The sequence below is a fragment of the Pseudomonas sp. 1 R 17 genome (assembly GCF_900067035.1).
GTDB classification, from domain to species: domain Bacteria; phylum Pseudomonadota; class Gammaproteobacteria; order Pseudomonadales; family Pseudomonadaceae; genus Aquipseudomonas; species Aquipseudomonas marginalis.
Genome location: NZ_FKLB01000057.1, coordinates 69,617 through 126,254 on the forward strand (window position 1 = coordinate 69,617; position 56,638 = coordinate 126,254).

Genomic DNA, 56,638 nt, shown 5'->3' on the forward strand with positions numbered 1-56,638 from the left:
CCATCCATGGCGCGGGGCGGCTAAACCGGCATCCCTGCCGGTTTACCCCCCAAATCACTATCGAATTCCGGCCAGCGTGGTTAACGGGGCGCCTGAGATCAAGATCAAGATCAAGGGCGGCTCGCTTCGCATCGTGGTTAGCGTTGGCTGCTACACAGTTGTGTAGATACCCATGCTCATCGGGGGCAAGCCCCCTCCCACAGGGATCAGTTGCCGGTAGCACTGCCCTGGCTGCTGTCATCGCTCATGTCATAGCCATCACCGTCGCTGGTGCCGCTGTCACCTTCATTTTGATGCAGCACACCGCCGGTCTTCACCGTCGATTCACGCAGCGTCGAGTTGAGCGCTGAGCGCGGCAGCGGGTTGCTGGTGGTGGTCGACAGTTCCTGGCGGAACGGGTTGACCAGCTTGGCGTTCAGGCGAATATCCTGGGACGACGCGCCCACCGACAGGTTGAAACTGTCGGCATCCACCACCCATTGCTTGCTCGCTACGTCGTAGTAGGCCAGCGAGCGATCGTTGAGCTCGATGGTCACGCGCTTGCTCTCGCCCGGCTTGAGGAACACCTTCTTGTAGCCCTTGAGTTCCTTGATCGCGCGTTCGACTTTCGGGTTGTTCTGGCCCACGTACAACTCGGCCACTTCGGCGCCCGCGACCTTGCCGGTGTTGGCCAGGTCGAACGACACCTTGATCGGCGCACCGGCCACCGCCACCCCAGGAGTCACGCTGATGTTGCTGTAGCCGAAGGTGGTGTACGACAAGCCATAGCCGAACGGGTAGAGCGGCTTGATGCCCTTTTTCTCGTAGCCGCGATAGCCCAGGAACAGGTCGTCCTTGTAGCTCATCTCGGCCAGGGTTTCCTGGTTGTCGAACGTGGGGAAGGTCGCGTAGATCGGGTTGTCTTCGATGTTGCGCTCGATGCTGATCGGCAGCTTGGCCGACGGGTTGACCTTGCCCAGCAGGATCTCCGCCAAGGCCTGGCCGCCGTTCTGCCCAGGGTAGAACGCATGCAGCGCGGCCGGTACCTGGTCGATCCAGTCGCTCATCTTCAGGCCGGTACCGCCGTGCAGGGTGACCACGGTATTCGGGTTGACCTTGGCGATGCTCTGGATCAGCAGGTTCTGGTACTCGGGCAGGTCGAAGCTGTGGTCGAAGCCTTCGCCTTCGTACTCATTGCTGTTACCGGCCGCGACCAGTACCGCGTCGTACTTGGCCAGGTCCTGCGGTGCCACCAGCGACGCCCAGCTCATCTGCACACCGACGAGGCCGCCCATGGTCGACAGGTAGCCGTTGCGGCGTGAGTATTCCAGCTTGATGTCGACCGGTTTGCCGGCTTCCAGGTTGACCTTGGCAAACACCGGGATGGTCGGCGGAATGCTGTTGTTCGGCAGCGGCTTGCCGTCGCCGTTGTCGAGGACTTTCTTGCCGTTGACGTAGAGGCGCACGGCGCCGTCGGCACGCACCTTGAACACCTGCTCGCCGCTGACCGTCGGGGTGATCTGGCCGCTGTAGCGAATCGAGGTGGCGGCGGTATCGCCGTTCACCGGCAGGCTGTCGGTGGACCAGTCCAGATCGACATGGGTGTCGGTGCGGCTGGCGGCCGGGTCACCGGACCAGTTGGTGTTGCTGAAGAACTCGGTCTTCAAGCCTTTGACACTGTTGCCATTGCCGTCGGCATGGGTCCAGGTCGAGGTGGCCGGGTCCAGGGACAGCCCGTCGATAAACTCGACCTTGGCGCCTGGCGCCAGTTGCTGCAAGCCGCTCAGCTCACTGATGTAGTTGGCGGCCATGACGTTGGCGCTGCCGAAACCGGTAGGCGGCGCGTACTTGGCCAGGGTGCCGACCACGGCGATGCGCTTGACCTTCCTGGCGTCCAGCGGCAGCAGGCTGTTCTGGTTTTTCAGCAGCACGATGCCTTCGCGGGCGGCGTTCAGGGCCACGCGGTTGCTGGTGGCGCTGTTCATGTTGTGGCTGGTCAGCGGCGCCTTGCTGTCGAACTTGTACAGGTAGATCTGCTTGAGGATGCGGCGCACCTTGTCATCGATGGTCGCGCTGCTCAGCTCGCCGCTGTCCAGGTACGGCTTGAGGATGGTGCTGTTCATCTGGTAGCCCATCATGTCCAGGTCGGTACCCGCCTGTGCCGCCGGCAAACCGTCGACCACCGCGTTGTAGTCGCTCTGCACGAAGCCCGGGTAGCCCCATTCGGTCTTGAGGATGTCACGCATCAGGTGCTTGTTCTGGCACGCGAACTCGCCGTTCACCTTCTGGAACGCACACATCATCATCGCGACCTTGCTGTTCTTCGAGGCGGACTCGAACGGCGGCAGGGTCATCTCGCGCAGCACGCGTTCGCTGATGATTTCATTGAGGTGGAAGCGGTTGCTTTCCTGGTCATTGGCGGCGAAATGCTTGGCATTGGCCCACACGCCACGGGACTGAATGCCGTTGATCACTGCCGGCGCCAGGCTGGCGCCGAGGAACGGGTCTTCACCGGACAGGTACTCGAACGCCCGGCCGCTGTACGGCATGCGGTACAGATTCACACCAGGGCCGGTGACGAACTGATAGCCGCCGCTGGCGGTGTCATAGCCCAGGGCACGGCCCAGGTCGATGGCGCGACGCGGGTTCCAGCTGGCGGCCAGGTTCGGCCCCGACGGGTAGACCACGCCCTGGGCGTTGCCTTCGCTGGTGTAGCGCACGCCCACACCGCCATCGGCGCCGTGGATCTGCGGGATACCGTACTGGGTCAGTGGCTTGACGTCCCAGCCGCCGGTGCCGCCGATGTAGGCGAGTTTTTCTTCCAGGGTCATCTTTGCCAGGGTCTTGTCCGCGGCTTTTTCCGCGCGGCTTACCCGACCTTCATCCAGGGCAGGACTGGTGGCCGCATGCACCTGGGACACGGCCAGTGCCAGCAGGGCGAAAGCCGACTGTGCACCGATCATTTTGCGTTTATTCATGGGTCTCTCCGACAACAGTTCAGTAAACAGGGCGCGCCGAGAAGTGCGTGTTGCACTGCACCTCGTCACTTTTTTCTGGGCAATAGTTGCCCGTGATCGCAATTTTTAACCGATGGCTAATTGCAACTATTTGGCGAATTTCGCAGTTTTATAAGTGTAATAATTGTATTAGTTATTGTTGTGGATAGTGTCTAAGCGATATCACGAGATGGCATTTTGAACCGCAAAAACCGCATAATTAAGGCAATTCTTGCGGTTATAAGTCAAACGAAAGCTAATTTTTGCGTGAAATAAGAAATATTTTCTTACCTTTCGGAACTAAGGCTAAACCTACCAGTCGATTGGTTTAAGAAAATTTATCGAGTCGTGGCTAACTAGTGGCATAGCTCGGTAGTTTCAAAGTGCCATGTTTACACAAGCTGTCATACACAACGCTTTGGTGTAGGGTCTTGATCGAGTTCAAGGCGCCACTTGGGCTATCTGCTGTTTTTGATCTGGAGAAAGTTGATGAAGATTTCCCTGTTGGGTGCCGGTGTTGTATTGGGCGTTGCGCTAAGTGGCGCGGCGATGGCGGCCGAGTCCACGGACGCCGATGCGAAATCCGGCGCCGCCGATTCCACGGTGTTGACCCAGGCCCACGATGCCAAGGCCGTCAAAAAACAGAAAGCTGAAACCACCAAGGGTGGGCGGCCGCTGAGCCAATCTGCTACCTCTAAAACAGCGCCAACCAAGTAAGCCTGACCCCCTGTAGGAGCGAGCTTGCTCGCGAAAGTATTCCAAGCGCATCGCGGCGTCGGATGTACCTTTTTCGCGAGCAAGCTCGCTCCTACAGGGGGCTCATATAGCCCCTCAGATTTTTACCCATGCCCAGCCCTTCAACGCCCATCGATGCCTGCCAACTGCACATCCCGCACACCGAACAGGTCTGCGCGTGGCTGATGCAACATGCCGGCTTGAAAACCGTTGACCTGGAGCGCGCCCGACGCTTGTCCCAGGAGGGCGGTGACACCGAATTACTAGGCCTGCTCACGCGCCTGGGGCTGGTTTCCGAAGTGGAACTGGCCCGTGCCTGGGCCGACCTGCTCGGCGCACCGCTGCTGCTGGCCGATGCTGCGCCGCCGCTGTTGGACCCATTGCCGGTATTGACCGAGCGTTTCATGCGCCACTACCAGGTGGTGCCCGTGGGCTGGAGCCGGGGCGGCCTGCGGGTGCTGGCGGCCAACCCGTCGCTGGTCTACCCGTTCCAGGCCATGGCCTATGCCTGTGGCGTGCCGGTGTGGCTGGCCGTGGGCCCGCGCAACGAAGTCGAAACCCTGATCGAGCGCTACTACGGCCAGGGTCGTTCGGCGATGGGCACCCTGATCGAAAACCTCGACGAGCAGGGCGGTGCCCTGGAAGACATCGAGCACCTCAAGGACATGGCCTCCGAAGCGCCGGTGATTCGCCTGGTCAACCTGATCCTGCAGCGCGCGGTGGAACATCGCGCCTCGGACATTCATATCGAACCCTTCGAAAACCAGCTCAAGGTGCGCTACCGCATCGATGGCGTGCTGCACGACGCCGAGGCGCCGCCGTCCAGCTCTTCAGCGGCGGTCATTTCGCGGGTGAAGATCATGGCGCGCCTGGACATTGCCGAGCGGCGCCTGCCCCAGGACGGGCGCATCATGCTGCGCATCCAGGGCAAGGAGCTGGACTTGCGGGTGTCCACGGTGCCCACCAGTTTTGGCGAGTCGGTGGTCATGCGGTTGCTCGACCGCCAGACCGTGCAGTTCGATTTCCAGAGCCTGGGCTTTGATGGCCAGCGCCTGGAAACCTTCCTCGAAGTGCTCGAGCGGCCCCACGGCATCCTGCTCGTCACCGGGCCCACCGGCTCGGGCAAGACCACCACGCTGTACACCGCGCTGTCGCGGCTCAATACCGCCGAGCGCAAGATCATCACCGTCGAAGACCCGGTGGAATACCAGCTTGAGGGCATCAACCAGATCCAGGTGAAACCGGCCATCGGCCTGGACTTCGCCGGTGCGCTGCGCTCCATCGTGCGCCAGGATCCGGACGTGATCATGATCGGTGAAATCCGCGACCTGGAAACCTGCCGTATCGCCATCCAGTCGTCCCTCACCGGCCACCTGGTGCTCTCGACCCTGCACACCAACAGCGCGGCGGCGAGTATCACGCGCTTGCTGGACATGGGTGTCGAAAGCTACCTGATTGCCTCGACCGTCAACGGCATCCTTGCCCAGCGCCTGGTGCGGCGCCTGGACCCGGCCACCCGCGAAGCCTTCGAAGCACCGGCGGAATTGATCGCCGAACACGGCCTCGACCGGTTTACCGAGCAGCGCCCGATCATGCTTTATCGCCCCCACGCCGATGCGCCGGGCGGTGGCTACCACGGCCGCAGTGCGATCACCGAACTGCTGGTGATGAACGACGAACTGCGCAGCCTGTTGATGCGCCAGGCCGACGCCGCCACCCTCGAACAGGCCGCCCGCCGTGGCGGCCTGCGCACCTTGCATGAAGAAGGCCTGCGCCAGGCCGTGGCCGGTGTCACCTCACTTGAAGAAGTGCTGCGCGTCACCCGGGGAGAGGGCGCATGAGCCTGTTCAAATACCGCGCCCTCGACAGCCAGGGCCAGGCGCAGAACGGCACCCTCGAAGCCAAGGACCAGGATGCCGCCGTCGCCGCGCTGCACAAGCGCGGTTTGCTGCTGTTGCAGATCGAGGTGGCGGGCGCCCAGGGCTTGCGCAAGGCCTTTGGCCGGGGCCAGTTGAACGGCGCGGCGCTGGTCAGTTTCACTCAACAATTGGCCACGCTATTGGGCGCCGGCCAGCCGCTGGAACGCTCCCTGGGCATCCTGCTCAAGCAGCCCGGCCAGCCCCAGACCCGCGCGCTGATCGAGCGCATCCGCGAACAGGTCAAGGCCGGCCAGCCGTTATCCAAGGCGCTGGAGGCGGAGGGCAGCCAGTTTTCGCCGCTGTACCTGAGCATGGTCCGCGCCGGCGAGGCGGGCGGCGCCCTCGAAGACACCCTGCGCCAGCTCAGCGATTACCTGGAGCGCAGCCAGTTACTCCGGGGCGAAGTGATCAACGCGCTGATCTACCCGGCGTTTCTGGTGGTCGGCGTGCTCGGTTCGCTGGCGTTGCTGCTGGCCTATGTGGTGCCGCAGTTCGTGCCGATCTTCAAGGACCTGGGCGTGCCGATTCCGCTGATCACCGAGGTGATCCTGGGCCTCGGCCAATTCCTCGGGGCCTACGGCCTGGCGGTGCTGGCCGGGTTGATTGTCGGCGCATGGGCTCTGGCTGCGCGGCTGCGCGATCCCCAGCGCCGCGAACGCTATGACCGCCGCGTGCTGGGCATCCGCATCATCGGCCCGTTGCTGCAACGGGTCGAAGCCGCCCGTTTGGCCCGCACCCTCGGCACCCTGCTGAGCAACGGTGTGGCGCTGCTGCAAGCGCTGGTGATTGCCCGCCAGGTCTGCACCAACCGCGCCCTGCAAGCCCAGGTCGCCCAGGCCGCCGAGTCGGTCAAGGGCGGTGGCACCCTGGCCAGCGCCTTCGGCAGCGAGCCGCTGCTGCCCGACCTGGCGTTGCAAATGATTGAAGTCGGCGAACAGGCCGGCGAACTCGACAGCATGCTGCTCAAAGTCGCCGAGGTGTTCGACGTCGAGGCCAAACGCGGCATCGACCGCCTGCTCGCCGCGCTGGTGCCGTCCCTGACCGTGGTCATGGCGGTGCTGGTGGCGGTGATCATGCTGGCGATCATGCTGCCGCTGATGAGCCTGACCAGCAATATATGAACCCTTAAGGAAACACGCTGATGCGCCATACCCGATTCAAGCCCGCCCGCCGCCAGGGCGGTTTTACCTTGCTGGAAATGCTCGCCGTGATCGTGCTGCTGGGCATTGTCGCGACCATCGTGGTACGCCAGGTCGGCGGCAATGTGGACAAGGGCAAATACGGCGCGGGCAAGGCCCAGTTGGCCAGCCTGAGCATGAAGATCGAAAGCTACGGCCTGGACGTCGGCTCGCCGCCCAAGAGCCTGCAGCAACTGGTCGACAAGCCGGGCAACAGCGCCGGTTGGGCCGGCCCGTATGCCAAGCCGTCGGACCTCAAGGACCCGTTCGGCCATGCCTTCGGCTATCGCTTCCCCGGTGAGCACGGTGCGTTCGACCTGATTTTCTACGGTCAGGACGGCCAGCCCGGCGGCGAAGGCTACAGCGCCGACCTGGGCAACTGGGAATAACCCACGACCATGGCCAACGCCCAACGCGGCTTTACCCTGCTGGAGATGCTGGTGGTGATCGTCTTGATCAGCATCGCGGCCGGGTTGGTAGGGTTTGGCCTGCAACAAGGCCTGCGCGCCGCCAAAGAGCGCCAGGCCGTCGGGCAGGTGGTCGAGGCATTGCGCAGCACGCGGGCGCGGGCGATTGTCAGTGGCACCACCGAAAGCACCGTGTTCGATTTGCGCAACCTCAGCGTGCAGGCGCCGGGCCGTCCGAAAAAGTATTGGCCGGCCGGGCTGCAAGTGACCCTGCACACTGCCGAGCAAGCCGGCGCGGCGGTGGATTTCTACCCCGATGGCAGCTCCACCGGCGGCCACGTGTTGCTGGCCAACGGCAGTCGGCGTTGGCGCATCGACATCGGCTGGCTGACCGGCAGCGTCGAATCCAAGGCCCTGCCATGAAGCGCCAGGCGGGTTTCACCCTGCTGGAAATGCTCGCCGCGCTGACGCTGATGGCGATCTGTAGCACGGTGCTGCTGGTTGCCTTCGGCCAGAGCGCGCGCTCGTTGTTGCAGGTGGCCCACAGCGACCGCTTGACCCATGCCGCCATGAGCGTGATGGATCAGGAAGGCACCGGGCCGTTGGCCAGCGGCACACGCCAGGGCGAGTTGGACGGCGTCGCCTGGCAACTGCGCATAGCCCAGCAACCCAGCCGCGTCGGCCAGGCCCATCTGTTTCGCCTGGACCTCACCGTCAGCGAAGGCCCGCGCCAGGCCAGTTTCAGCACCTTGAAACTGCGTGCTGCCGGCGTCGGGGCCGGCTTGTGAAGGCGCGTCAGCAGGGCTTTACCTTGCTTGAGATCATGATCGTACTGAGCCTGCTTGGGGTGTTGCTCACCCTGGTCGGCGGTGCATTGCTGGGCGCCAATCGTGCCGTGCTCAAGGCCCAGCGCTACACGGTCAGCCTGGATGAAATGCGTGCCGCGCAGCAGTTTTTGCGCACCGCCATCAGCGAGGCGTTGCCGCTGGATGTGACCGAGGACGACAGCCAGACCGATGGCTTTTTCGCCGGTGGGCCCCAGCGTATGCAGTTTGTCGCGACCTTGCCGGGTGTGCTCGGCGGCGGTATCCAGCGCTTCACCTTGCAGTTGGTGGGCCCTGAATCGCAGCGCGACTTGCAGGTGGCGTTCGCGCGGTTTGAGTCTGAGGCACAGGTGAGTGTTCCGGCGGCGCGCAGTGAGCCGCAGGTGTTGTTGAAGGGTATCGAGGACCTGCAATTCAGCTATCGCGGCGTGTCGCCCAAGGGCCAGGCCACTGGCTGGATCAGTGAGTGGCCGTGGACCAAACGCCTGCCTTATGCAGTACGGATTGACGCACGGGTGAACGGGCCGGTGCCTTGGGTGACCCAGGTGGTTGCCTTGCGCCTGAACCTGTCCGGCGGGGCGCCCGAATGATCCGGCATCAACGCGGTGTGGCCCTGCTGCTGGTGCTGTGGGTGCTGGCCTTGCTCAGCCTGTTGCTCGGCGGTTTGGCCGGCTGGGTGCAACTGGAAACACGCCAGGCCGCCTGGCACCGCCAGCATACCCAGGCGGTGCTGGCGGCCGAGGCCGGGGTGGCGCTGGCGATGCAGGCCGTGGCGGACCCGTTGCAGCGCAAGCAGTGGATTGCCGACGGGCGTGAAATCCCGCTGGTGTTCGACGATGCGCAGCTGCGCGTCAGCCTGCACAGCGAGCGCGGCAAGTTGTATTTGAACAGCGCCGAGGTGGGTGATTTTGCCCGCCTGGCCCTGGCCTGCGGTGCGACCCAGGCCCAGGCCAACCAACTCGCCAGGGCCCTGGAAGTGCGGCGCAACCAGGGCCTGGCGCCGTTTCGGGTGGTGGAAGAGGTGCGCCAACTGCCGGGCATGACTCAGGCGTTGTACAGCGAACTGGTGCCCGAGATCAGCCTGTGGAGCGGCCTGGACCGGCCCGATCCGGCATTCGCCAGTGCCTTGATGCGCCGCGCACTGAACCTGCCGCATCAGAATGCGGTGGGTGCCGATCCCGGCGACGTGCTGGTGGTCAGCAGCCGCGCCCAACGCCCCGGCGGTTACCACGCCCAGGTGCAGGCCACCGTGTTATTGAGCCCCGCGCAAGGCAGCGCACAACCTTATCGAGTCTTACGTTGGCAAGAATGAACGAACAGTTACCCGCACGGCTTCAGGCGCTGGCGCAGCCCATCACCCAGCGCTGGCGCGGCAGCCTGCTGCAACTGGGCTGGCGCCTGTGGCTCAAGGAGCTGCGTGGCTGCCTGCCGGCATGGTTGTCGTTTGCCGAGATCCCCGAGCATGTCTACGCCTGGCCGCTGACCGCGCCGGTCGAAAAGCTGCCTGGCGAAGCGCGTCAGGTGCTGCTGCTGCCGCCTGAAACGGTGTTGGTGCAAACCCTGCAATTGCCCCCGGCGGCGGCGCGTAACCTGACGACGGTGGTCGGCTATGAACTGGACCGCTTCACGCCGTTCGACGCCGCCCAGTTGTACTTTGTCGCGCGCCAGGAGCGCCGCACCCCCACGCACCTGCACGTCACGCTGGTGGCGATCCTGCGTGAGCGCCTCGACCAGATCCTCAATGACTGCGCGGCCCTCGGCTTGCAGCCCCATGCCGTGGATGTCGCCGAGAGCGCAGGCAAACCCATGGGCATCGACTTGCTGCCGGCGCCGTTGCGTCCCCGTCAGCGCCCCCAGGGCAAGGGCCTGCAACGCAGCCTGCCGTGGTTGTGCGGGGCCTTGCTGATTGCGGCGATGCTGCTGTGGCTCAACGACCGCCAGCGCGTGCTCGATGCCATGCAACACAGTGTGCGCGAGCAGAAAGCCCAGGTCGCCGAGATCCAGGCCCTGCGCCAGCAATTGCTCAATACCCGTGGCGCCGCCCAGTACCTGATTCGCCGCAAGGCCGCCCAACCGCCGTTGGCGGCGCTGCTCAACGAGCTGACCGCGTGCCTGCCCTCGGACACCTGGCTCGACCAGTTGGAAGTCAACGACGGCGCCGACGTGTCCTTCTCCGGGCAGAGCGCCAAGGCCAGTGCCCTGATCACCCGGATCAAGGGCTGCCACAGCCTGGAAAACGCCCAGTTCGAAGGGGTGATCCAACCCGATGCGCAAACCGGCAAGGATCAATTTTCCTTGCGCGCCCACCTGCACCAGGAGGCCGCTGATGCGCCGACCACTGACACCCCGTGAACGCCGTGGCGCGGCCCTGATCGCCCTGGCCCTGGTGCTCGGCGCCGGTTACTGGCTGTTGATAGACAGCTGGTTCGCCGGCCCCTTGCGCAGCATGGGCGAGCAGGCCGAGCAACTGCGTGAACAGCAGCAACGCTACGCCGGCGTGTTGCGCCAGGGCGACAGCCTGCGCCAACAGTTGGAACAGGCGCGGCAGGACCCGGCCAGCAGCACCAGCCTGTTGCCCGGCGACGACCCGAGTGCGGTGGCGGCGGACCTGATGCAACGCATCGCCGATCTGATCAACAGCCGCGCCGGCCTTGGTGGCGGTTGCAGCCTGACCCAGCGCATGCCCATCACCCCGGAGCAGGACGACGCCGAGCCCTATCGCCAGGTCAAGGTCAGCCTGACCCTCAACTGCGCCATCGAACCCTTGACCGCGATCCTGCATGAGCTGGAGTACCAGCGGCCGTTTCTGTTTGTCGATGAGATGAGCATTCGCCGCCCACCGAACGCACCGGCCAGTGGCGGCGCCGGGCAACTGGTGGTGCACCTGTTGGTGCGCGGTTACCTGCAACCGGCCGCCGCCCGGCAGGTGCAACGATGATCCATGCATTGCGTCCCCTGGAATGGCTGTTGCTCGGCGTGGCCGGGCTGTTGGGCCTGCTGATGGTCGGCATCCTCAGCAGCATCGGCGATGCGCCGCAGTGGCTGCCGGCACCGGACCCCGATGCGCGCGTCACTACCGCCGCCAAGGTGCTGGTGGCGCCGAGCGCGACCCTCGAAAGCCTGGCCGGCACCTGGCAAGCGCCGCTGTTCAGCCCCGACCGCAGCCCCGACCGTGCGGTTGGCCAGGCCGCCGTTTCCAGCCTGTCGAGCCTGGCGCTGACCGGTATCGTCCTCGACGGCGACCTGCGCGTGGCGCTGCTCAAGCGTGCCGATGGCCCGCCGCTCAAAGTCCAGCAGGGCCAGACCCTGCCCAATGGCTGGCGCCTGGAACAGCTGACGCCCCGCGATGCCCGCTTTGTACTCGACGGCCGCACGCAAACCCTGAGCCTGCGGGCCCTGCGTTTGCCGCCGCCGTCCACCACACCCCCGATTACCCTTCCTCACGAGTCCACCCCTTGATCGATACCTTCCCTGGCGCCTTGCGCACCACCGTGTTGTGCCTGGCCACCGCCGTTTCCCTCGGTGGCTGCGGCACCTTCCCCGAGCATCTCGACCCGGACGAGGCCCTGCTGCATGAGGCGATGCAGGGCACCGGTTCGCAACGCCCACCCGTGGACCCGGCCAGCGAACAGGCGCCGGTCGACAGCGGCCAACCCCAGGCGAAGACACCGCCCCAGCGCCAGTTGATACGCGGCAACCAGCAGTTCGTGCGCCAACCGGCAGCGGTCTCGGCCGCCAAGGAGGAGGGCAGCGGCGACATCGTGTTCAACTTCGCCGACCAGCCGATCGAAGCGGTGATCAACAGCGTGATGGGCGACCTGCTGCACGAGAACTACAGCATCGCCCAGGGCGTGAAGGGCAATGTCAGCTTTTCCACGTCCAAGCCGGTGAACAAACAGCAGGCCTTGTCGATTCTGGAGACCCTGTTGTCGTGGACCGACAACGCCATGATCAAACAGGGCAACCGCTATGTGATCCTGCCGGCCAACCAGGCGGTGGCGGGCAAGCTGGTGCCGGAGATGCGCGTGTCGCAGCCCTCCAGCGGTTTGTCGGCACGCCTGTTTCCGTTGCGTTATATCTCGGCCACCGAGATGCAGAAACTGCTCAAGCCGTTCGCCCGCGAGAATGCGTTCCTACTGGTGGACCCGGCGCGCAATGTGTTGAGCCTGGCCGGCACCCCCGAAGAACTGGCCAATTATCAGGACACCATCGACACCTTCGACGTGGACTGGCTCAAGGGCATGTCGGTGGGCGTGTTCGGCCTGCAACGGGCGTCGGTGGCCGAGCTGATGCCCGAACTGCAAAAAATGTTCGGCCCCGACAGCGGCATGCCCCTGGCGGGCATGGTGCGCTTCTTGCCCATCGAGCGGACCAACTCGGTGGTGGCGATCTCGTCGCAGCCGCAGTACCTCAGTGAAGTCGGCGACTGGATCCACACCATCGACGAAGGCGGCGGCAACGAGCCGCAGATGTACGTCTACGACGTGCGCAACATGAAGGCCACCGACCTCGCCAAGTACCTGCGCCAGATCTACGGCACGGGTGCGATCAAGGACGACACCCCGGCCAAGGTCGCCCCCGGTTTGCGCACCGCGACCTTGTCCTCGCCGGGCACCAACAGCACCTCCGGCAGCACGCCCGGTGGCCTGAGCAACAACCTCAATGGCAACCCACCCGCCGCAGAGGATGAGGAGCAGGAGCCCGACGCCGAGCAGGACACCGCCGAGCAGGGCGCGAGCGAAGACGCCCCGGCCAAAAGCCTCGACGCCGGCACCCGCATCACCGCACAGAAAAGCAGTAACCAACTGCTGGTCCGCACCCGCCCGGTGCAGTGGAAAGAGATCGAATCGGCGATCAAACGCCTCGACAACCCACCGCTGCAAGTGCAGATCGAAACGCGCATCCTCGAGGTCAAGCTCACCGGCGAACTGGACCTGGGCGTGCAGTGGTACCTCGGCCGCCTGGCAGGCAATTCCACCAGCACCACCGTGGGTAACACCGCCGGCAGCCAAGGCGCGTTGGGCGGCGGCGGGGCAGGGTTGGGCGCGACGGATTCGTTGTTCTACTCCTTCGTCAGCTCCAACCTGCAAGTGGCCCTGCACGCCCTCGAAACCAACGGTCGCACCCAGGTGCTGTCGGCGCCGTCGCTGGTGGTGATGAACAACCAACCGGCGCAGATCCAGGTGGGCGACAACATCCCGATCAGCCAGACCACGGTCAACACCGGCACCTCCGACACCACCTTGAGCAGTGTTGAATACGTGCAGACCGGGGTGATCCTCGACGTCGTGCCACGTATCAATCCGGGTGGCTTGGTGTACATGGACATTCAGCAGCAGGTCAGCGATGCCCAGGACCCGCAGGCGTCCAGCAACGACACCCAGGCCAACCCACGTATCTCCACGCGCTCGGTATCCACCCAGGTCGCGGTGCAGAGTGGGCAGACAGTGCTACTGGGCGGGTTGATCAAGCAGGACAACGCGGAGAGTGTCAGTGCGGTGCCTTACCTTGGGAAGATTCCGGGGTTGCGCTGGTTGTTTGGCAATACCAGCAAGTCCAAGGACCGCACGGAATTGATTGTGCTGATTACCCCGAGGGTGATTACCAGCAGCAGCCAGGCGCGGCAGGTGACGGATGACTATCGCCAGCAGATGCAGTTGTTGAAGCCGGCTAACTGAAATGTGGGAGGGGGCAAGCCCTAATACCAGTCAGTTAAGGCTTTTTGTAGGAGCGAGCTTGCTCGCGAAAAACTCACAGGCGCCACGTTAATTCAGGAGGCACGCGTTATCGTTGACGTTTTTCGCGAGCAAGCTCGCTCCTACAGGAGGCGATGTACGCGAGCCCCCTCCCACAGTTTGATATCCCGATATCAGATAGATCTGGGCCCGAGCTAAAGGCCAATCTCAAAAGACATTATTTATATGAATAAAAAAACTAAAAAATAATAAAATTAGAGAATATTAGCTTATATCAAAACAGCATTATATTTTCAAAACCCATTCCGTTATGTTTGATCGCAACAGCCTACCCCTGACCTCGGATGGTACCCAGCGTAATCAAGATTCTGCGCGCCATAACCGGGTGATCATCCCCGCAGCAGAATCGTTGGAAGGGAGTTCAACGTATGTTGCCAATTCAAACCCAGCGCCACACCTAGTCCCCAATCGCCGCAACCCCACTGAAAAAAATCGAGCACCGCGCCCTCCCGCGTGACTGCCCGACTTCGCGATTTGGAATGTCTGGAGTGGCTATGAAGCAAGTCTTACAACCGACCGCCATCCTGGCGCTGGCAATCCTGGCCAACACCGCCCAGGCCCAGGACGACAGCACCCTGTCCACCGTGGTGGTCACCGGTAACCGTGGCGCCGAACAACGCACGGTCACCAGCAGCCCGGTGCCGATCGATGTGGTCAGCGCCAAGCAATTGCAAAGCACCGGCAAGCCCGGTTTGATGGAGGCGTTGAGCGCGGTGATCCCGTCGCTGACCCTGCCGGAAAAAACCGGTTGGGACGCCAGCGGCATCGCCCGTGCGCCGAACCTGCGCGGCATGAGTGCCGCCGAGGTGCTGGTGCTGGTCAATGGCAAGCGCCGCCACACCGCGGCCACCCTGAACATCAACGGCATCAACACCGGCGCCGCACCGGCAGACCTGGATTTGATCCCCATCAGCGCCATCGACCACGTCGAAGTCCTGCGCGACGGGGCCGCCGCCCAGTACGGCTCCGATGCCATCGCCGGGGTCATCAACGTGATCCTCAAGGCCGACACCAGCGGCACCTCGGTGACCCATGTCGGCCAGGGTTACGACGGCAAGAAACAGACCGTGCAGCAAAGCCTCAACAAGGGCTTCGAGATCGGCAACGGCGGCATCGTGCAGTTGGCCCTGGACGCGCGCAGCCAGAACGACGACAACAAGGCCAGCGCCAACGGCTACACCTATGCCCAGGCCTTTGAGCAGGCCGGCCGCTCCACCTATGGCGGCTACGGCACACCGAAGACCAACCTGCTGACCCTGGGCTACAACGCCGAATTGCCGATCGACGACAGCTTCAGCCTGTATTCCTTCACCACCTATTCGCGGCGCAAGGCCGAGCAGGGCCAGAACTTCCGCCTGCCGACCATCACCAACACCATTACCACCGGGCCTAACGGTTACCCCGGCGGCTACACGCCGACCTGGTATATCGACGAGGACGACTTCCAGGCCGCATTCGGCGGTAAAGGCACCGTCGGCGAGTGGGACTGGGACCTGTCCACCACCTACGGACGCAACGCGGCGGAGCAGGGCACCACCCATAACCAGAACCCCTCCCTGGGCGAGGCCACGCCGAACAGCTTCACCTCCGGCACCTGGATTTCCACCGAGCTGACCACCAACCTCGATTTCAAGCGCGGCTTCGATATCGGCCTGCAAAAGCCGCTGGACCTGAGCTACGGTTTCGAACATCGCCGCGACACCTACGAGGTGCAGGCCGGTGACTATGAGTCCTACGCCAACGGCGGCTACTGCGTGGCACCGGGTAACTGTGCGTCGTCCGGGGCCCAGGTCACCAACGGCATCTCGCCGGATGAAGAAAGCAGCGCCTCGCGCAACAGCCTCGCCAGTTACGTCGACGTGGGCTTCAACCCGGTGCCGGACTGGTACGTGGGCACCGCGTTTCGCTACGAGCATTACAACCAGGGCGTGGGTGCTACCCGCAGCGGCAAGCTGACCACCCGCTACGACTTCACCCCGCAATTCGCCGTGCGCGCCACCGTGAGCAATGGCTTCCGTGCGCCGTCCCTGGCCAACAGCCTGTTCAGTGCGCGGTCCACCACCTATGGCGTGGTCGACGGCGTGTACCAGTCGATCAACTACGGCGTGCTGCCGGTAGGTTCGGCCGCTGCCCAGGCTCTGGGGGCGCAGGAACTGAAACCCGAGCGTTCCACCAACTTCAGCCTGGGTTTCACCCTCACCCCCACCGATCGCCTGAGCTTCACCGCCGACGCCTACGTGATCAACCTGCGCGACCGCATCACCCTCACGGGCACCTTGCTCGGCCCGGAAATCACCCAGGTGCTGCAAGGCAATGGCATCACCTCCACCTCCGGCGGCCAGTACTTCATCAACGGCGCCGACACCCGCACCAAAGGCCTGGACCTGGTCGGCAACTACAGCCAGGACCTCGGCCCCTATGGCGCGCTGAAATGGACCGCCGCGTTCAACTGGAACCAGACCAGAATCCTCAACTACAAGGAATCCACCACGATCCTGGGCACGGCCTATGACCTGATGGACCGCGAGGCACGCAACCTGATCACCGGCGTGCAGCCCAGCACCAAGCTGATCCTCGGTGGCGACTGGAGCATCGAGCGCTTCAACCTCAACCTGGCCCTGACCCGCTACGGCTCTTACAAAGAGGTCAACGTCTCCGCCGACCGCAGCCTCGACCGGGTCTACAGCGCCAAGTGGATCACCGACCTCGACCTTGGCTACACCCTCACCAAAGACCTCAACGTGGCCATCGGCGCCAAGAACCTGTTCGACGTCTACCCGAAAAAACAAGGTGTACCGAGCAGCACCATGGTCAGCAGCTACGGCACCTATTCGCCCTACGGTTTTACCGGCGGGTACTACTACACCCGCTTGACCTATGCCTTCTAGGCCGAGGAATACACCATGCCCATCGTTGCCAAATCCTATGACCTGATTGACTCGCCCGGCGCGCTGCGCCAGGCGCGAGTGTCCACACCGATCAAAGCCCTGCAGGTGGTGCCCGCGCGGCACCCCTGGCGCTGGGCCGGGTCGATCTTTGCCTCGCTGGTGCTGCTCGCCATCGGGCATTCCCTGGCCACCAACCCGCGCTGGGAGTGGGGCGTGTTCGGCCAGTGGTTCTTCTCGCCGTCGGTGCTGCGTGGCCTCGGCCAGACCCTGTTGCTGACGCTGCTGAGCACGGTGTTCAGCGCCATCCTCGGCACTGCGCTGGCGTTGGCGCGGCTGTCGGGCTCGCCGCTGCTGGCGGCCCTGGCCTGGGGCTACATCTGGTTTTTCCGCTCGATGCCGGCGCTGCTGGTGCTGATCATCCTCTACAACTTCGCCTACCTGTACGACCACATTGTCCTCGGTGTGCCGTTTACCGACCTGGTGTTCGCCGAGTGGTCGACGGTGGACGTGCTCAGCCAATTCACCGTGGCCGTACTGGGCCTGAGCCTGATGCAGGCGGCGTACGCGGCGGAGATCATTCGCGGCGGCCTGATCGGTGTGGATGCCGGCCAGCATGAAGCGGCGGCAGCCCTGGGCCTGCCGGCCTCGCGGCGCATCTTCCGGATCATCCTGCCCCAGGCGCTGCGCTCGATCCTGCCGTCGGGGTTCAATGAAATCATTGGCCTGGTCAAGGGCACCTCCATCGTCTACGTGTTGGCCTTGCCGGAGCTGTTCTACACCGTGCAGGTCATCTACAACCGCACTCAGGCGGTGATCCCGCTGCTGATCGTCGCCACCGTCTGGTACCTGATCATCACCACCGTGCTCACCAGCGCCCAGTATTACGTCGAGCGGCATTTCGCCCGGGGTACGGCCAGGGTGCTGCCGCCCACGCCGTGGCAACGCGTGCGCCGCTGGCTGAAGGAGAACACCCATGAGTGAAGCCCGTGCCGGCCGTATCCAGATCCAGGGCGTGGGCAAGCGCTTTGGCAATCAACAGGTGTTGAAAGACATCGACCTGACCATCGACCCAGGCAAGGTCACGGTGATTCTCGGGCCGTCCGGCTCGGGCAAGTCCACCTTGCTGCGCACCATCAACCACCTGGAAAAGATCGACAGCGGGCACATCACCATCGACGGTGAATACGTCGGTTATCGACGCAAGGGCGACCTGCTTTACGAGCTCAAGGAACGCGAGATTCTCAAGCGCCGTATCGACGTCGGTTTTGTGTTCCAGAACTTCAACCTGTTCCCGCACCTGACCGCCTGGGAAAACGTCGCCGAGGCGCCGCTGGCGCACAAGCGCTGGAGCAAGGCCGACGCCCAGGCCAAGGCCACCGCACTGTTGGCCAAGGTTGGCCTGGCGGACAAGGTCGATGCCTACCCACGCCAGCTTTCCGGCGGCCAGCAACAGCGCGTCGCCATTGCCCGCGCACTGGCGCTGGACCCCAAGGTGCTGCTGTTCGATGAGCCCACCTCGGCCCTCGACCCGGAACTGGTGGGCGAAGTACTCGACGTGATCAAGGGCCTGACCCAACTGGGCGTGACCCTGGTGATCGTCACCCACGAAATCGGTTTTGCCCGCGAAGTGGCCGACCACGTGGTGTTCCTCTGCGACGGCGAGTTGATCGAAGAAGGCCCGCCCGAACAGATTTTCCGCCAACCCCGACATCCCCGCACCGTAGCCTTTCTCGGCAAGGTGCTTTAGTTCAAGGAGTGACTGCCCATGTTCATCAACACCACCCGCGTGGCCCTGCTGGCGCTGGCCGTCAGTGCTGCGCAAAGCGCATTCGCCGTGCAACAGGTCGACCTCAGCCCCGACCGTCCGCGCATCCATGTGCCGCGTAACGAAGCGGCCATTGCGCAGATCCCGCCGGGCTTCAAGTTCGCCCAGCCGGGCACGTTCACCGTGGCAGTAACCGTAAAAGGCGCAGCGCCTCCCCTGGCGATGCTGGCCAATGACGACAAGACCACCATCGGCAGCGAGGCCGATACCGCGCAGTTGGTTGCTGACAGTCTGGGCCTGGAATTGAACGTGGTGCCTACCAGTTGGGAGGATTGGCCCCTGGGCGTCAGCTCGGGCAAGTACGACGCGGTGATCAGCAACGTCACCGTGACCGAGGCGCGCAAGAAGCGCTTTGACTTCGCCACCTATCGCCAGGATGTGCTCGGCTTCTACGTCAAGACCACCAGCAAGATCAGCGAGATCAAGCAGGCAGCCGATATTGCCGGGCTGAAGATCATCGTCGGCTCCGGCACCAACCAGGAAAAAGTCCTGCTGGCCTGGAACGAGGCCAACGAAAAGGCCGGCCTCAAGCCCGCGCTGTTGCAGTACTTCGACGACCAGGCCGCCGCGCAACTGGCGGTGCAATCGGGGCGCAGCGATGCGCTGTTCGGGCCCAACTCGGTGTACGCCTATTCGGCGGCGATTACCGGCGGCATCAAGCGCGTCGGTACGGTGAACGGTGGCTGGCCATTGCAGGCGGACATTGCCGTGACCACCCGCAAGGACAACGGCCTGGTCAAGCCGATCCACACCGCCCTGGAAGGCGCGATTGCCGGCGGCCAGTACGAGCAGGTGCTGCAACGCTGGGGCCTGGATGTGGAGCGCGTCGACAAGTCGCTGATCAACCCACCGGGCCTGCCGGATTAAGGAGCAATCGACATGGGACTGACACGACGTGAAGCGTTGTCGAGCATCGCTGCGGTAGGCGGCGAAAAAGCCGTCAAGGATGCACTCGCGGTACTCGGCCTCGGGCCGTCATCGCACCGCCGACCGCAACCGTTGAAACTCAAGGACGGTCTGGGGCAGGGCACCCGCGTGCTGGTGCTGGGTGCCGGGATTGCCGGGCTGGTCACCGCCCTGGAACTGACCCGCGCCGGGTTCAGCGTGCAGGTGCTGGAAGCCCGTGAGCGAGTCGGCGGCCGCACCTGGACAATCCGTCATGGCGACCGCGTGGACTATAAGGATGGCCGTACGCAGACCGCCGCGTTCGAGCCGGGGCATTACTTCAACGCCGGGCCTGCACGGATTCCCAGCCAGCACCGCACGATCCTCGACTATTGCAGTGAGCTGGGGGTGCCGCTGGAAGTGCTGGTCAACAGCAGCCATGGCGCCCAGGTGCGGCCGGATGTGAACCAGCCGGCTTTCACCGTCGGCCAGGCGATCAACGATGCGCGCGGGCATTTGTCCGGGTTGCTGGCCAAAGCGGTGCAGCGTGATGCCCTCGACGATGTGCTGAGCGCCGAGGAACGCACGCGCTTGCTGGCGTTTTTGCACGTGTATGGCGACCTGTCCCAGGAGCTGGCCTTTGAGGGCACGATCCGTTCAGGGCACCTGGAGTCCCCGGCACATCCCGGCGCCTTGCCCGCCAGCCGCAGCCCGTTGGCGCTGGACCAACTGCTGCACCCCGAACTGTGGGGCGCCTTGCTGCACACCGAATTCCCGGAATTCTCGGCGACCATGTTCCAGCCGGTGGGTGGCATGGACCGCATCACCGACGCCTTCTACCGGCGCGTCAGCGATCACGTGCAACTGGGTGCCCAGGTCCGCCAGATCCGTCAGTTGGAAAACGGCGTAGCCGTGACCTACCACGACCAACGCAGCGGTCGCGAGCAGGTGGTACGCGCCGACTATCTGGTCTCGACCTTGCCGCTGCCGCTGCTGGCCAAGCTCGACACCGACTTCAGCGACCCGATCAAGGCCGCCTTGCTCAGCACCCGCAGCGACCAGGCCACCAAAGTGGCGTGGCAGTCCCCACGCTTCTGGGAAACCGACTACCGCACCTACGGCGGCCTGTCGTGGATCGAACACCCGGCGCGCCTGCTCTGGTACCCGAGCAACGACCTCAACACCCGCGAGGGCCTGCTGGTGGCCGGTTACGTGACCGGGGAGGGCGCCGATGCGTTTGGCGCGCGACCGTTCGACCAGCAGTACGCCACCTCCAAGGAAGCGGTGGAGCTGCTGCATCCGGGCTACTCCAGGCACCTGCGTCACCCGCTGGCGGTGTCCTGGGAACAGATCCCCTTCAGCGAAGGCCCGTGGCTGCAACGTGAACACTTCCCCGCCGATGCCAGCGCCTTGCTCGAAGAGGGCCACGGCCGCGTGTACTTCGCCGGCGACGGCCTGGTGCAAAGCGGCGTGGGCATCTGGCAGGAATCGGCGGCCAACTCGGCGCGGCATGTGGTCGCGCAACTGGCTGAACGCGTGACCCGACAAACACACCTCGCGGCAGTGGCCGCCTCATAAGGAACACACCCATGAGCGACAGCATTCAACGCACCAGCGTCGGCGATTTTCCGATCTCGCAGACCGTCACCGTACCGGCGTCCGCCAGCCTGATCTTTGTCAGCGGGACCTTGCCGGACCTGGTTGATCCAACGGTTCCCGGGGTGTTTGGCAACACCGAAGTGCAGACAGTTTCGGTGTTCAACAAGCTGCGCCAGATCCTGCGCCAGCAAGACCTGGACCTGGGCGATATCGTGCAGTTACGGGTATTCCTGGTCGGCGCCGAGGAAACGGGCGGCAAGCTGGATTTCGCTGGGTTGCAGCGTGGGTATACGCAGTTCTTCGGCACCCCCGAGCAGCCGAACAAGCCGGCACGCACCGCGTTGCAGGTCGTGGCGTTGCCATTGCCCGGTGCACTGGTGGAAATCGAAGCCATCGCCGCCAGGACGGCGTGATAATCCCTCGCAAGTAACCCCCCCTCACAACCGCTTCCGGGCTTCGGCATGACTGCGCCGAACGCCCCGGCGGGCGCCTGTCAGACAGCGTTTCCAACCTTCCTGAAGCCCCTCCCGCACAAAGATAAATCTTGTATTTAAACGCCTGCGACGTATTATCCAAGCAATGTCTTGTGTATATACCTGAGGCTGGATTTCCCTTTCGGCAAATACGGAGGTTTGAATGACTGTGGAGGCAGGGTTACTGGGTCACTCGTTGTCGGTGTTCCTGGGCGTACAGGCCGTCGGCCTGAGCCTGTGGCTGAGCATTGCGGTGCTTAACAACTGGCAAGCGTTTCGCAGCTCGGTAGGCGCGGTAGGCGCGACCATGGCCATGGAGCCGTTGCGCCAGAGTCCTGCCATCGACATTCCCTTGCTGGTGCGGGCCGTGCGTTCACCCCGTCTGCACCAACTGGCCCTGCTGGTGGTGCTGGCCCTGCAAGTGGTCGCCGCGCTCGCGGCCTGGACCGGCAGCTATCAGTTGATCCTCGGCGACGGCCTGCTGTCGGCACGGCCCTGGCTCAACCTGGCCCTGAGTGCGTTTTCGGCGTTTGTCTTCGCGATGCTGCTGGGGGGCTTGTGGTTCGGCTACTGGATTCGCCAGGAGGGGTTGCAACTGACGCACCTGGTGCTGACGATCTGGGCGGTACTGGCCTTCTTCCTGTTCAACCACAGCTGGCTGTGAACCGCGTGTAATGCACTCATCGTGATAAGGACGTCCATGAACAAGAAGAAGATAACCAGCCTGGTGTTGATTCCGGTGGCGGTCATCGCAGTGGTGATGATGTCGCGCGCGCCGTCCCAGGCCCAATCCGCCGATGCCCCCGCCAGCGCGTTGACCAAGGTGGCCCTGGGGGCGGTGCAAGTGCGCCCGGCCAATGTGTATTTCGCCGGCGTCGGTGAGCTGGAAGCGGCTTCCCAGGTGCAGGTTTCCGCCGAGGTAGGCGGGCGGGTCACGTTGATCAACTTTGAGTCGGGCCGCCAGGTCAAGGCTGGCGAAGTGCTGGTCAAGCTCAACGATGCCCCGGAACAGGCCGAGCAGTTGCGGCTGCAGGCCCAGGTGCGCAATGCCGAGATCATCCGCAAGCGCGTGACCGGGCTGGTCAGGGAAAACGCTGCGACCCAGGAACAGCTCGACAACGCCCGGGCCGCCCATGACATGGCCCTGGGCGAGTTGAAAAAAGTCCAGGCCCTGATCGCCCAGAAGACCATCCGCGCGCCCTTCGCCGGAGTGCTCGGCATTCGCCAGGTCAACGAAGGGCAGTACCTCAATGTCGGCGACCGCATCGTCAGCCTGGTCAACACCCAGGTGCTCTATGTCAATTTTTCCCTGGATGAGCAGCTCAGTCGCCGCCTGGTCGTCGGGCAAACCGTAGGCGTGCTGATCGACGCCTACCCTGACCGGGTGTTCAAGGCGCGGATCAGTGCCGTCGACCCGATGATCGGCCGCTCACGCACGGTGCAGGTGCAGGCCACGCTGGAGAGCCCGGACGCCCCCCTCAAGCCGGGCATGTACGCCAGCGTCAAAGTGGCCGATACCGAGGTGGCCGATGTGCTCACCGTGCCGGAAACGGCGGTGGCCTACACCGCCTATGGCGATACCGTTTTCCTTGCCCGCCCGGACCAGGGCGCCACGCTGGTGGTCAAGCGGGTGGCGGTGAAAATCGGCCAGCGCCAGGACGGTTGGGTCCAGATCCAGGAAGGCTTGCACGAGGGTGACCAGGTGGTGACCTCCGGGCAACTCAAGCTCAGTGACGGCATGGCGGTGCAGGCGACCGATGACACCCTGGCCCTGCCTGCGTCCAAACCGCCTGTGACGGGCATCTGATTCTTCGCCCAGAGAACGCTCATGACTTTCACCGATATTTTCGTTCGGCGGCCGGTGCTCGCGCTTGTCGTCAGTATTCTGATCCTGCTGCTGGGGATCATGTCCTTGTTGCAGCTGCCGATCCGCCAGTACCCGATGCTGGAAAGCTCCACCATCACCGTGACCACCGAATACCCCGGCGCTTCGTCAGACCTGATGCAGGGCTTCGTCACGCAACCGATTGCCCAGGCGGTGTCATCGGTGGAAGGCGTGGATTACCTGTCGAGTTCGTCGGTGCAGGGGCGCAGCGTGGTCACGGTGCGCATGGAGCTCAACCGTGACTCGACCCAGGCGCTCACGGAAGTCATGGCCAAGGTCAACCAGGTGCGTTTCCGGCTGCCGGAGCAGGCCTATGACCCGGTGATCGAGCGCTCGTCCGGCGAGTCGACGGCGGTGGCCTATATCGGGTTCTCCAGCCCGACCCTGTCGACCCCGGCCTTGACCGATTACCTGGCACGGGTGGTGGAGCCGGTGATGAGCACCATCGAGGGCGTGGCCAAGGTCCAGGTGTTCGGCGGGCAAACCCTGGCGATGCGCCTGTGGATCGACCCCGCACGGCTGGCCACGCGCGGCCTGACCGCCGCCGATGTGGCCGACGCGGTGCGCCGCAACAACTACCAGGCAGCGCCGGGCAAGGTCAAAGGCCTGTTCGTGGTCGCCAACCTGCGGGTCAATACCGACCTGACCAACGTCAATGAATTTCGCGATTTGGTGCTGCGCAACGATGGCAACGGCCTGGTGCGCCTGAAGGATGTCGGCACCGTGGAGCTGGGCGCGGCGTCCAGCGAAACCAGCGCCACCATGGATGGCGTTTCGGCCGTGCACCTGGGGTTGTTCCCGACGCCCGGCGGCAACCCGCTGGTGATTGTCGACGGTATCAAGAAACTCCTGCCGGACGTGCGCAAGACCCTGCCGCCGGACGTCAAGGCCGAGCTGGCGTTTGAAACCGCGCGCTTTATCCAGACCTCCATCGACGAGGTGATGAAGACCCTGCTCGAGGCCTTGCTGATCGTGGTGATCGTCATCTACCTGTGCCTGGGGTCGTTGCGCACGGTACTGATTCCGGTGGTGACCATCCCCTTGTCGATGCTGGGGGCCGCGGCGCTGATGCTGGCGTTCGGTTTCAGCCTCAACCTGTTGACGCTGTTGGCGATGGTGCTGGCTGTGGGTCTGGTGGTGGACGATGCGATTGTGGTGGTGGAGAACGTGCACCGGCATATCGAGGAAGGCAAGACCCCGGTGGCGGCCGCCCTGGTCGGGGCGCGGGAAGTGGCGGGCCCGGTGATCGCCATGACCATTACCCTGGCGGCGGTGTATGCGCCCATCGGCATGATGGGCGGCCTCACGGGGGCGTTGTTTCGTGAATTCGCCCTGACCCTGGCCGGCGCGGTGATCGTGTCCGGCGTGGTGGCGCTGACGTTGTCGCCGGTCATGAGCTCGTTCCTGCTGCAGTCCAAGCAATCGGAAGGGCGCATGGCACACCTGGCCAACCGTTTCTTCGACGGCCTGGCCCTGCGTTATGCCAAGGTGCTGGACCTGTCGCTGCGGCATCGCTGGCTCAGCGGGCTGTTTGCCTTGCTGGTGATGATCAGCCTGCCGTGGCTGTACCAGTTGCCGCAGCGGGAGCTGGCGCCCACCGAGGACCAGGCGGGGCTGCTCACCGCCATCAAGGCGCCGCAACATGCCAATTTGGAGTACGTCGAGCGCTTTTCCGCCAAGCTGAATGAGGTCTACGGGCGCCTGCCGGAAACCGTCAGCACCTGGATCATCAATGGCAGCGACGGCATCGCCTCGAGCATTGGCGGCATCAACCTGACGTTGTGGGGCGAGCGCGAGCGCACCGCCGCGCAGATCCAGGTCGACCTGCAAGCGGCTACCAACGACGTGGAAGGCACCAGCATCTTTGCCTTCCAGTTGCCTGCCTTGCCGGGCTCCACCGGTGGCCTGCCGGTGCAACTGGTGCTGCGCAGCTCCCAGGATTACCGCGTGCTGTACGAGACCATGGAGCAGATCAAGCAGAAGGCCCGCGACAGTGGGTTGTTCGCCGTGGTCGACAGTGACCTGGACTACAACAACCCGGTGGTACAGGTGCGAGTGGACCGGGCCAAGGCCAACAGCCTGGGGATCCGCATGCAGGACATCGGCGAATCGCTGGCGGTGCTGGTGGGGGAAAACTACCTCAACCGCTTTGGCCTGGAGGGCCGCTCCTATGATGTGATTGCCCAGAGCCCGGGCAGTGAGCGACTGACGCCCGAAGCCCTGACCCGCCAGTATGTGCGCACGGAAGACGGCACACTGATTCCGCTGTCGACGGTGATCCAGGTGTCCGAGCACGTCGAACCCAACAAGCTGACCCAGTTCAACCAGCAGAACGCCGCGACCTTCCAGGGCGTGCCGGCTGCCGGGGTCACCCTGGGCGACGCCGTGGCGTTCCTGGAAGGCGTCACCGCCGAGTTGCCCGTGGGGTTCAGCTACGACTGGCAATCCGATGCGCGGCAGTACACCCAGGAAGGCAATGCGCTGCTGCTGGCGTTCCTGGCGGCGGTGATCGTGATCTACCTGGTACTCGCGGCGCAGTACGAAAGCCTGATGGACCCGCTGATCATCCTGATCACCGTGCCGCTGTCCATCAGCGGCGCGCTGATTCCCCTGGCGCTGGGCTACGCCACGATCAATATCTACACCCAGATCGGCCTGGTGACCCTGATCGGGCTGATCAGCAAGCACGGCATCCTGATGGTCGAGTTCGCCAACGCCTTGCAGGCCCAGGAACACCTTGACCGTTCCGAGGCGATACGCAAGGCCGCGCAGATTCGCTTGCGGCCGATCCTGATGACGACGGCGGCCATGGTGGTCGGCCTGGTGCCGCTGCTGTTCGCCTCGGGTGCCGGGGCCAACAGCCGCTATGGCCTGGGGGTGGTAATTGTATCGGGCATGCTGATCGGTACCTGCTTCACCCTGTTCGTGCTGCCGACGGTCTACACCCTGCTGGCCCGCAAGCATTCAGTGGCGGCCGCGACCCCGAGGGCCCAGTCCCTGGCGCAAACCCTGAGGAGTGAACCATGAAGCCCGGCAAAACTGTCACCACCGTGCTGGCGCTGATTCTGCTCAACGGCTGCATGGTCGGGCCGCATTACGAAAAGCCCATAACCCCGCCGATCAGCCTGGTCACTGCACAAAAGGCCTTGTTCGCCCAACAGGCGCCGGTGCAGGCCCAGTGGTGGTCGTTTTTTGACGACGCCGAGCTCGATCGCCTGATCGACACGGCGCTGGCGCATAACCATGACATTCGCCAGGCCCAGGCCAACCTGTTGGCCTCCCGTGCGGTGTTTGATGACCGCCGGCTCGACCAGTATCCCGGCGTCACTGCCCGTACCGCCTATGGCCGCAGCCTGGAGCAGCAGTTGCCGTTCGACGGTGGGCCTCCCGAGCGGATGCTGTCGCAGACCTATCGCGCCGGCTTTGATGTGCAGTGGGAGATCGACGTGTTCGGGCGTTTGCAACGCTTGACGGCCTCGGCCCTGGCACGCTCGCAGGCGGCGCAGGCGGACCTGGCGCTGATGCAGTTGAGCATCGCCGCCGATGTGGCGCGTTATTACTACGAGCAGCAGGGCTTGAGCCGCAGCCTGGAGGTGGCCCAGGCCCAGGTCAGTGCCTGGCGCGAAACGCTCACGCTGACCAGCGCTCAGGTGCGCGCCGGCAGCGGCCAATTCGAGGATCAGCAAAACGCCCACGCCAACCTGCTGCTCAGTGAGGCGGCGATTCCACCGTTGCTGACGCGGATCCAGGAAACCGGTTATCGCCTGGACGTATTGACCGGCCAACCCCCGCGTCAACAGCAGGCCCTGGCCAAGGCGCATTTCCTCGCGCCCCTGGCCCGGCAACTGCCCTTGGGCGATGTCGACCAGTTGATCCGCAATCGTCCGGATGTGGTCAGCGCCGAACGCCTGCTGGCCGCCAGCACCGAAGACGTCGGCGCCGCCACGGCCGACCTGTACCCACGCCTGAACCTGGGCGGTTTCATTGGTTTCTTCGCCCTGCGCGGCGGCGACCTGGGCAGCGCATCCCGCGCGTATGAGCTGGCGCCGTCGGTGGACTGGCCGGCGTTTCGCCTGGGCAATGTGCGCGCGCGCCTGCGCGGTTCCCAGGCCCAGGCCGAAGGTGCCCTGGCGCGCTATCAACAGTCGCTGCTCAAGGCCCAGGAAGATGTGGAAAATGCACTGATGCGCCTGGCGCAGGACCAGACCCGCCTGGGCGCGTTGCTGGCGTCCGCCACCCATGCCGAGCAGGCGATCGACATCGCCAGCAAACGCTACCGCAGCGGTTCGGGCACCTACATGGCGGTGCTGGAAAACCAGCGCGCGTTTTTCCTGATCAAGAAGGACGTGGCCGATGCCGAGACGGCGTCCTACCTCAACGCCATCGCGCTATACAAGGCGCTGGGCTGGGGCAGTGGCGGTGCGCAGCAGGCTCAATCAGCGGACAAGCCATTGGCCAGCAACTGAGCCTTGAGGTCGGGCCGGTAGTTGCGTGCATACGTGCGGCCCACGGTGCTTGACCAGGATTGGCCGTCCGCACGGCCAATGATCTGCCAATGGCGCATCAGGTGCTGGTCATAGGCACTGATCGCCGGTGCCAGCGCGGCACGGTTGTAGCGCTCGTCGTGACGGAAGGCTTCGATGCCCATGCGCGGTTTCTGTGCCGCCGGCTCGTGCACATGACCCAGGGCCAGTCCGCACAGGGCGAAGGTCTGCTCGGGCAGCCCGAGCAGCTCGATCATCGCTTCAGCGTTGGCACGAATGCCACCCACCGGCACCACGCCCAACCCCAATGAGCGTGCGGCGATCATCAGGGTACTGAGGATAATGCCGCCGTCGGTGCTGGCGGCGATCAGCCCTTCCAAGTGCCGCTGGATCTGCTGTTGCTGGCCATTGAGCGCGGCACCGACGGCGGTCTTGTGAAAGTCCACCACCAGGGTGATAAACACCGGTGCCGACGCGATCCAGGGCTGGCCGCCAGCTATTGCCGCAATGCGTTGGCGGGTGCCTGCGTCGCGCACGACCACCACGGAAATATGCTGGGCATTGAAGGACGTCGGCGCCAGGTGACCGGCACGCAAGATGGCATCCAGGTGTTCGTCGCTGACGGGCGTGGATTGGAAGCTGCGCTCGCTGCGGTGGTTGGCGAGCAAGTCGATAGTCGGTGTCATGGCCTTATTCCTTTAGGGCGGTTGGTGTGGGGCGGTCAGGTGCGCGGTTGAATGTTATAGACGCAACGCCGGTCCCCGGAGATCAGGTGTTCGCAGCGTTCGACAAGGGTGTCGTCACCCATGGCTGCACGAAATATCTGCAGCTCCGAGCGGCAGAAACCCTGGCATTTGCGCGCGGCAGCGCAGATCGGGCAATGGTTTTCGATCAGCAGCCAACCTTCACCTGCGGGTTCCATGTGCGCCATATAGCCGGCGAGTTCGCGGATGCGCACCAGGATGGCGACTTTTTCTTCCAGGGACGAGGCTTGCGAACACGCCTGGACGTATTCCTGGCGATTGGTCGCTTCCATGCTGGTGATGATTTTCTCGATGCCGTCACTGCCGAAAACCCCCTCGATGGATTCGATCAGGTGCAGGGTCAGCACGCTGTGGGAATCGGGGAATTTGTTGTGTGCGGTGTCCGTCAGCGCCCACTTCAACGAAGGGCGGCCGGCCCCGGAAGTGGGTGCCGAAACGCCGACGATCAACTCCGATGCCTGCAATTTCTGGATTTGTTGCCGGGTCGCCTCAAACGTGAGTTCCAGCAGCGAAGCCAGTTCGGTGGTTTTCAACGGGCCACGGGTCTTGAGCAAAAACAGGATGCGTTCGGCGGTGGATGACTGGGTATCGTCGGCAGGTTTGGAGGTCATAAATCGCGTGTAACCATGGGGAGTGAGGGCATCACTGGAGTTCGTCGACCTTTGGCGCCATCCATTGCGTAAGGGGTAGTGGGCATGAGCATAGTCATTTTTGCCGCTCAGGAAAATAATAAATAAAAGGAATTAATAATTAATTATAAATAGCGAATAATTATAAAAGGTTTGACTTGCTTTTGTAGGGCTTAGGACTAGGATCGTAGCTAGCTTTTTTGGAAGCTGCTCCTGAACATTCATTTGCACACGACTCCGGACCGTTAGAAAACACGCTACGTCTCAAACACTGATTGCTTGCCGACGTCAGCGAAGACAAAAACATTCAAGGAAGAGAATCTGTATGAATGCGCAAAAGCCGACGACCATCTATGAGCACGCTGATGAAGTAACTGCTCTGTCCAGCGTGGTCGATCTGGTGAAACTCTCCGACCAGTATCGACAATCCGCCATCCTTCACTTCGCTGTAGCGCAGCACCTCTTCGATCAAACCACCCGCCCGGCTACCGCCGACGCAATCAGCCAGCAATTGGGCTGGGTGCCCAACAAGGCCAAGATCTTTCTCAATGGCCTGGTTGCCCTGGGTCTGTTGAAAAAGTCCGCCGACACCTATACCAACCAGCCCCTGGCCGAGCGTTTCCTGGTCAGCCGCAGCGCCGAGTTCATCGGCCCGATCATTGCCCACCAGCGCTTGCAGTGGCAGAACTGGCCACGCCTGGGGGAGATCCTGAGCAGCGCCGAGTCCATGGATTTCCAGCAGGAGAACCGCTTCAAACACGACATTGCCGCACGTGATGCCTTCAACGATGCGATGGTGCGCTTCAGTCAACCCATGGTCGATGTGCTCAAGGAATTGCCAGTGTTCGATACCGCCAGCAAGGTCATCGACCTGGCCGGTGGACACGGCACCTATATCGCCGAAATCGCTCGGCGGCACCCTCAGGTCCAGGGCGAAATCTGGGACCTGGCCGCCACGCGCCAGTCCGCCGAAAGCACCGTCGAGAAGTACCAGTTGGCGGGGCGCCTGACGTTCAAGGAACGTAACCTGCTGGACCTGGCCCGTTACGAAGGTGAAAGCGCCGACGTGATCATGGTCAATGACTGCCTGCACTACTTCACCCGCGAAGAAACCAGCACGCTGATCCGCTCGGCTGCCCAGTTGGTCAACGACGGCGGTTCGTTGCTGGTGCTGAGCATGACCCTGGAAGACGATGAAATTCACCCGGCGCTGTCGGCGGATTTCTCCCTGCACATGATGGTCAACACGGTGCACGGCGAACTGCATCCCACCCGTTGGATTGCCGAACAGATGGTTGCCCAGGGCTTTGAGGTGGTGCAGGAACCTATCGGGCGCTACAGCCTGTTGATCGGTCGCCGTACCGAGGGGAGGGTTGCCTGATGCTGCGCTTTATTACCTTGTACAGCTCCGACACGGCCGCACGTCTGAACGGCTTTCTCGAGCCGTTGAACACCTGCGCGAAAGCCGCCGGTTTTGAACTGTGCGCGGCCGTGGAGGGCGCGCAATTACCCCAGGCCGACGGGTTTATCCTGTTGGTGTCGGCGGCAGACAGCCTCGACACCCTCACTACCCGGCTCGCGGCATTGGCCGATGGTTACCACAACAAGGCCGTCAGCATCGTGCGCCTTGCCGAAGGCAGCGCCGGGCAACCTGCCGGCGATCCGCTTAACGCGGCATTGCTGCAACGCACGGCCTGTTTCATTTACCCCCATGGCCTGGCGATCACTGACGCGGGCGTATCCCCGGACACGGTGAAAAACTGGTTGGCCGGTTTCTCCAAATTCGCCGCCGCGATCAAAATGTGGCGGTCCCTGGAAGGTGTATCCATCGAGACTGCCGCGTTGGAGTCCCAGCGCCCGCAACTGACCCATATCAACATCCTCACCCGCGACCTGGAAGCCTCCCAGGCGTTCTATCGCGACATCTTCGGCGCCCACTATTGCTACAACCTGGGGCCGCGCAAAGTAGTGATGGAGTTGAATGGTTTCGACTTCTTCATCGAACACAATCCCGACTTTGTCTACCCGCCGGGCTACCACATCGGCATTCGTGCGCTGCCGGAGGATGTCAAACGCATCGCCGACAAGGTGGCTGCCGACGACAACATCACCCTGGTCAAGGGCAATGGCCCCGCGCCGGGTTATCACCACGGTCCGGACAACGTCCGCACGGCCGTGTACTTCGAAGACCCCGATGGCCTGGTGGTTGAGGTGTACTCCACCGAAATCGAGATGATCGAGACCAATCGAAGGTTGCTGCTCGACCGACTCTGATACCTGACTGATCCCCACACGCCGAGCGGTTTCGCGCTCGGTCGTGGATGTGTTCGCTCGGAATAAAGGTGTACCTATGACGAATCAATACGGTTGGCATTGGCCGACGCTGCCGAGCCCTTTGCCAAAGAACGTGTCTGATCGGGTATTGATGGGCTACCCGCAGGCTTACGTCGAATATGAACTGACCCGGCAAATCGCCGACGCCACCGGACAGCTGATGAGTGCGCCCATCGAGCAACTGCTACGGGTGGTCGAGTCGGTTGCCGAACCCCTGGTGCGGCGTATCGCCGCCGGTGAAGTGCTGGGCTACAAGGGCGACCCGCGCATCGACGTGTTCAGCCCCGCCATGTGCGACGTTCCTGCCGCCCAGGTCGAGATCGGCCTGGAGCCGCAGCGCGTCGACGCGGTCATGACCGCCTACGCCGGGCTGGGCCTGGACCGCAGTTGGATCGAGAAAGAAACCCCCAACCATCGGGTCGACCTGGCGAGCTTTCGCATCGGTCGCTACCCGGTCACCAACAGCGAATATCGCGCCTTCCTGCTGGATACCGGTTATCCGTTCCTGCCGACCGGCTGGGCCTTTGGCCGCTTTCCCCAGCACCAGGCCAACCACCCGGTCTACAGCGTCAGCGACGTGGATGCCGACGCCTACGCCCAATGGCTGAGCCGACGCACCGGGCGCGCGTTTGCGCTGCCCAGCGAAGCACAGTGGGAATACGCCGCGGCAGGGCCGCAGCGCTCTCAGTTTCCCTGGGGCGAAACCTTCAATGTCGAGTACGCCAACACCATCGAGTTGGGGTTGCTCACGTCGACACCCGTCGGGGTGTTCCTCGAGGGCGCCTCGATGTTTGGCGCGCTGGACATGGCCGGCAACGTGGAAGAGTACGTTGCCGACGATTATCGGGCCTATCCGGGCGGGCCTGAGATCAACGATGACCTGGTGCTGGATGTTGGTAGGCACCGGGTAGCCCGTGGCGGCAGTTTCACCCGCTTCAGGGATCTTGCGCGCAATCAGCGCCGACATGGACGTTATCCAAGACCCATCTATGTCATGGGATTCCGTTTGGTAGAAAACCACTCTGGCCAGAACGCGACACTTCCATAGAGGCTATGCCATGGACACTCCAGTAACGCTTCATACGCAAGTTCCCATCTCCATTCTTGGCGGTGAGGTCAACGCCCACTTCTACGGGTTCAAGGGCTTTGACAAGAACAATGAACACTTTGCCGTCAGAGCCGGTGAGCCCGATGCCGATGTGCCCCTGGTGCGCGTGCATTCCGAATGCATCACCGGTGATGTGTTCGGTTCCCAGCGCTGCGATTGCGGCCCGCAGCTGCAGGAAGCCCTGAAGGCGCTCGATGCCGAAGGCGGCTACCTGATCTACCTGCGCCAGGAAGGTCGCGGTATCGGCCTGTATTCGAAGTTCGAAACCTACCTGCTGCAAGACGCCGGCATGGACACCTACGAGGCCAACGTGAAGCTCAATCACCCGGAAGACTCGCGCAGTTTCGCCCCGGCGGTCGCCATGCTGCGGGCCCTGGATGTGCATCGCTGCCGGCTCCTGACCAACAACCCGGACAAGGTCAAGCAGTTGCGCGATGGCGGGATCGACGTGGTCAGCTCAGTGCCGACCGGGGTGTTCCTGACCAAGCACAACCACAACTACCTGCGATCAAAAGTCAGCAAGTCGAGCCACACCATCAAGCTTTGATTTCATTCTCCAGGAAAAGGACTTTTCGATGAGACACATAGGCCCTATCAGCGGCGTCGCCGCCCATGCTGGTGAGTTCATCGCCACCGCCGGCTACGACAACCAAGTCATTCTGTGGAACGCCCAGACCGGGCATTCGATCCACCGCGTCAGCCATGACCACCTGGCCAACCAGTGCGCGTTCAGTGCCGATGGCAAGTACCTGGTGAGCGCCAGCAGCGACTACACCGCCCGCGTCTGGGAAGTGCCGAGCATGCGCCTCAAGGCCGTGCTGTCGAGGCATGACGACGACGTGGAAATGGCGGTGTTCTCGCCGGACGGTGCGTCAATCGCGACCTGCTCGCGCGATCATCAACTGCGCCTCTTCGACCTCGACGGCAACCTCAAGGGCACCTGCCGCGGGCATCAGGCCGATGTGATTTCCGTGGTCTGGTCGCCGGATGGCAAACGCCTGATTTCCAGCAGCGACGACGGCACGGTGCGCCAGTGGGACACCAGCACCTTCGAGCAATGCGATGAAGTCGACATCGGTGGCGTCGAGACCGATACCGTCGCCATTACCCGCGCCGGCGTAGTGTTTGCCGGTGACGACGAAGGGCGTATCTCGATCATCCATGGAGGCGAGATCCGCTCCGTTCCTGCCCACGATGCCGGGATCAAGCGCATTGTCTGGAATGATGAAAAACAGCTGCTGGTGACCTTGAGTTATGACCGCCTGGCGATCCTCTGGCGCTTCGATGGCACGCAGCTGGAGCGCCTGCGCAGCACCAACTTGCCGAGCATCGTCTGGCCGCGCAGCTGTGCGTTCGTCGGCAGTGACGCCTTGGTGTTCGCCACCTTCGGCTCGCGCTACGCCACCTGGGATTATGAACACGATCAGTGGACCGTGGACGGCATTCAGCCGGCGGTGAGCATCAACGCCGTGGTGACCACCGAGGGCGGGCAATACAGCATCGGTGACGCGGGCCTGCTGTTTCGCGATAACCAGCCCGTGAGCGGCGTCGGCAGCCTGTGCAACTTCCTGCTGCCGTTCGGCCCGCTGCTGCTGACCGGTGGGCAGATGGGCCAGGTGTTCGACGCCCTCAGCGGGCGCCTGTTGTATCAACATCGCTCGCCGCTCAATTGCGGCACCACGTTCCAGCGCAATGGCCAACTGCATGCATTGATCGGAACCTACACCGGCGAAGGCCTGGTGTTTGTCATCGCCGGCGATAACAGCCTGGAGCTGGTGGCGTCGATCCCGATGCACGACAACGCGATCAAAGGCGTGGCGGCCAACGAGCATCACCTGTTCAGCGTATGCGCCTCGGCCGCCGCCGCCCTGCACACTATCAGCGACTTCAGTTGCGCGCGGCATATCGAAAATGCCCACACGCGTATCTCCAACGGCTGCTGCCGGGTCGACGGCGGTTTCGCCAGCATTGGTCGCGACCTGAAACTGCGCCTGTGGCTGGAGTCCGGTGACGAGGTCTATGACACGCCGCACCGCAATTCCATCAAGTGCATTTGTGCCTCGGCCGACGGCGAAGTGATTGCCACCGCGAACTACAGCGGCACCATCGCGCTGTTCGACTTGCCCAGCCGTTCCTGGCAGCAAGTACAGCGTCCCACCGCCAGTGGTATCTCCTGCATCACCCACAGCACGGCCAGCGATGATTTCCTGGCCAGTTCCTACGATGGCCAGATCTACGGGATCGCCACCCGTCGCGCCTCTTGACCCAAGGACTGCCTGATATGAGCAAGCAAGCGCAATTCATGGACGTATCGACGTACCGCCGGGCGCTCGACACCTCATTTGTCCACCGCTACAGCCATGGTGAAGATGAGTGGTCCTGGGACATTGGCATGGCCAAGGCCGCCCGGGTTTTCCTCGAGGCACTGGGGCCGACGCCGGACCAGCATATCCTCGACGTGGGCGTCGGCCGTGCGCGGGATGCCTCGGAGTTCATCCTGGCAGGGCACCGGGTGACCGGCCTGGACATCGTCGAGAATTCCAGCTGGCCGCTGCTGCGCAAACGCTGGGGCGAGCGTCTCAGCCTGGTGTGCAGCGCCCTGCAGGATTGGCAGCCACCGGCAGGGGAGGTGTTTGACGGCGTACTCGACAATGGCTGCTTCCATCACCAGCATCCGGATGAATGGGACCGTTACCTGGCCAATATCCGCCAGTACGCGCGCCCTGGCGCGTTGATCGGGCTCAACGTCTTCGGCGTCGACGCGAGCAACCCGGAGCCGGGCTGGCGCGAGATGGATAACCAGCGTCAAGGTTATTTCTTCACCGAACAGGGCGTGCGCGACACCCTGGAAGCGTTTGGTTTCACCTGGCAGGACCTGGTGGTGATCGAGCGCCAGCATGGTGAGGCGGTGTACCTGTTGGCGCTGGTTCGCACATGAGCCTGGCGCTGGCGCGCGACATGCACTTCATGCGGCTCGCCCTGAAACTGGCCGACCGGGGCGCCTTTACCACGGCACCCAACCCCCGGGTCGGTTGCGTGATCGCCAAGGGCGACTTGCTGCTTGGCCAGGGCTGGCACGAGTGGGCGGGGCAGGCACACGCCGAAGTCAATGCCCTGCGCGAGGCGGGCGCCGATGCGCGGGGCGCCACCGCCTACGTCACCCTGGAACCGTGCGGCGGGCATGGGCGCACGCCGCCCTGTGCCGACGCGTTGATCAGGGCCGGGGTGGCGCGGGTGGTGATTGCCAGTGTCGACCGCTCCCAGCATGAGCATCATGGCATTGAGCGGCTTGAGGCGGCGGGTGTGCTGGTCGAACACTTGCCGTGTCCGGAGGCGCGCGAGTTGAACCAGGGGTTTTTTTCACGTACCGAACGCAAGCGGCCATGGTTGCGGATCAAACTGGCCATGAGCCTGGACGGTCGCACGGCCCTGGGTAACGGGCAATCCAAATGGATCACCTCGCCCGAGGCCCGGGACGATGTGCAAGTGTGGCGCGCCCGGGCCTGCGCGGTGCTCACCGGCAGTGGCACGCTGCTGGCGGACAACCCGCGCCTGACGGTGCGCCTGCCCGACCCGCACGCGGCGTTTTCCGTTCCGCTGCGGGTGGTGCTCGACCAGCATCTCAAGGGCGATGCCCAGGCCCATGTGCTGGATGGCGCGGCACCGACCCTGGTGTTTCATGGGCCCGGCGTCCAGCCGGCGCACCCACCACCTGCGGGTGTGCGTTTCCGGCAGGTCGGGGTGGACGGCGAAGGGCTTGACCTGCGAGAGGTCATGACGGTCCTGGCTGAGGAGGGGTGCAACGAGGTCCAGGTCGAGGCCGGCCCGGTATTGTGTGGCGCCTTTGCGGCGGCAGGCCTGGTGGATGAGTGGCTGGTCTACATCGCCCCGCTGTTCCTGGGCAGTGATGCACGGCCGTTGCTGGCGTTGGATGGCTTGACCGATCTGGGGCAGGCGCAACCGTTGTCGATCATCGAGCAATGCCTGGTGGGGGCGGACATCCGGGTGCGATTGCGGCCGGTCGGCGCCCTGGCGTGATCGTTCCCACGCGCGTGGAAACGATCACTGCGCGATTATTTGCGGCAGGTCAAACCGATCTGCAGGCTGTTGCGCTCGAACAGTTGCCAGTACCCCGCACCCATGGAGGTGCGGCTGTGTTCACTGATCAGCGGGGCGACCCAGGTGAGCTGGTTGAAACCGGCTACCCGTGCGGCTTCTTCGTACACGCCTTGCTCCCAGCGATAGTAGGTAAACGGTGCGGGGGGCGATGACATGAACTGCGCGTTGCAGCGAAACCCGCCGGCGACCGGGGTTTCATCGAACACCTCAATCCCATAGCGAGTGAAATTGCCTTTTTGCAGTTCGAACGACGGGTTGGCGGTGTAGGCCACCAATTGGCCGCCGGGCTTCAGGTTGTCGGCGGCCGACTGAAACATCTTGCTCAGTTCGTCGACACTGCTGGCATAGTTGAACAGCCAGGCCGCCGTCACCATGTCGTAGGCGCCGATACGGCCCATCTTCGCCACATCCCGCACTTCGTAGGCGATACCGTCGTTGGCTTGCCGCGCCTGGTAAATCATGTTTTCGGAAATATCCACGCCATGCACCTTGGCCGCCCCCCAGTCCTTCAACTGGCGACTGAAGAAACCATGCCCACAGGCCAGGTCCAGGATACGCAGGCCCTCGACATTGCCGACCATGCTACGGAAGGTGTCGACCTCGACCTTGCGCTGAGAGGCCCTGGCGGTGAAATCCTCGAACTGTTCACTGATGCGTTCGTACACTTCTTTGGATTCTTTCATCTGCATGCCACTCCTTCGAATATGCGGGCTGGGGGATGTGCAAGCCTTGGCATTTTTATGCAAGGTATGACTTGCGATATTAGGCCTAACGCCTCGATTTAACAAACGGCTTGGTGGGCGGTGCGCCTCGATCGGGTCAGCCTGCTGATAGGCGCGCGCTGGGTTTATTATGTGTTTGTGGAATATCTTCTATTGTTTTGATCATTATTTTTAATGATTAGCATAGATCCACAAAGCATTTCACAAGCCTGCCGGCGGGCATTATGGTCCTTCTCCACAGGTCAGCGTCGCTGCCATCCACGGAGGAATATCGTGATGTCCCACTTACCCCGGCAACTCAGGTTCGGTGCCATCCTCACCGGCGTCGGCACCGCGCAGAACGAATGGCTGCACCCGCAAATCCCCGGCGACGCCAGCGTGGATATAGAGTGGTATCGCGCCCAGGCGCAGCAGGCGGAAGCGGCAAAGTTCGACCTGGTGTTCATCGTCGACAGCCCCTACATCACCCCGGATTCGGCGCCGCATTTTCTCAACCGCCTGGAGCCGTTGACCCTGCTCTCGGCCGTGGCCGGCGCCACCTCGAAGATCGGCCTGGTGGCGACCCTGACCACGTCGTATACCGAACCCTTCAATGTGGCGCGGCAGTTTGCCTCCCTGGACCTGATCAGCGGCGGCCGTGCCGGCTGGAACGTGGTCACCACCGGCCTCGAAGGCGCGGCCGGCAACTTCGGCCGTGAGCAGCATATCGACCACACCGAGCGCTATCGCCGCGCCGCCGAGCACCTGGAGGTGGTGCAAGGGCTATGGGATTCCTACGAAGACGACGCCTTCGTGCGCGACAAGGCCAGCGGCGTGTTCCTCGACCCGCAACGCCAGCATCGCCTGGACCACCATGGCGAGTTCTTCTCGGTGACCGGGCCGTTGAATATCGCACGCTCAGCCCAAGGCCAGCCGGTGATTTTCCAGGCGGGTATTTCCGAATCCGGACGCAGCCTGGCGGCCAACTATGCCGAGGGCATTTTTGCCGGCGTGGGCAATTTCGAGGACGCCCAGGCCTACTACCGCGACATCAAACAACGCACCGCCGCCGCCGGACGCAACCCCGATCACGTGACCATCCTGCCGGGCATTTCGCCGATCATTGCCGACACCGACGAACAGGCCCAGGCCATCGACCGCGAACGCAATGGCGAGCTGGATTTGAACAAGGCCCTGGTGCAGTTGGGGCGACCGTTCAACTACCACGACTTCAGCCAGTACCCGCTGGACGAGCCCTTCCCGGACCTGGGCGACCTGGGCAGCAACGGCTATCGCGGGCATGCCGAAAACATCAAGCAAGTCGCCCGCGACCAGCGCCTGACCCTGCGCGAGGCGGCGTTGCGTTTTGCCAAGCCGTTTTCCAGCTTTGTCGGCTCGCCCAAGACCGTGGCCGACGAGATCGAACGCTGGTTTGTGGAAGGTGCGGTGGATGGGTTCAATATCCACGTGGGTGCGCCGGATGACTTTGCGCGGTTTACGAACGAGGTGCTGCCGTTGTTGCGTGAGCGTGGATTGTTTCGCAGTGAGTACAGCCACAGCACGTTGCGTGGGCATCTGGGCTTGCCGGTGCCGGTGAATCGGCATACGGCGGCAAGGAGCGAGGCGGCCTGAGGCTCACCACCATTTCCAGCGGCCCTGTTGTTTCAGGGTGGCGATAACGCCGTTGCGTTTATGCCTGATTTCCAACATCTCTCGGCGCATTTGTCGTTGGCGTTTGCTGTTCAGGCATAGAAGCCCGATCAACGGGCTTAGTAAGGCAAGGGTAAATAGGAGGTGATCGGGGCTGTAAAGGATTGTCGGCACTACGAGCAGTAAGTAGATGAGGAACACACCCACCTGAAGCCACACCCATCGTGGATAACCGTGAAGGACCAAGCTCTGCGCGACGCCGAATACCGCACACGCAATCCCGCCTGCGATGAAGAACGCATTACTGGTCAGTTCATCGGATGCGTGGGCGAAGTAGGTGAGATTCATCAGGGTGCCGGTGGTGGCAATCGAAAGGCACAAGGCTATAAGACCGCCAAACAACGCCAGTCTGTGACGCGCCCAAAGAGAGCGAGGATCTATAAGGTAAAGGGGCTCCTGGCGGTTTTTCATTCGCTGAACTCTTCGTAGATACCGATGGCCAACGTCTTGGTGTTTCCGGACATACCGCTGCTGGCGAGGCCCAGTGCTGCTGCAATGGCATCATTTCGATGGGTCGCGATGATTGGTTTTATCTTTGTTGCTGGAATGCGTTTTGGCGCGTTACGTGCGGCTTGCTTGAGCTTGAGGAGCTTGGGTGTCAGGCGCGGGTCTTGGATTCTCAGGAGCTCATTCGTTAATTTTGCCCGTTCCTGTCGACTCAGCCCACGCAATACTTCTCTTAGTGGTTTACCTGTTGCGCGCTTGGACAGGTTGATTACTTTCACTGTCGTTACGGCAGAAGAGGCGACACCAAGTAAAGACACCGCATCCAGAGCTGCCATCATCCCTTCGTACCAAGCATTACTGTCCAGGTAGTCATTCATCTGCGGATCCCAAACTTCGTTTACCGTTCGATAGACTCCGGCGGCGCACTGGAACAACCCCGCTACTGCTGCTGCGGTGCCAATGAATGAGACAACAACACTTGCGCCACCCGTAAAAGGCATCAAGGCGATTCCGCTGTAAATAACATGCCAACTCAACAGCGCCCCGGTACACGTCACCGTCGTCCTCAAAGCCTCCGCTACCCATTCCGACTCCCGAGGCTCATGCTCCAACATCCGCTTGAACTCCACCGGCCCCACATACCTCGGCGCTTCCCGCAGCACCACTTTGATCGGCCGCACACTGCAAATCGCCTGGAACTCACGCAGCGTGACCACGTTGAAGTCCTCATCGATATACACCACGCCCGCGCCAATCAGCACCGGGTCGCTGTCGATGGCGAAGAACAGTCGATGCAGGTCGATGCTGCTTTCAATGCGTTGGCGGGTGGTGCGGTGGGCCGAGGGGAATCCATCCTTGAACAAGGCGGTCGTCATTCCTTAACTCCTGGGTTTTTGGGGAGTCGAGAGGGTAAAGACGTAGTGGCGCAAATTAATGTCGGACGTTTCGCCATTTCAAGGCAGGCACTTCCCGATCCCGCTTTGCCATCTTGTGAGCACCGTTTCGATTCGGGAACAGTGCGCCCCACGTCACTCCCGACGCACAACAGGACAAGGAGCCAACATGGCAGTCGATATGTTTTTGAAACTGGGCGATATCAAGGGTGAATCGCGGGACCAGGCCCATCGTGACGAGATCGACATTACCAACTGGGGCTGGGGTTTATCGCAAACGGGCTCGATGCATTCCGGCACGGGAGGCGGCTCGGGCAAGGCCGACTTTGCCAACCTGAACCTGACCAAACCCCTGGATAAATCCAGCCCCAACCTGATGATGGCCTGCGCCACCGGCAAGCATTACCCCGAAGCCAAACTGGTGGTGCGCAAGGCTGGCGGAGCCAGCCCGGTGGAATATCTGGTGATCACCTTGAAGGAGGTCATGGTGGTGTCCTACAGCACCCGCGCTGAAACGGCCGATGATGTGTTGTACGACAGCATCGCCTTGAACTTCGCCACCGTCGACGTCAGCTATCAGCCGCAGAAGGCCGATGGCGCCAAGGACGGCGGGCCGGTGAAGTTTGGCTGGAATATCCGGCAGAACGTCAAGGTGTGATGCGCTGAGAGGGCATAGGTATCCACACAGCCTTTCAAACCCTGACACATCTCTCTGTGGTGAGCGGGCGGTGCGACGATTCGACAAGCCCGCTCACCACAAGAATGCGGTCGCCTGAAATTGTTTATGCAAGACTCAAGATTTTAGAGTGAAAATTTAACCCTTTAAAATCAATAAGTTATTTTGATCTTGATAAAGGCCTATCACTCACTCGCCAAATCCAATAATCGCCTTGGTTTCCAGATACTCCTCGAACCCCTGCACACCATACTCCCGGCCATTCCCTGAGCGCTTGTAGCCCCCAAATGGCGCCATCGGATTCCACGCCGGATGGTTCAGGTGCACCTGGCCCGCCCGTATACGCGAAGCCACCGCCCGCGCAACATCTAGGTCCTGCCCCTGAACGTGAGCACCCAGCCCGTAGACCGTGTCGTTGGCGATGGCGACGGCTTCATCCACCGTCTCATAGGCAATGATGCACAGCACCGGGCCGAATATTTCCTCTTGGGCAATGCGCATGGCGTTGTCCACGTCGGAGAAAACCGTCGGCCGCGTATAGAAGCCCTTGTCAAAACCCGCCGCCCGTCCCGGCCCGCCGCACAGCAGTTTGGCGCCCTCGTCGAGGCCGGCCTGGATCATGGCCTGGACGCGATGGAACTGGGCTTCGTTGGCAATCGGGCCCAACTGCGTTTCTTCCGATTGCGGGTCGCCCACGATCAATGCATTTGCGGTAGCCGCCGCCAGGGCTTCGACTTCGGCCAGGCGGTTTCTCGGCACGATCATGCGGGTCGGCGCGCTGCACGACTGGCCGACGTTGCGAAACGCCGACATCACCCCCAGCGGCACAGCCTTGGCGAAGTCGGCGTCGGGCAGCAGCACATTCGGCGACTTGCCCCCCAGTTCCTGGGTGACCCGCTTGACTGTCGGCGCGGCCGCTTGGGCAACCAACGCGCCTGCGCGGTTGGAGCCGGTGATGGAGATCATGTCGATGTCCACGTGGGCCGCCATGGCCGCGCCGACTTCGGCACCGCTGCCGTTCACCAGGTTGAACACCCCAGGCGGCAGGCCGGCGTCATGCACCAGTTGCGCAAACAGCAGGGCGCTCAATGGCGACAGTTCGCTGGGTTTCAACACCACGGTGCAGCCGGCGGCGATGGCCGGGGCGACTTTTGCGGTGATTTGATACAGCGGCCAGTTCCACGGCGTGATAAGCCCGCACACGCCGATGGGCTCGCGCTCGATGGCGGTGCCGCCTTCCACGGTCTGGAAGCGATAGCTGGACAGCAGGTCACGGGCGACCCGCACGTGTTCGGCCGCCAGCGGCACTTGCATCGCCCGCGCAAAACCGATGGCCGCGCCCATTTCCAGGGACAGCGCCTGTGCCAGTTGCTCTTTGCGCTCAAGGATCAGTTCGTGGATTTTCCCCAGCACCTGGGCTCTCGCAGCAGCCGGGGTCGCAGACCAACCGGCGAACGCCCCGCGTGCCGCCGCAACGGCCCGGTCGACATCCTCGGCAGACCCGCGTGCCACCTCGGCAACCACGGCTTCATTGGCCGGGTTGACCACCGGCAGCGTCGCCGGGATCGCCGGGAACGTCCAACGACCGTTGATGTAAAACTGGTGAGCCGTTTGCGCATCAACGCTGTAGCTGTTTGAAGATTGAGTGGTCATCCAACTGGCTCCCTGGAGCGGTAATAGGCGCTGCAAACAGCACGGCCCGGTGTCCGGATAAGCTAGCAAAAGGCTCCCGCGCAAAGATGCCGTTATTCAACGCTGCAAGGGATAATCTGCTGAATCCGGCAGGCGGGTGAGGCTCATATGAGTTTTCCTGTGGTGGGGGCGTTTGCCGGCACCGTCGAAGGTTGGGTAAAGCGCCGGATATCGAACGGGCTGATCAAGGTGCTGGTGCTGCCGGTGCTGATCAGTTCGGCCATCACATCCCCCACGCCCGGGCCGAGCTGGAAGCCGTGGCCGCAGAAGCCGAAGGCATAAAACAGCCCGTCCACGCTGCCGCTGGGGCCCATCACCGGCAGGGAGTCGGGTGTGTAGCTTTCGATGCCGCTCCACACTCGGATGATGTTCAGCTTCTCGGCGCCCGGTAACAGCCGTTTCATCTGGCGCATCTGGTTGAGCAGGCTCTCGGGCTTGAAAAACGCGCGGCGGTTGAGCATGTCCGGCGTGCAGCGGGCACCGCCACCGATGATGATGTTGCCGCGCGGGATCTGGCGGAAGTAGATCACCTCTTCCTTGATCTTGGTGAACACGCCGATCACGGTGGGCAAGGCGTAGGGCACCGGTTCCGTCACCGACATCTGCGGGCCGTTGGGCTCCAGCGGCACCGGCTCGCCGAAGCGCTCGGACAGGCGCGCGGCCCAGGCGCCGGCGGTAATCAACAGTTGCTCGGCAACAAACAACTGACCGTCGGTGGTGGTGACGTGGAACAGGCCGTTGACCTTTTCCACGTCGGCGACTTCGGTTTTTTCCTCGATTCGCGCCCCGAGGCGCTGTGCGGCGCGGGCAAATGCCGGTGCCGCCAGGCGAGGATTGGCGTGGCCGTCGTGGGGCGCGTAGGAGCCGCCTTTCACCTCGGGGCCGAGGAAACCGAAACGCTGGTGCAACTCGGCGCCGCGATAGATTTTCAGGTCCAGTTGCGCGGCTTCCGGCGCGGCGGCGTAGGCCTCCAGTTCAGCGATTTCATCTTCGCGATAGCACACGCGCATGTGGCCGCTGGGGATGAATTCCAGGTCGTCGTCGATCAACTCCGGCAGGCGTTTCCACAGCGCCCACGAACGGTTGGCCAGTTCCAGTTGCCCCAGGTAGCGGCCCTGGCGGCGCACATTGCCGAAGTTCACACCGCTGGCGTACTGACCGATCTGGTCGCGTTCCAGCAGCGTGACCGAGCAGCCGTGGCGGCGCAGAAAAAATGCCGACGAGGCGCCCATGATGCCGCCGCCGATGATCAGCACAGCGCTTTTTTGCGGGTTCATGCAGGCTGCTCCTGTGCGGTACGGGCCACTGCGTCGATTTCGATCAGGTAGCCATGGTGCAACACCGGCACGGGCACCACGGCGCGGGCCGGTTTATGTTCACCCAGGTAGCGCGCGTAAATTTGATCAAAGGCGGGCCAGTGTTCTATGCCGACCACGTACACCGTCACTTTGAGCAGGTCGCCGGGGCTCAGGCCCGCTTCACCGAGGATCGCCACCAGGTTATCCAAGGCAATCGAGGCTTGCACTGCGAACGGTTGCCCGGCGCTGTGCTCGCCATTGGCGCGTACCGGCAGTTGCCCCGATACATACAGCACGCCGCCGTGTGCCACTGCCTGGGAATAGTGCCCGCCCGGCGGTGCCGCGTGGGTGCTATGAATCGAGTGGATGCGATTACCAGCCATGCAGGCGACTCCAGGTGTGCACGCTGCCATCGGCCTCCACGGCGTGATAATCCGGGAACTGCGCGCCGGTGGCACAGGCATGGTTGGGCAGGATGCGCAGCCGACTGCCGATGGGGAAGCGCGTGACAAGCGCGTCACTGTGGGCAGCGCCCAGGGTGACGATGCCGTGTTCCTGGTTGGCAGCGGTGACCCGCGCGCCGTCGATCCAGTCGCCCGCTTCGCTGCACACTTGGCCGTAACCGAAGTCCTGGCGCTGGCGCTGGGTGCCACGGTCGCGGCTCATGGCCATCCAACCGGCGTCGGTGATAATCCAGCCTTTGTCCGGCTGATGGCCGATCACGGTGGTCAGTACGCTCAACGCCAACTCATCGGCCTGGCACACGCCGATGTTGCGCATGACCAGGTCGAAGAACACATACACACCTGCGCGTACTTCGGTGACGCCGTCCAGGTTCAGCGCCGAGAGGGCCGTGGGGGTGGAGCCGATGCTGACCTCGGGGCACGCCAGCCCGGCTGCGCGGAGGATGTCTGCGGCGCGTACGCAAAGTGCGCGTTCCTGTTCGGCCAGCGCTTGCAGGGGTTCAAGGCTGTCCAGCTCGTAACTCGAGCCGGCGTGGGTCATCACGCCACGCAGGTGCAGGCCGCCCTCGCTGAGGATGCGGGCGACGTCGATCAGTACAGGGTCCTGCGCGGCCAGGCCGGAGCGATGGCCGTCGCAATCGATTTCGATCCACACGTCGAAGCGTGCGTCATGCTGCTGTGCGAAAGCGACGATGGCCTCGGCGCCCGGGACGCTGTCGGTGAGCAGGCTGAGGTTACAGCCTTTGCGCCGCAGGGCCAGGGCTTGGGGCAGTTTGCCCGGGGCCATCGCCACGGCGTAGAACACATCGCGGATACCGACGGCGAAACAATGCTCGGCTTCCTTGAGGGTGGACACCGTCACACCGCTGGCCCCGGCGGCGATCTGGGCGTGGATCACCGGCAGGCACTTGCTGGTTTTGATATGCGGGCGCAAACGCACGCCCAGGCTGCTCATGCGTTGTTGCATACGCTGGATATTGCGCTGCATCTGCGGGATGTCGACGAGCGCGGCGGGCGTGTCGAGGGAAGCAATCGGCGTGGACATGGCGGAACTCGTGTGGCGGGGGACAGGCTGCACTCTACTCAGCTGTTGTTAACGTGTGGTTCAATCAGCGCTCATCAATCATTAAGTAAAATTGAATGATTTCCATCGAAGACCTTCGCCTTGCCGTGACCCTGGCCCGCTCGGAGTCGCTGAGCGCCGCCGCCCGCACCCTGAATGTGTCGCCGCCGGCGTTGTCCATGCGCCTGCGCAAGTTGGAGACGCTGCTCGGGCTGAGCCTGGCCAATCGCGATGCGCGGCGCCTCAGCCTGACGGCGGATGGCGAGCGGTTTTCGCGGGAGAGCGCGCTGTTGCTGGAGCAGCTTGAGGCGCTGCCGGAGTCGTTCCGGCATCAGGATGAAACCCTGGTGGGCACCTTGAGGGTGGCGGCGCCGTTTGGCTATGGCCGCCAGCGCATCGCACCGCTGTTGGCGCGGTTTGCCAAACTGCACCCGCAGCTGTGTTTGCAGCTGGATTTGCGCGAGACGCCCTGGCCCGATCGCCATGACAGTGATGCGGTGGTTCACATCGGCCATCTGAATGACAGCCTGTGGACCGCGCGGCCACTGACACCAAACGAGCGCTGGTTGTGCGCCAGCCCGGCCTACCTGCACGCCCACGGCGTGCCGTCTGCGCCGGATGAGCTGGCGTCCCATCGCTGCATCTGCATTCGCGAAAATGATGAGGACGTGACCCTGTGGCACCTGCGCAAAGGCCAGAGCCGCAAGACCCTGCGCGTGGAACCTGCGTTGTTGAGCAACGATGGCAGCGTTGCCCGGCGTTGGGCCGAGCAAGGCTTGGGGCTGGTGCTGCGTTCGCAGTGGGACGTGAGTGACGCCGTGGCCAGCGGCAGCCTGGTACGTGTGTTGGCGGACTGGAGCTTTGACAGCGCACCGGTGCTGCTGCTGGTGCCGTCGCGCAAACTGCGCAGCCCGCGCGTACAGGCGTTGGTGACGTTTCTGGAAGAGGCGTTGAAGGCCTGAGTCACTTCACCGCGTAGACCTTGCGCACGTACACCGTACTGGTCCAGGCGCAGGGCGCGCCTTTGGCCACGAACACGGTATCGCCGGTATTCACCGTGACTTCGCCACCTTCGTTGCCCTGCAGGGTGACGCGGCCTTCGAGCAGGTGCATCAGTTCGTGCAGTTTGTGCGGGCGGCCGTGGCGGGCGTAGGGCGTCGAGTCCCAGATGCCGACGCGCAGCTCGGTCACGGCATCGTCGAACAGGTTGAATGCGCGGCACTGCGGGGTGGGGCCGATCAGTATCTGGGGTTCCGGCGCGGCGGAGGGGTTGAGCAGGGTGTGCGGGTCGAGCAGGGTCAGGCCGGGGCACACCGGGGCATCGGCCTGGTCGACCGCGCAGAACGCCCATTCGCTGCCTGCACTGGCCTGCACCGTGAGGCGTGTGCCGAAGCCGATTACGGCGCTGGCGCCGACGTCCAATTCCAAGGTCTGTTTCGCGGCACTGAGCACGACATGGCCTGCATGTACCACCAGCGTTTCGCTGTGAGGGAAATCTTCGATCACCGCTTCGCCGCTGAAGGACACCAAGCCTGCGGACACGCCATCGTCGCCCATCCAGGCAAGTTGGCGGCTGTCGCCGAACGGGTCCAGCGCGCTCAAGGCGGCCTTGTTGAAAGACGTGGCAACGCGGCTGCCGTCGGCGCGTGCCAACAGCAGGATACGGGGAGATGACATGGGGAGTGCTCCGGGAGAAAAGTCAGCCGATCGCCTGGGTGATCAGGGCAAAGGGGTGTACGCCTTGGCTGGCCTGGGGCGGCGTACCCAGGGCCATTTGCGCGACGGTGTCGATGTTCTTCAGGCCGGCCTGTTCGAGCCAGTCGCTGAGGCCACAGGCGACGGGAATGTCGATGCGCACAAAGGTGTCCGGCACCTGGGCCAGCAAGGTGGCGATCAGGTACTTGGCCTGCTCGATATTTTCCGCCACCACCGGGCCGATGCAACGCCCACGCCCAAACGGCCGCAGCAGGGCGAAGCCGCGTAGGCGGCCGTCGCGTTCGATACCCACGGCGTGCTCCACCTGCAGGTCACGCAGCACTTCACGGCGGTCCATACCACTGGCGGCCTTGGCCAGCGCGAGCAGGCTGGCGTGGTCATCGGCGTTAAGCGCCCGGCAGGTTTCGCCGTCGGCAAGCGTCGGCAGGGCGGGCACCAACGCCTGGCCCTGGTGTTGCTGCACTCGCCCGAACTCGACGAACCCCTGGCTGGCATACAACGGCGCGCCGGCGAGGGTGGCGTTGAGGACCGGCGTGCGCGTATCGCAGGCGGCAATGGCCTTCTCCATCAAGCGCCGGCCGATGCCCTGGCCCTGGTAGTCATTGCTGACGATCACCAGGCCGATGGTGGCGTAGTCGCCCTGGGGGCAGGTGAACGCGCTGCCGATCAGCCGCTCGCCATCCATGACCACGAAGCCGTCGCTGACCCGTTGCAACATTGCCCAGTCTTCCAGGCGGTGAGGCCATTTGAGTTGCACCGACAAATCGTGGGCGGCCGGGAGGTCGGCTGCGGTCATTGGGCGGTAGAGATAAGTGGGGTGTGGCAGGGCGGACATGGCGAGCCTCCGGAGCGTTGTTAATTGTGGCGTCAGGGTGCTTGTATCCCACCTGGGTTGAGGGCTGGCAAGGGGGGCGGGAATATTCGGTAGATTCCTCGTGGAGTGTGGGGCGAGACCACAGTTACTACTTAATTGGGGTTGGGGGGCAGCAGCAAATGCCATGGGGTTGGCGTTGGAGCCAACTGGAGTAGGGCGGGGGTACACGGTTAAAAATGTGGGAGGGGCGGTGCGACGGTTCGACTTGCCCCCGATGAGGCAGTGTCAGTGGATGCATCTGTAGCTGAGCTGCTGCCATCGGGGGCATAAGTATCTGCACAATTTTTTTCAGCGGTCTGTGGCGAGGGCGCTTGGTTCCGTGGCGGCCTTTGGGCCGACCGCTTTTTTTGGGGTGGAGTACATATCCGTTGCTGCGGTCACGGCCACCTATGGTTCCGCTCTTACAGCGGGTCACTTTTGGAAAGACCCAAAAGTAACCAAAAGGTCTTCGCCCCAACACTCGGCACCTCGCCTAGGCTCGGTGTGCCCTCACTCCGGCTTTGGAGCGTGGGCCGCCGCGATGGGCCATCCATGGCCCAGCGCGGCTAACCCGGCGTCCTGCCGGGTTACCCACGCTCCAAAGCCTGCGTTCGGCCAGCGTGTTTGACGGGGCGATTTGAGATCAAAAGCCAAAGCGAGGCGGCCTTAAAGCCGACCTGATCATTGAAGCGTGCGCGGTGTGGCTTCTACTTCCTTAACCGCTGACGAAGTCAGCAATCTTTTGATCTGGCTCTGGCTCTGGCTCTGGCTCTGGCTCTGGCTCTGGCTCTGGCTCTGGCTCTGGCTCTGGCTCTGGCTCTGGCTCTGGCTCTGGCTCTGGCTTTTGATCTTGATCTCAGTCGCCCCGTTAACCACGCTGGCCGAACGCAGGCTTGAATCCGTGGGTAACCCGGCAGGACGCCGGGTTAGCCGTCCTGGGCCAAGGATGGCCCATGACGGCGGCCCACGGATTCAAGCCTGCGTTCGGGCATACCGAGCCTAGGCGAGGTACCGAGTGGTGGGGCAAGAGCCCTTTGGTTACTTTGGGGCTTTTCCAAAGTGACCCGCCGTAAGGGCGGAACCCATAGCGGCCGTGACCGCGGCAACGGATATGTACGCGCTCAAAGCCAACGACATGGTCGGCCCGAAGGCCGCCACGGAACCAAGCTCCCTCCCACCGTTCAACCCGCCACACTTTCTGCCGCCCCCACCCCCGTGCTTAAGCCTCTGCACCCCCAAAAGCCCCCTAAAAGCGCACAAACACTGGCCCTGCCCAAGCCTGGCGCGCACCGCAAAGTCTGCTGAGCCCGGCCACCAAAACGGTGGTTTGTATTGAGCGCAGGTCGTTTTAGACGGCATATGCTGATTTCACAGTGGTGTAATGAACCTGTGCTGCAACGAGGCCGACGCGCCGCCAGGGCAGCGAACGCTTGTCACACTCAACGAACTCCAGGACCGCACTCAATGAGCTTTCTTCGTCCCAAATTCATTACGTTCGACTGCTACGGTACGCTGACCAACTTCCATATGGGCACCATGACCCGCGAGCTGTTTGCCGATCGCATCAAGCCCGAGCAGATGGACCAGTTCGTCAAGGATTTCTCGGCCTACCGCCTCGACCAGGTCATGGGCGACTGGCGCCCCTACGATGAAATCCTCAAGACCGCCCTGGCCCGTACCTGCAAACGCTGGGGTATCGACTATCGCGAGGAAGGCCAGCTGTATTACGACGCCGTGCCGACCTGGGGCCCCCATGCAGACGTGCCGGCCGGGCTGTCGAAAATTGCCGACAAGATTCCCCTGGTGATCTTCTCCAATGCCAGCGACAGCCAGATCATGTCCAACGTCGACAAGCTCGGCGCGCCGTTCCACAAGGTGTTCACCGCCGAGCAGGCCCAGGCCTACAAGCCGCGCCTGGCCGCGTTTGAATTCATGCTCGACAACCTCGGCTGCGGCCCGGAAGACATCTTGCATGTGTCGTCCAGCTTCCGTTACGACCTGATGCCGGCCCATGACATGAAGATCAAAAACAAAGCCTTCGTTGCCCGTGGCCACGAAGTGCCGGGCAACGCGTTCTACGGTTACCAGCAGATCACCGATATCGGTGGGCTGCCGGCGCTGGTCGGTCTGTAACCGCACACCTCTGAGGGCAAGACATGGGCAGTGAATCCTATTGGCTCGACACCGCACCGGCGTTTACCGGTGCCCGGCTGGGCGGCTTGCCCAAGCAGGTCGATGTGGCTGTGGTCGGCGGTGGGTTCACCGGCCTGGCGGCGGCGCGGGCGTTGGCGCTCAAGGGCGCCAGTGTGGTGGTGCTCGACGCCGGGCGGGTGATCGGCGAGGCCTCGGGGCGCAACGGTGGGCAGTGCAACACCGGGGTGGCCCAGGATTACGCCGGGCTGCACGCCAGCCTCGGTGCCGCCAAGGCACGCGCCTATTACCAGGCCTATGAAAGTGCCGTGCAGACGGTGGTGTCACTGGTCGAGCAGGAAGGGATCGCCTGCGACCTGGTGCGCAACGGCAAGCTCAAGCTGGCGGCCAAGCCGATGCACTACGAAGGCCTGGCCCGCACCTGCGAGCTGATCCGCCAGGAGGTGGATGCCGATGTCGAGTTGCTCAGCGCCGAGCAGACCCGTGCTGAAGTCAATTCGGCGCAGTTTCATGGCGGCCTGCTGCAACGCAACGGCGTGCAGATGCATGTCGGCCGCTTCGGCGTCGGCTTGGCCGAAGCGGCGGCGCGGCGTGGTGCGATGATCTACGAGCACACCCCCGTCAAGGATTGGAAGGCCCAGGCCGGCGGCTACCAGGTCAACACCGCCAAGGGTTCACTGCACGCCGGGCAAGTCCTGCTGGCAACCGGTGCCTGCCAGCATGGCGACCTGGGTTGGTACCGCCGCAGGATTGTGCCGGTGGGCAGTTTTGTCATCGCCACCGAAGTCTTGCCCCAGACGCTGATCGACCAGTTGCTGCCGCAACATCGCGCCTATGTGACCAGCCGCATGATCGGCAACTACTTTCGCCTGACCCCGGACAACCGCCTGCTGTTTGGCGGACGTGCGCGGTTTGCCATGTCCGACAGTGTCTCCGACGCCAAGAGCGGCAAGGTACTGCAAGCGGCGATGCTGAACATGTTCCCGCAGTTGGCGCACGTGAAGATCGACTACTGCTGGGGCGGCCTGGTGGACATGACGTCCGACCGCCTGCCCCGCGCCGGCCAGCATGGCGGCGTGTTCCACTCCATGGGCTACAGCGGTCATGGCGTGCAGATGTCGGTGCATATGGGCCAGGTGATGGCCGATGTCATGGCCGGCAATACCGCCGCCAACCCCTGGCGCGAACTGGAATGGCCGGCGATTCCCGGGCATTTCGGCAAGCCGTGGTTCCTGCCGTTCGTGGGGGCTTACTACCGCTTCCAGGACTATTTGCACTGAGTTGCCGTTGTTGCGTCACCGTCGTTTGTGTTTCCAGGACGCTCCGGACATCCGTGAGCACTCGATTCTTCCGATTATCGACAGGTAGCCTTGCTATGACTGACAACAAAAACACCCCCGAACTCATCTCCGGCCAGGACAGCCTGCGGGTGTTCGAACGTCTCAACCGTGGCATGTCGCGCCGCAACGCCCTGCAAATGCTGGGCGTGGCCGGTGTCGCCGCCGCCGGTGCCGGCAGCCTGTTCGGCGCCGCCGGCAAGCTGTTCGCCGACGAGGCCGCCGTGGCCGGCAAAGGCAAGCCAGGCGGCAAGATCCGCGTGGCCGGCATGTCCAGCTCCACCGCCGATACCCTCGACCCGGCCAAGGGCGCGCTGTCCACCGACTATGTGCGCCACTACATGTTCTACAACGGTTTGACCCGCTTCGATAAGCACCTGGTGCCGCAACTGGAACTGGCCGAGCGCATCGACAACACCGACGCCACCGTCTGGACCATCACCCTGCGCAAGGACGTGACCTTCCACAACGGCAAGGCCCTGACCGCCGCCGACGTGGTGTTCTCCCTGAACCGCCACAAAGACCCGCTGACCGGTTCCAAGGTCATGCCGCTGATGGAGCAGTTCGCCGAGATCAAGGCCAGCGGGCCGAACGAAGTGCAGATCCGCCTCAGCGCGGCCAACGCCGAGTTGCCGTCGATCCTCGCGGTGTCACACCTGTTGATCGTCCCCGAGGGCACCAGCGACTTCAGCAAAGGCATCGGCACCGGACCGTTCACCGTGGGCGAGTTCAAGCCCGGCGTGCGTTCGATTGCGGTGCGCAACAAGAACTACTGGAAACCGGGCCTGCCGTACCTCGACGAGATCGAGTTCATCGCGATTGCCGACGAGCCATCGCGGGTCAATGCACTGCTGTCGGGCGACGTGCACATGATCAACGAGGTCAACCCGCGCTCCACCACGCGCATCAAGGCCAGCGCCAAGCACCGCGTGGTCGACGCGCCGTCGGGCAACTACACTGACTTGATCATTCGCCAGGACCAACTGCCCGGCAAAAGCCCGGAATTCACCCAGGCCATGAAGCTGCTGCTCGACCGTGAACAGGTCAAGTCCGCCGTATTCCGTGGCTTTGCGGTGGTGGGCAACGACCACCCGATTGCGCCGGGTTCGCGCTACTTCAACACCGACTTGCCGCAGACGGTCTACGATCCGGAAAAAGCCAGGTTCCTGCTGAAGAAAGCCGGCATGGAAAGCATCACCATGCCCGTGATGGCCTCGCCTGCCGCCACCGGTTCGGTGGACATCGCCGTGCTGTTGCAGCAGTCGGCCAAACAGGCCGGGCTCAAGCTCGACGTGAACCGCCTGCCGAGCGACGGCTACTGGTCCAACCACTGGATGAAGCACCCGCTGAGCTTCGGCAACATCAACCCGCGGCCGAATGCCGACGTGATGTTCTCGCAGTTCTTCCAGTCCAAGGCGCCGTGGAACGAGTCCGGCTGGCAGAACGAGCAATTCGACCAGTTGCTGATGCTGGCCCGTGGCGAAACCGACGACGCCAAGCGCGCCAAGATGTATGGCGACATGCAGGTCCTGGTGCACGACCACTGCGGCATCGGCGTGCCGGTGTTCATCAGCAATATCGACGGCGTCGACCAGCGCATCAAGGGCTACGACAGCAACCCACTGGGCGGTTTCATGGGCTACATGTTTGCCGAGCAGGTGTGGTTGGACGCTTGAGGAGGGTGGTGGGATGAATAGCAATACACTGTGGTTGATCGGCCGGCGCTTCGGCGCCGGGGCCTTGACCTTGTTGATCGTGTCCATGGTCGTGTTCGCGATCACGGCGGTACTGCCGGGGGACGCGGCGCAACAATCCCTGGGCCAGTTCGCGACCCCTGAACAGGTGGCGGCCCTGCGCCTGAAACTGGGGTTGGACCAGCCCGGTGTGTTGCGGTACCTGCACTGGTTGATGAGCCTGCTCACTGGCGACATGGGCGTATCGGTCTCCAACGCCATGCCGGTCGGTGAGCTGATGGCGGGCCGGGTGCCCAACACCCTGATGCTGGCGGGCGCCACGGCGCTGGTCTCGGTGCCGGTGGCACTGGTGCTCGGCATCGGCTCGGCGATGGGCCGGGGCGGGCGCATCGACAGTTGCCTGAGTTTCATCACCCTGGCGATGGTCGCGGTGCCGGAATTCCTGGTGGCGACCCTGGCGGTGCTGATTTTCGCGGTCAACCTCGGTTGGTTGTCGGCCCTCTCCTATGCCAGCGACATCAGCTCACCGCTGCAATTTCTGCGCACCTATGCCTTGCCGGTGATGACGCTGTGCTGCGTGATCGTCGCGCAAATGGCGCGCATGACCCGCGCCGCCGTGATCGACCAGCTCGACAGCCCCTATGTGGAAATGGCCCGCCTCAAAGGCGTCAGCCCGATCCGCATCGTGCTGCGCCATGCCTTGCCCAATGCGATCGGGCCGATTGCCAACGCCATTGCCCTGAGCCTGTCGTACCTGTTGGGCGGGGTGGTGATTGTCGAAACCATTTTCAACTACCCCGGCATTGCCAGCTTGATGGTCGATGCCGTGACCAACCGCGACATGGCGCTGGTGCAGGCGTGCACCATGTTGTTCTGCGCGGCCTACCTGGGCCTGGTGCTGCTCGCCGACCTGTGCGCGATCCTGTCCAATCCGAGGCTGAGAAACCAATGAACAACCTCATTGCGAAATCCAAGCCTGTCTCCTCCGCCCTGGCACTCGCCAAGGTGTCCAGCGGCCCGTCGTGGCTGGGGCTGTTGGGCGGCGTGGTATGCGTCGCCTGGCTGCTGGTGGCGCTGCTCGGCCCGTGGCTGGCACCTCACCCGGTGGGGGAGGTGGTGTCCGATAACATCTTCGAAGGCTTCAGCCTCGCGCATCCATTCGGCACCGATTACCTGGGCCGCGACATGCTCAGCCGGGTGCTGGTGGGCGCGCGCTTTACTGTCGGGCTGGCGCTGGTGGCAGCGTTACTGGCCAGCACCTTCGGCACCGGGTGTGCGCTGTTGTCGGTGGTCTCGCCCAAGTGGCTGGACGAAATCATCAGCCGCATCATGGACGCCTTCATCTCGATCCCGAGCAAAATGCTTGCGTTGATCATGGTCTCGGCCTTTGGCTCATCGGTGACGTTGCTGATCTGTACGGCCGTGATCAGTTATATCCCCGGCTCCTTCCGCGTCGCCCGCAGCATGGCGGTCAATATCGAAGCCCTGGAGTACGTGCAGGTCGCGCGTACCCGTGGCGAGCGCCGGCTTTACGTGGCGTGCGTGGAGATCCTGCCGAACATGCTCAACCCGGTATTGACCGACCTGGGCCTGCGTTTCGGCTACATCGTGCTGTTGCTCAGCGGCATGAGTTTTCTTGGCCTGGGCGTGCAACCGCCGGACGCCGACCTCGGCTCGCTGGTGCGGGAAAATATCGGCGGCCTTAACCAGGGCGCGCTGGCCATCATCCTTCCGGCGCTGGCCATCGGCACGCTGACCATCGGCGTGAATCTGCTGATCGACTATCTGTCGTCGCGACGTAGTCGACGCACGGGAGGCCATTGAAATGACTGAATTGATTCGCGTCGAAGACCTGCGCGTGGTCGCCTGCGGCGAGCGCGGCGAGGTGGAAATCGTCAAGGGCGTGAGCTTTGCCCTGAAACAAGGTGAAGTGCTGGCATTGATCGGCGAGTCCGGCTCGGGCAAGACCACCATCGCCCTGGCCTTGCTGGGGTATGCACGGCGCGGGTGTCGCTTGTCCGGCGGCGTGGTGCAGGTCGGCGAGCACGACATGCTCGCCCTGGGCGAACACCAATTGCAGGGCCTGCGCGGCAACCGTGTGTCCTATATCGCGCAAAGCGCCGCCGCCGCATTCAACCCGGCGAAAAGACTCATCGACCAGGTCATCGAAGGCGCACTGATCCACGGCCTGGGCACGCGCGCCGAGCTGCACGCCAAGGCTATCGGCCTGTTCCGCGACCTGGCGCTGCCGGGCCCGGAACGCATCGGCCAACGCTACCCGCACCAGGTCTCCGGCGGGCAGCTGCAACGGGTGATGGCGGCGATGGCGCTGATCAGCGACCCGCTGCTGGTGGTGCTCGACGAGCCGACCACCGCCCTGGACGTGACCACCCAGATCGACGTGCTACGCGCCTTCAAACGCGTGGTGCGCGAGCGCGGTGCCACGGCGGTGTACGTGTCCCACGACCTCGCAGTGGTGGCGCAAATGGCCGACCAGATCGTGGTGCTCAACGGCGGGCAGATCCTCGAACAGAGCGCCACGGCGCCGCTGCTCAATGCCCCGACCCACGCCTACACCCGCAGCCTGCTGGCCGCCGCACGGCCCGACACCACTATTCGCCCGCCCTGCGGCGTCGCCGGGGAGGTACCGCTGCTGACCATCACCGGCCTCACCGCCGGCTACGGCAACAAGAACCTGCACGGCATGCCGTCGATTCGGGTATTGGAAGACATCGACCTCACCGTGCGCCGTGGCCAGGCCATCGGCGTGATCGGCGAGTCGGGCTCGGGCAAGTCCACCCTGGCCCGGGTGGTGGCGGGGTTGCTGACCCCGGCCCTCGGCGGCCTGGCCTTCGACGGGCAACCCTTGGGCGGCAGCCTCGCCGAGCGCACCCCGGAACAGTTCCGGCGGATCCAGATGGTGTTCCAGAACGCCGACACCGCGCTCAACCCCATGCACAGCGTGGCGGCCATCATCGGTCGACCGTTGAAAATGTATTTCGGCCTCAAAGGCACGGCGCTGCAAACCCGCATCGGCGAACTGCTCGACCTGGTGCGCCTGCCCCGGGACCTCGCCGAACGGCGCCCGAATGAGCTGTCCGGCGGGCAAAAGCAGCGGGTCAACCTGGCCCGCGCGCTGGCGGCCAAGCCCGACCT

The 56,638-nt window shown here is 63.3% G+C and carries 51 protein-coding genes (1 of these 51 only partly in view); 38 read left to right on the plus strand and 13 right to left on the minus strand.

Annotated features, from left to right (window positions below):
- Nucleotides 1-206 precede the first annotated feature (206 nt).
- Nucleotides 207-2,957, minus strand: coding sequence for a beta-glucosidase (locus BFP99_RS20635; RefSeq protein ID WP_065948033.1), 2,751 nt, complete (start codon nt 2,955-2,957; stop codon nt 207-209).
- A gap of 507 nt (nt 2,958-3,464) precedes the next feature.
- Between BFP99_RS20635 and BFP99_RS20640 the strand changes: the two genes are divergently transcribed.
- From BFP99_RS20640 to BFP99_RS20745, 22 genes are all read left to right on the plus strand, one after another.
- On the plus strand, nt 3,465-3,692 hold the full coding sequence (locus tag BFP99_RS20640) for a hypothetical protein (protein WP_065927288.1): 228 nt from the start codon (nt 3,465-3,467) through the stop codon (nt 3,690-3,692).
- A gap of 128 nt (nt 3,693-3,820) precedes the next feature.
- On the plus strand, nt 3,821-5,551 hold the full coding sequence (gspE, locus tag BFP99_RS20645; RefSeq protein ID WP_065948034.1) for a type II secretion system ATPase GspE: 1,731 nt from the start codon (nt 3,821-3,823) through the stop codon (nt 5,549-5,551).
- On the plus strand, nt 5,548-6,750 hold the full coding sequence (gene gspF, locus BFP99_RS20650) for a type II secretion system inner membrane protein GspF (protein ID WP_027607414.1): 1,203 nt from the start codon (nt 5,548-5,550) through the stop codon (nt 6,748-6,750). The genes gspE and gspF overlap by 4 nt, the downstream gene beginning before the upstream one ends.
- Before the next feature lie 20 nt (nt 6,751-6,770).
- Nucleotides 6,771-7,196 carry a type II secretion system major pseudopilin GspG gene (gene gspG, locus BFP99_RS20655; protein WP_027607415.1) on the plus strand — a complete coding sequence of 142 codons (426 nt, stop codon included), beginning with the start codon at nt 6,771-6,773 and terminating at the stop codon, nt 7,194-7,196.
- A 9-nt stretch (nt 7,197-7,205) separates the two neighbouring features.
- Complete coding sequence (locus BFP99_RS20660; RefSeq protein ID WP_027607416.1) at nt 7,206-7,637, plus strand: type II secretion system protein; 432 nt, start codon at nt 7,206-7,208, stop codon at nt 7,635-7,637.
- On the plus strand, nt 7,634-8,002 hold the full coding sequence (locus BFP99_RS20665; RefSeq protein ID WP_065948035.1) for a type II secretion system protein: 369 nt from the start codon (nt 7,634-7,636) through the stop codon (nt 8,000-8,002). The genes BFP99_RS20660 and BFP99_RS20665 overlap by 4 nt, the downstream gene beginning before the upstream one ends.
- Nucleotides 7,999-8,628 (plus strand): prepilin-type N-terminal cleavage/methylation domain-containing protein, encoded by a 630-nt coding sequence (locus BFP99_RS20670; protein ID WP_065927291.1) that lies wholly within the window; start codon nt 7,999-8,001, stop codon nt 8,626-8,628. The genes BFP99_RS20665 and BFP99_RS20670 overlap by 4 nt, the downstream gene beginning before the upstream one ends.
- Nucleotides 8,625-9,350 (plus strand): general secretion pathway protein GspK, encoded by a 726-nt coding sequence (locus BFP99_RS20675; RefSeq protein ID WP_065927292.1) that lies wholly within the window; start codon nt 8,625-8,627, stop codon nt 9,348-9,350. Before BFP99_RS20670 ends, BFP99_RS20675 begins: the two co-directional genes overlap by 4 nt.
- Nucleotides 9,347-10,390: a type II secretion system protein GspL gene (locus tag BFP99_RS20680; protein WP_065948036.1), complete on the plus strand. Its 1,044-nt coding sequence runs from the start codon at nt 9,347-9,349 to the stop codon at nt 10,388-10,390. Before BFP99_RS20675 ends, BFP99_RS20680 begins: the two co-directional genes overlap by 4 nt.
- Nucleotides 10,365-10,976 (plus strand): type II secretion system protein GspM, encoded by a 612-nt coding sequence (gspM, locus tag BFP99_RS20685; RefSeq protein ID WP_024076406.1) that lies wholly within the window; start codon nt 10,365-10,367, stop codon nt 10,974-10,976. Before BFP99_RS20680 ends, gspM begins: the two co-directional genes overlap by 26 nt.
- Entirely contained in the window at nt 10,973-11,497 is a 525-nt protein-coding gene (locus BFP99_RS20690) for a DNA utilization family protein (protein ID WP_065948037.1), read from the plus strand. The genes gspM and BFP99_RS20690 overlap by 4 nt, the downstream gene beginning before the upstream one ends.
- Entirely contained in the window at nt 11,494-13,716 is a 2,223-nt protein-coding gene (gene gspD / locus BFP99_RS20695) for a type II secretion system secretin GspD (protein ID WP_065948038.1), read from the plus strand. Before BFP99_RS20690 ends, gspD begins: the two co-directional genes overlap by 4 nt.
- Before the next feature lie 572 nt (nt 13,717-14,288).
- Nucleotides 14,289-16,682 (plus strand): TonB-dependent receptor plug domain-containing protein, encoded by a 2,394-nt coding sequence (locus BFP99_RS20700; protein ID WP_065948039.1) that lies wholly within the window; start codon nt 14,289-14,291, stop codon nt 16,680-16,682.
- A 15-nt stretch (nt 16,683-16,697) separates the two neighbouring features.
- A complete protein-coding gene (locus BFP99_RS20705) occupies nt 16,698-17,663 on the plus strand; it encodes an amino acid ABC transporter permease (RefSeq protein ID WP_065948040.1) in 966 nt (321 codons plus the stop codon).
- A complete protein-coding gene (locus BFP99_RS20710; RefSeq protein WP_065927298.1) occupies nt 17,656-18,429 on the plus strand; it encodes an amino acid ABC transporter ATP-binding protein in 774 nt (257 codons plus the stop codon). The genes BFP99_RS20705 and BFP99_RS20710 overlap by 8 nt, the downstream gene beginning before the upstream one ends.
- A gap of 18 nt (nt 18,430-18,447) precedes the next feature.
- Nucleotides 18,448-19,374, plus strand: coding sequence for an ABC transporter substrate-binding protein (locus BFP99_RS20715; RefSeq protein ID WP_065927299.1), 927 nt, complete (start codon nt 18,448-18,450; stop codon nt 19,372-19,374).
- Between the two features lie 12 nt (nt 19,375-19,386).
- A complete protein-coding gene (locus tag BFP99_RS20720) occupies nt 19,387-20,970 on the plus strand; it encodes a flavin monoamine oxidase family protein (RefSeq protein ID WP_065948041.1) in 1,584 nt (527 codons plus the stop codon).
- Nucleotides 20,971-20,981: 11 nt separating this feature from the next.
- On the plus strand, nt 20,982-21,404 hold the full coding sequence (locus BFP99_RS20725; RefSeq protein WP_027607428.1) for a RidA family protein: 423 nt from the start codon (nt 20,982-20,984) through the stop codon (nt 21,402-21,404).
- Between the two features lie 223 nt (nt 21,405-21,627).
- A complete protein-coding gene (locus BFP99_RS20730) occupies nt 21,628-22,128 on the plus strand; it encodes a DUF2165 family protein (RefSeq protein ID WP_065927301.1) in 501 nt (166 codons plus the stop codon).
- 36 nt (nt 22,129-22,164) lie between these two features.
- On the plus strand, nt 22,165-23,271 hold the full coding sequence (locus BFP99_RS20735; protein WP_065948042.1) for an efflux RND transporter periplasmic adaptor subunit: 1,107 nt from the start codon (nt 22,165-22,167) through the stop codon (nt 23,269-23,271).
- Between the two features lie 21 nt (nt 23,272-23,292).
- Complete coding sequence (locus tag BFP99_RS20740) at nt 23,293-26,376, plus strand: MexW/MexI family multidrug efflux RND transporter permease subunit (RefSeq protein WP_065948043.1); 3,084 nt, start codon at nt 23,293-23,295, stop codon at nt 26,374-26,376.
- Nucleotides 26,373-27,815, plus strand: a complete 1,443-nt coding sequence (locus tag BFP99_RS20745) for an efflux transporter outer membrane subunit (protein ID WP_065948044.1) — start codon at nt 26,373-26,375, stop codon at nt 27,813-27,815. The genes BFP99_RS20740 and BFP99_RS20745 overlap by 4 nt, the downstream gene beginning before the upstream one ends.
- Here the strand turns inward: BFP99_RS20745 and BFP99_RS20750 are convergent.
- The gene (locus tag BFP99_RS20750; RefSeq protein WP_065927305.1) at nt 27,782-28,519 is read right to left on the minus strand and encodes a nitroreductase family protein; all 738 of its coding nucleotides are present in this window, start codon (nt 28,517-28,519) and stop codon (nt 27,782-27,784) included. The two genes, BFP99_RS20745 and BFP99_RS20750, sit on opposite strands and share 34 nt — an antisense overlap.
- A gap of 35 nt (nt 28,520-28,554) precedes the next feature.
- Nucleotides 28,555-29,208, minus strand: a complete 654-nt coding sequence (locus BFP99_RS20755; protein ID WP_065927306.1) for a helix-turn-helix transcriptional regulator — start codon at nt 29,206-29,208, stop codon at nt 28,555-28,557.
- Nucleotides 29,209-29,551: 343 nt separating this feature from the next.
- Between BFP99_RS20755 and BFP99_RS20760 the strand changes: the two genes are divergently transcribed.
- The 7 genes from BFP99_RS20760 to ribD all read left to right on the plus strand — a co-directional run bounded on the left by BFP99_RS20760 (nt 29,552) and on the right by ribD (nt 36,706).
- Nucleotides 29,552-30,607 carry a class I SAM-dependent methyltransferase gene (locus BFP99_RS20760; protein WP_065927307.1) on the plus strand — a complete coding sequence of 352 codons (1,056 nt, stop codon included), beginning with the start codon at nt 29,552-29,554 and terminating at the stop codon, nt 30,605-30,607.
- The gene (locus tag BFP99_RS20765; protein WP_065948045.1) at nt 30,607-31,500 is read left to right on the plus strand and encodes a VOC family protein; all 894 of its coding nucleotides are present in this window, start codon (nt 30,607-30,609) and stop codon (nt 31,498-31,500) included. Before BFP99_RS20760 ends, BFP99_RS20765 begins: the two co-directional genes overlap by 1 nt.
- 76 nt (nt 31,501-31,576) lie before the next feature.
- Complete coding sequence (locus BFP99_RS20770) at nt 31,577-32,608, plus strand: formylglycine-generating enzyme family protein (protein WP_027607437.1); 1,032 nt, start codon at nt 31,577-31,579, stop codon at nt 32,606-32,608.
- Between the two features lie 10 nt (nt 32,609-32,618).
- On the plus strand, nt 32,619-33,215 hold the full coding sequence (gene ribA / locus BFP99_RS20775; protein ID WP_027607438.1) for a GTP cyclohydrolase II RibA: 597 nt from the start codon (nt 32,619-32,621) through the stop codon (nt 33,213-33,215).
- A 28-nt stretch (nt 33,216-33,243) separates the two neighbouring features.
- Entirely contained in the window at nt 33,244-34,932 is a 1,689-nt protein-coding gene (locus BFP99_RS20780; protein WP_065948046.1) for a WD40 repeat domain-containing protein, read from the plus strand.
- A 17-nt stretch (nt 34,933-34,949) separates the two neighbouring features.
- A complete protein-coding gene (locus BFP99_RS20785; protein ID WP_065948047.1) occupies nt 34,950-35,606 on the plus strand; it encodes an SAM-dependent methyltransferase in 657 nt (218 codons plus the stop codon).
- The gene (ribD, locus tag BFP99_RS20790) at nt 35,603-36,706 is read left to right on the plus strand and encodes a bifunctional diaminohydroxyphosphoribosylaminopyrimidine deaminase/5-amino-6-(5-phosphoribosylamino)uracil reductase RibD (protein ID WP_256097778.1); all 1,104 of its coding nucleotides are present in this window, start codon (nt 35,603-35,605) and stop codon (nt 36,704-36,706) included. The genes BFP99_RS20785 and ribD overlap by 4 nt, the downstream gene beginning before the upstream one ends.
- Before the next feature lie 35 nt (nt 36,707-36,741).
- On the opposite strand, the gene BFP99_RS20795 is transcribed toward ribD, so the two are convergent.
- Entirely contained in the window at nt 36,742-37,470 is a 729-nt protein-coding gene (locus BFP99_RS20795; protein ID WP_065927318.1) for a class I SAM-dependent methyltransferase, read from the minus strand.
- A gap of 315 nt (nt 37,471-37,785) precedes the next feature.
- Here BFP99_RS20795 and BFP99_RS20800 point away from each other — a divergent pair, with 315 nt between their 5' ends.
- Nucleotides 37,786-39,120, plus strand: coding sequence for an LLM class flavin-dependent oxidoreductase (locus BFP99_RS20800; RefSeq protein ID WP_065948048.1), 1,335 nt, complete (start codon nt 37,786-37,788; stop codon nt 39,118-39,120).
- 3 nt (nt 39,121-39,123) lie between these two features.
- Here the strand turns inward: BFP99_RS20800 and BFP99_RS20805 are convergent, their stop codons facing one another.
- Complete coding sequence (locus BFP99_RS20805; protein WP_137213134.1) at nt 39,124-39,609, minus strand: hypothetical protein; 486 nt, start codon at nt 39,607-39,609, stop codon at nt 39,124-39,126.
- Entirely contained in the window at nt 39,606-40,520 is a 915-nt protein-coding gene (locus BFP99_RS20810) for an NAD synthetase (protein ID WP_065948049.1), read from the minus strand. The genes BFP99_RS20805 and BFP99_RS20810 overlap by 4 nt, the downstream gene beginning before the upstream one ends.
- Nucleotides 40,521-40,707: 187 nt before the next feature.
- Between BFP99_RS20810 and BFP99_RS20815 the strand changes: the two genes are divergently transcribed.
- A complete protein-coding gene (locus BFP99_RS20815; protein WP_065948050.1) occupies nt 40,708-41,196 on the plus strand; it encodes an Hcp family type VI secretion system effector in 489 nt (162 codons plus the stop codon).
- A gap of 207 nt (nt 41,197-41,403) precedes the next feature.
- Here the strand turns inward: BFP99_RS20815 and BFP99_RS20820 are convergent, their stop codons facing one another.
- The 4 genes from BFP99_RS20820 to BFP99_RS20835 form a co-directional block, all read right to left on the minus strand.
- A complete protein-coding gene (locus tag BFP99_RS20820) occupies nt 41,404-42,867 on the minus strand; it encodes an aldehyde dehydrogenase family protein (protein WP_065948051.1) in 1,464 nt (487 codons plus the stop codon).
- Between the two features lie 143 nt (nt 42,868-43,010).
- Nucleotides 43,011-44,183, minus strand: a complete 1,173-nt coding sequence (locus tag BFP99_RS20825) for an NAD(P)/FAD-dependent oxidoreductase (protein ID WP_065948052.1) — start codon at nt 44,181-44,183, stop codon at nt 43,011-43,013.
- Nucleotides 44,180-44,587, minus strand: coding sequence for a RidA family protein (locus BFP99_RS20830; RefSeq protein WP_065948053.1), 408 nt, complete (start codon nt 44,585-44,587; stop codon nt 44,180-44,182). Before BFP99_RS20830 ends, BFP99_RS20825 begins: the two co-directional genes overlap by 4 nt.
- Nucleotides 44,577-45,713, minus strand: a complete 1,137-nt coding sequence (locus tag BFP99_RS20835) for a DSD1 family PLP-dependent enzyme (RefSeq protein ID WP_065948054.1) — start codon at nt 45,711-45,713, stop codon at nt 44,577-44,579. The genes BFP99_RS20830 and BFP99_RS20835 overlap by 11 nt, the downstream gene beginning before the upstream one ends.
- A gap of 95 nt (nt 45,714-45,808) precedes the next feature.
- On the opposite strand from BFP99_RS20835, the gene BFP99_RS20840 reads away from it, so the two are divergent.
- Nucleotides 45,809-46,693, plus strand: coding sequence for a LysR family transcriptional regulator (locus BFP99_RS20840; RefSeq protein WP_065948055.1), 885 nt, complete (start codon nt 45,809-45,811; stop codon nt 46,691-46,693).
- Between the two features lies 1 nt (nt 46,694).
- Here the strand turns inward: BFP99_RS20840 and BFP99_RS20845 are convergent, their stop codons facing one another.
- The 3 genes from BFP99_RS20845 to BFP99_RS33330 form a co-directional block, all read right to left on the minus strand.
- On the minus strand, nt 46,695-47,408 hold the full coding sequence (locus tag BFP99_RS20845; RefSeq protein WP_065948056.1) for a cupin domain-containing protein: 714 nt from the start codon (nt 47,406-47,408) through the stop codon (nt 46,695-46,697).
- A 22-nt stretch (nt 47,409-47,430) separates the two neighbouring features.
- Nucleotides 47,431-48,282 (minus strand): GNAT family N-acetyltransferase, encoded by an 852-nt coding sequence (locus tag BFP99_RS20850; RefSeq protein ID WP_065948057.1) that lies wholly within the window; start codon nt 48,280-48,282, stop codon nt 47,431-47,433.
- 699 nt (nt 48,283-48,981) lie between these two features.
- A complete protein-coding gene (locus BFP99_RS33330) occupies nt 48,982-49,176 on the minus strand; it encodes a hypothetical protein (protein WP_065948058.1) in 195 nt (64 codons plus the stop codon).
- Between the two features lie 588 nt (nt 49,177-49,764).
- On the opposite strand from BFP99_RS33330, the gene BFP99_RS20865 reads away from it, so the two are divergent.
- From BFP99_RS20865 to BFP99_RS20890, 6 genes are all read left to right on the plus strand, one after another.
- Entirely contained in the window at nt 49,765-50,433 is a 669-nt protein-coding gene (locus BFP99_RS20865; protein WP_065924408.1) for a haloacid dehalogenase type II, read from the plus strand.
- A 23-nt stretch (nt 50,434-50,456) separates the two neighbouring features.
- The gene (locus BFP99_RS20870; protein ID WP_065948060.1) at nt 50,457-51,731 is read left to right on the plus strand and encodes an NAD(P)/FAD-dependent oxidoreductase; all 1,275 of its coding nucleotides are present in this window, start codon (nt 50,457-50,459) and stop codon (nt 51,729-51,731) included.
- 95 nt (nt 51,732-51,826) lie between these two features.
- Nucleotides 51,827-53,464, plus strand: coding sequence for an ABC transporter substrate-binding protein (locus BFP99_RS20875; RefSeq protein ID WP_065948061.1), 1,638 nt, complete (start codon nt 51,827-51,829; stop codon nt 53,462-53,464).
- Nucleotides 53,465-53,477: 13 nt separating this feature from the next.
- Nucleotides 53,478-54,434: an ABC transporter permease gene (locus tag BFP99_RS20880; protein ID WP_053138848.1), complete on the plus strand. Its 957-nt coding sequence runs from the start codon at nt 53,478-53,480 to the stop codon at nt 54,432-54,434.
- A complete protein-coding gene (locus tag BFP99_RS20885) occupies nt 54,431-55,306 on the plus strand; it encodes an ABC transporter permease (protein WP_027607459.1) in 876 nt (291 codons plus the stop codon). Before BFP99_RS20880 ends, BFP99_RS20885 begins: the two co-directional genes overlap by 4 nt.
- Before the next feature lies 1 nt (nt 55,307).
- Nucleotides 55,308-56,638: the 5' portion of an ABC transporter ATP-binding protein gene (locus BFP99_RS20890; protein WP_065948062.1), read on the plus strand. The gene runs 511 nt beyond the window's last position; 1,331 of the gene's 1,842 nt are visible here — the first part of the coding sequence; it begins with the start codon at nt 55,308-55,310; its stop codon lies off the right edge, out of view.

Coding starts and splice junctions, on each gene's coding strand:
- BFP99_RS20635 (WP_065948033.1), bottom strand. CDS start 2,957: ATGAATAAACGCAAAATGATCGGTGCACAGTCGGCTTTCGCCCTGCTG.
- BFP99_RS20675 (WP_065927292.1), top strand. CDS start 8,625: ATGATCCGGCATCAACGCGGTGTGGCCCTGCTGCTGGTGCTGTGGGTG.
- BFP99_RS20700 (WP_065948039.1), top strand. CDS start 14,289: ATGAAGCAAGTCTTACAACCGACCGCCATCCTGGCGCTGGCAATCCTG.
- BFP99_RS20680 (WP_065948036.1), top strand. CDS start 9,347: ATGAACGAACAGTTACCCGCACGGCTTCAGGCGCTGGCGCAGCCCATC.
- BFP99_RS20825 (WP_065948052.1), bottom strand. CDS start 44,183: ATGAACCCGCAAAAAAGCGCTGTGCTGATCATCGGCGGCGGCATCATG.
- ribD (WP_256097778.1), top strand. CDS start 35,603: ATGAGCCTGGCGCTGGCGCGCGACATGCACTTCATGCGGCTCGCCCTG.
- BFP99_RS20885 (WP_027607459.1), top strand. CDS start 54,431: ATGAACAACCTCATTGCGAAATCCAAGCCTGTCTCCTCCGCCCTGGCA.
- BFP99_RS20780 (WP_065948046.1), top strand. CDS start 33,244: ATGAGACACATAGGCCCTATCAGCGGCGTCGCCGCCCATGCTGGTGAG.
- BFP99_RS20800 (WP_065948048.1), top strand. CDS start 37,786: ATGTCCCACTTACCCCGGCAACTCAGGTTCGGTGCCATCCTCACCGGC.
- BFP99_RS20810 (WP_065948049.1), bottom strand. CDS start 40,520: ATGACGACCGCCTTGTTCAAGGATGGATTCCCCTCGGCCCACCGCACC.
- BFP99_RS20865 (WP_065924408.1), top strand. CDS start 49,765: ATGAGCTTTCTTCGTCCCAAATTCATTACGTTCGACTGCTACGGTACG.
- BFP99_RS20770 (WP_027607437.1), top strand. CDS start 31,577: ATGACGAATCAATACGGTTGGCATTGGCCGACGCTGCCGAGCCCTTTG.
- BFP99_RS20870 (WP_065948060.1), top strand. CDS start 50,457: ATGGGCAGTGAATCCTATTGGCTCGACACCGCACCGGCGTTTACCGGT.
- BFP99_RS20740 (WP_065948043.1), top strand. CDS start 23,293: ATGACTTTCACCGATATTTTCGTTCGGCGGCCGGTGCTCGCGCTTGTC.
- BFP99_RS20840 (WP_065948055.1), top strand. CDS start 45,809: ATGATTTCCATCGAAGACCTTCGCCTTGCCGTGACCCTGGCCCGCTCG.
- gspF (WP_027607414.1), top strand. CDS start 5,548: ATGAGCCTGTTCAAATACCGCGCCCTCGACAGCCAGGGCCAGGCGCAG.
- BFP99_RS20830 (WP_065948053.1), bottom strand. CDS start 44,587: ATGGCTGGTAATCGCATCCACTCGATTCATAGCACCCACGCGGCACCG.
- BFP99_RS20715 (WP_065927299.1), top strand. CDS start 18,448: ATGTTCATCAACACCACCCGCGTGGCCCTGCTGGCGCTGGCCGTCAGT.
- BFP99_RS20765 (WP_065948045.1), top strand. CDS start 30,607: ATGCTGCGCTTTATTACCTTGTACAGCTCCGACACGGCCGCACGTCTG.
- BFP99_RS20875 (WP_065948061.1), top strand. CDS start 51,827: ATGACTGACAACAAAAACACCCCCGAACTCATCTCCGGCCAGGACAGC.
- BFP99_RS20850 (WP_065948057.1), bottom strand. CDS start 48,282: ATGTCCGCCCTGCCACACCCCACTTATCTCTACCGCCCAATGACCGCA.
- BFP99_RS20835 (WP_065948054.1), bottom strand. CDS start 45,713: ATGTCCACGCCGATTGCTTCCCTCGACACGCCCGCCGCGCTCGTCGAC.
- BFP99_RS20785 (WP_065948047.1), top strand. CDS start 34,950: ATGAGCAAGCAAGCGCAATTCATGGACGTATCGACGTACCGCCGGGCG.
- BFP99_RS20760 (WP_065927307.1), top strand. CDS start 29,552: ATGAATGCGCAAAAGCCGACGACCATCTATGAGCACGCTGATGAAGTA.
- BFP99_RS20665 (WP_065948035.1), top strand. CDS start 7,634: ATGAAGCGCCAGGCGGGTTTCACCCTGCTGGAAATGCTCGCCGCGCTG.
- BFP99_RS20845 (WP_065948056.1), bottom strand. CDS start 47,408: ATGTCATCTCCCCGTATCCTGCTGTTGGCACGCGCCGACGGCAGCCGC.
- BFP99_RS20720 (WP_065948041.1), top strand. CDS start 19,387: ATGGGACTGACACGACGTGAAGCGTTGTCGAGCATCGCTGCGGTAGGC.
- BFP99_RS20705 (WP_065948040.1), top strand. CDS start 16,698: ATGCCCATCGTTGCCAAATCCTATGACCTGATTGACTCGCCCGGCGCG.
- BFP99_RS20640 (WP_065927288.1), top strand. CDS start 3,465: ATGAAGATTTCCCTGTTGGGTGCCGGTGTTGTATTGGGCGTTGCGCTA.
- BFP99_RS20745 (WP_065948044.1), top strand. CDS start 26,373: ATGAAGCCCGGCAAAACTGTCACCACCGTGCTGGCGCTGATTCTGCTC.
- BFP99_RS20750 (WP_065927305.1), bottom strand. CDS start 28,519: ATGACACCGACTATCGACTTGCTCGCCAACCACCGCAGCGAGCGCAGC.
- BFP99_RS20795 (WP_065927318.1), bottom strand. CDS start 37,470: ATGAAAGAATCCAAAGAAGTGTACGAACGCATCAGTGAACAGTTCGAG.
- BFP99_RS20735 (WP_065948042.1), top strand. CDS start 22,165: ATGAACAAGAAGAAGATAACCAGCCTGGTGTTGATTCCGGTGGCGGTC.
- BFP99_RS20660 (WP_027607416.1), top strand. CDS start 7,206: ATGGCCAACGCCCAACGCGGCTTTACCCTGCTGGAGATGCTGGTGGTG.
- BFP99_RS20730 (WP_065927301.1), top strand. CDS start 21,628: ATGACTGTGGAGGCAGGGTTACTGGGTCACTCGTTGTCGGTGTTCCTG.
- BFP99_RS20820 (WP_065948051.1), bottom strand. CDS start 42,867: ATGACCACTCAATCTTCAAACAGCTACAGCGTTGATGCGCAAACGGCT.
- BFP99_RS20710 (WP_065927298.1), top strand. CDS start 17,656: ATGAGTGAAGCCCGTGCCGGCCGTATCCAGATCCAGGGCGTGGGCAAG.
- BFP99_RS20805 (WP_137213134.1), bottom strand. CDS start 39,609: ATGAAAAACCGCCAGGAGCCCCTTTACCTTATAGATCCTCGCTCTCTT.
- gspE (WP_065948034.1), top strand. CDS start 3,821: ATGCCCAGCCCTTCAACGCCCATCGATGCCTGCCAACTGCACATCCCG.
- BFP99_RS20880 (WP_053138848.1), top strand. CDS start 53,478: ATGAATAGCAATACACTGTGGTTGATCGGCCGGCGCTTCGGCGCCGGG.
- gspG (WP_027607415.1), top strand. CDS start 6,771: ATGCGCCATACCCGATTCAAGCCCGCCCGCCGCCAGGGCGGTTTTACC.
- BFP99_RS20725 (WP_027607428.1), top strand. CDS start 20,982: ATGAGCGACAGCATTCAACGCACCAGCGTCGGCGATTTTCCGATCTCG.
- BFP99_RS20755 (WP_065927306.1), bottom strand. CDS start 29,208: ATGACCTCCAAACCTGCCGACGATACCCAGTCATCCACCGCCGAACGC.
- ribA (WP_027607438.1), top strand. CDS start 32,619: ATGGACACTCCAGTAACGCTTCATACGCAAGTTCCCATCTCCATTCTT.
- BFP99_RS20815 (WP_065948050.1), top strand. CDS start 40,708: ATGGCAGTCGATATGTTTTTGAAACTGGGCGATATCAAGGGTGAATCG.
- BFP99_RS20690 (WP_065948037.1), top strand. CDS start 10,973: ATGATCCATGCATTGCGTCCCCTGGAATGGCTGTTGCTCGGCGTGGCC.
- gspM (WP_024076406.1), top strand. CDS start 10,365: ATGCGCCGACCACTGACACCCCGTGAACGCCGTGGCGCGGCCCTGATC.